We start from the raw sequence: 54880 nt of genomic DNA, 5'->3' as shown, positions 1-54880 counted from the left end.
GAAGAAACGCCATATGTCGCCGACAGTGTCAAATTGTTGTACTCCTTTTATACTGCAGTCGGTTTTTGCGATGAAAAAATGTATCTCTACCAAGCGCAAGGTGTGCGTTTGGGCAGCGAATTGAGCAATGATGAGGATGAAATTACAGAAACCGTCCTGATGAGCAAGGAAGAGGTGAGCAATGCATTGGCAAACGATGAAATCAAAGATGGTAAGACTTTGATTGGTTTGCAGTATTGGTTGACTCAGAATTGATATGTAAGCAGAAAATCCTTGATGGATTTTTAAATACTTGAGTCTGATATTTAGATAATAAGGTTTTATGCAAACAAGGCCGTCTGAAAAAGCGTTCAGACGGCCTTGTTTTATTTTGTAGCCGGATTTTAACCTAATAAAGCCGGTGCAAACCGTGTGATTGTATCGCGTAAAACGATGAGTTTGCCGTGGAAGAAGTGGGACGAGCCGGCAATGGTGACAACAGGCAGGCCTTGTGGTTCTGCCCATGTCAGGGCTTTGTTGATTTCGACGACTTCGTCTTCCGCGCCATGAATCATCAATGTTTTGGCGACATCCGGAACGTTGGATGGCTCCGGGCGGTCAGTATAGTGATGGACGGCGGCACCCATCAACAACAGCAAATCAGGCGTACGCGCTTGTGCGGCAAAGGTGGAAACGTAGCCGCCGAATGAGAAACCGGCCAGGACGAATTGCGGCGCGTCAGGATGTTGCGCACGGGCGTAGTCGATAACGGCAATGCAGTCTTGCGTTTCGCCGCGGCCGTAGTCGTGTTCGCCTTGGCTATTGCCTACGCCGCGCAAATTGGGCAGGTAGCAATGGAAGCCGAGTTGGCTGAGGGCTTTGGCGGCGGTTTGGATGACTTTGTTGGTGTTGGTGCCGCCTTGCAGGGGATTGGGGTGGTTGATGACGGCAACGCCGCGGGCAGATTCTTGTGTGCTTGGCAGGTAGATGGTTTCCAGCAAACCGGCCGGGCCGGGGATTTGAATGATGTCGGGTTTGAGCATGGGTGTGTCCTTGTTTGTTTTCAGACGGCCTAAAGCAGTTTACAGATAAAAATTCTTGCCGTTATTTTGATTGTTGGCTTTCAAATCGGCAAGCATCCGTTTGAAGTCCAAGCCGTATTTTTCGCTTAATTTTTCGGCGCGTTTTTTCAGGTTGTCGAGATTTTGTTCTTTGGGGCTGCTTTGGAATGCCATGACCGCTACGTTGCCGTGGCTCTCGGCAGGCAGCTCGAGTACGCGGCCGTCAAAGACGTTGAGCAGGCGTTCGACAAAGCGTTGATAACGTTGGTCGCCGCTCCACCAGTTGGTGACAAATACGCCGTCGGGAGAGAGGGCGTTGCGGCAGTCTTGGAAGAAGGGCTCTTCCACCAAAGCATCGATAATCTGTTCGCCGTCAAAACCATCTACCAAAATTACATCGGTATTGTGGCGGAACACTTTAATATATTCCGCACCATCCGCCTCGATAATTTCAAAATTTTCGCCTTCGTGCGGCAATTCAAACAGGCTGCGCGCCACGGCGATGACTTGCGGATTGATGTCCACGGCGGTTTGCTTGGTGTGGGGCAGATAGCTGTCTATCCAACGGGCAAACGAGCCGCCACCCAAGCCGATTTGGGTGATGTGTTTGGGCGGGGTTTCTGCAAACAGCAGCCAACCCATCATGGCGCGGCTGTACGACAACACCAGCTCGGACGGATGATCGACATTCATGGAGCTTTGAATGGTGTCGCTGCCCAAGTGCAGGGAACGGATATTGCCTTCTTCGGAAATGCCGACTTCGGGCAGATGGGATTTGGCTGGGCGCAGGCGGCGGTAAGGATAGCGGGGTGGCATGGGTGCAGATGGAAAGATATAAAAGGCGTTATTTTAACAGAAACAATGATGTTTTGCGCTGTGGCGGTTTTCAGACGGCCTTTGAGTGTGTTGGATGGAAAGATAAGGTATGTATTTAATTTTCTTTAAAATCATTGGTTTTTATAATTTCGTGAGTAACTTTGTTTTAAAATGCTTGCCAAGATGGGAACTTATCGGCATAATGCCGACTTCCTTGCCGGTATAGCTCAGTTGGTAGAGCACCTGACTTGTAATCAGGGGGTCCCGAGTTCGACTCTTGGTGCCGGCACCAGTTAAAGACTGATGATGCCGCAAGGCATTTCAGTAAGCCGGTATAGCTCAGTTGGTAGAGCACCTGACTTGTAATCAGGGGGTCCCGAGTTCGACTCTTGGTGCCGGCACCAAATTAAAAGCCCGATTGTGAAAGCAGTCGGGCTTTTTGCTTATGCTTTGATATTTGAAAAGCAGACCTTATAATACCGCGTTTCCATTACAACAAAGGGCTGCCCGTCGGGCGGAACACACAAAACACCATGATTACCGTAAACACTTTGCAAAAAATGAAAGCAGAGGGCGAAAAAATCGCCATGCTGACCGCTTATGAATCCAGCTTTGCCGCGCTGATGGACAATGCCGGCGTAGATGTGTTGTTGGTTGGCGACTCTTTGGGCATGGCGGTGCAAGGTCGTCAGTCCACTTTGCCGGTGAGCTTGCAGGATATGTGCTACCACACTGAATGCGTGGCTCGCGGTACTAAAAATGCCATGATTGTCAGCGATTTGCCGTTTGGCGCATATCAACAGAGCAAAGAGCAGGCATTTGCAGCGGCGGCAGAGTTGATGGCAGCCGGTGCACATATGGTCAAGCTCGAAGGCGGTGTCTGGATGGCGGAGACCACTGAATTTCTGCAAATGCGCGGTATCCCTGTCTGCGCCCACATCGGCCTGACTCCGCAATCCGTGTTTGCATTCGGCGGCTATAAGGTTCAAGGCCGCGGCGACAAGGCAGAGGCATTGCTCAACGACGCCAAAGCGCATGATGCGGCAGGTGCGGCGATTGTGTTGATGGAATGCGTTCCTGCGGAATTGGCGAAAAAAGTGACTGAGACAGTTTCTTGCCCAACCATCGGTATTGGCGCAGGCGTGGATTGTGACGGTCAAGTTTTGGTGATGCACGATATGCTCGGCATTTTCCCCGGTAAAACCGCCAAATTCGTGAAGAACTTTATGCAGGGCAAAGACAGCGTTCAAGCTGCGGTCAAAGCCTATGTAGACGAAGTCAAAGAAAAAACGTTCCCTTCTGTCGAACATACGTTTGCCGGATAAAATAAAAACCAGGCCGTCTGAAACTTATTTCAGACGGCCTTTTTGATGAATAAAAGCGTATAATCGCCGCGTGATTTCCGTTGATAAAACGGCGGAAAAGATAAAGGATTTTTCAAACCATGCAAATTATTCATACGATTAAAGAATTGCGCGAGTGGCGCAAAACTGCCGGAAAAGTGGCATTTGTGCCGACCATGGGCAATCTGCACGAAGGCCATCTTGCGCTGGTGCGCGAAGCGAAAAAACGTGCCGATAACGTTGTGGTCAGTATTTTTGTCAACCGCCTGCAATTCGGACAAGGCGAAGATTTCGACAAATATCCGCGCACTTTGCAGCAAGATGCCGACAAATTGGCAGGCGAGGGCGTTGCCGTCGTGTTTGCGCCTGATGAAAAAGAGCTGTATCCGAATGTGGAACAGCGTTTCAATGTCGAACCTCCGCACCTGCAAAATGAATTGTGCGGCAAATTCCGTCCGGGCCATTTCCGCGGCGTGGCGACCGTTGTGACCAAGTTGTTCAACATTGTTCAACCCGATACCGCCTGTTTCGGTAAAAAAGACTATCAGCAGCTGGCGATTATCAAAGGCTTTGTCGAAGATTTGAACTTCAATATCGACATTGTTCCTGTCGATACCGGCCGCGCTTCAGACGGCCTGGCACTTTCCAGCCGCAACCAATATTTGAGTGAAGCAGAACGCGCAGAAGCGCCTCGCCTCTATCAAGAGTTGCAAAACATTGCCGCTGCCCTGAAAAACGGCAATCTGGATTACGCCCGGCTTGAAGCCGAATGTGTCCGCCGTTTGACCGATGCCTGCTGGGTGGTTGATTACGTTGAAATCCGCCATGCACACAGTTTGGCAGTGGCTCATGTTGGCGATAAAGAATTGGTGGTGCTTGCCGCCGCCCGTTTGGGTACCACGCGCTTGATTGATAATTTGGAAGTGGCTTTGGCTTAAAACCAAGCTGCTGTTAAAGGCCGTCTGAAACCTGTTTTTCAGACGGCCTTTTGTTACAATAACGCTTTTGTGTTTCTAAGGTTTTTCCATGTCCAAACCCACCGTTTCCCCGATGATGCAGCAGTATCTCGCCATCAAATCGCAACACGCCGACAAATTGGTGTTTTACCGTATGGGCGATTTTTACGAGTTGTTTTTGGATGATGCGGTGGAAGCGGCGAAGCTGTTGGACATCACCCTGACCACGCGCGGGCAGATGGACGGCGTGCCGATTAAGATGGCGGGTGTACCGTTTCACGCGGCGGAGCAGTATTTGGCGCGGCTGGTGAAGATGGGCAAAAGCGTGGCGGTGTGCGAGCAGGTGGGCGAAGTCGGCGCGGGCAAAGGGCCGGTGGAGCGCAAAGTCGTGCGCATCGTTACGCCCGGCACGCTGACCGACGCGGCGTTTTTGGAAGACAAGGAAACCAACCGCATCGCGGCGGTGAACGCAGACAAGAAAAATGTTGCCATTGCATGGGCTTCTTTGCAAAGCGGTGAATTCAAAACCAAGCTGACGACGGCGGACAAACTCGCCGACGAGCTGGCACGTTTGCAGGCGGCGGAAATCCTGCTGCCCGAAGGCAAAAGCCTGCCTGACGGTTTTCAGGGTGCGCAGCCTGCCCGTGGTACGACCTCTGCCAACATCACGCGCCTGAACTCATGGCAGTTTGCCGCCGACGCGGGCGCGAAACTGTTGACCGAATACTTCGGCTGCCAAGACCTGCACGGCTTCGGTTTGGACGGCAAGGAACACGAAGCCGCCGTCGGCGCGGCAGGCGCGCTGCTGAACTACATCCGCCTGACGCAAAACCTGATGCCGCAACACTTGGACGGTCTGTCGCTCGAAACCGACAGCCAATATATCGGCATGGACGCCGCCACACGCCGCAACCTTGAAATCACGCAAACCCTCTCCGGCAAAAAATCGCCGACCCTGTTTTCCATACTTGATGGCTGCGCCACCCACATGGGCAGCCGCCTTTTGGCACTCTGGCTGCATCACCCCTTACGCAGCCGCGCCCACATCCGTGCCCGCCAAGAAGCCGTTGCCGCACTGGGTTCGCAATACGAAACCTTACAAGGCCGTCTGAAAAACATCGCGGACATCGAACGCATCGCCGCCCGCATCGCCGTGGGCAATGCACGTCCGCGCGACCTCGCCGCCCTGCGCGACAGCCTGTTTGCCCTGTCCGAAATCGAATTGTCCGCCGAGGGCAGTAGTCTCTTAGAAACCCTCAAAGCTGTTTTCCCCGAAACCCTGCCCGTCGCCGAAACCCTCAAAGCCGCCGTGATGCCCGAACCCGCCGTCTGGCTCAAAGACGGCGGCGTCATCAATCAAGGCTATTGCGCAGAACTCGACGAGTTGCGCCACATCCAAAACCACGGCGACGAATTCCTGCTTGAGCTTGAAGCGCGTGAACGCGAACGCACCGGCCTTTCCACCCTCAAAGTCGAGTTCAACCGCGTCCACGGCTTCTACATCGAGTTATCCAAAGTCCAGGCCGAACAAGCCCCTGCTGACTACCAACGCCGCCAGACCCTCAAAAACGCCGAACGCTTCATCACTCCTGAACTCAAAACCTTCGAAGACAAAGTGCTGACCGCGCAAGAGCAGGCATTGGCATTGGAAAAACGTCTGTTTGAAGCCCTGCTGAAAGAAGTTCAGACGGCCTTGCCGCAGCTTCAAAAAGCCGCCAAAGCCGCCGCCGCACTCGATGTGCTTTCCACGTTTGCCGCCATTGCCGCCGAACGCGGCTTCGTCCGCCCCGAGTTTGCCGACTATCCGGTTATCCACATTGAAAACGGCCGCCATCCCGTCGTCGAACAGCAAGTGCGCCACTTTACCGCCAACCACACCGACCTCAATCACAAACACCGTCTCATTCTGCTTACAGGCCCGAATATGGGCGGCAAGTCCACTTATATGCGCCAAGTCGCCCTCATCATCCTGTTGGCGCACACCGGCTGTTTCGTGCCTGCCGATGCCGCCCAAATCGGCCCCATCGACCAAATCTTCACCCGCATCGGCGCATCCGACGACTTAGCTTCCAACCGCTCCACCTTCATGGTCGAAATGAGCGAAACCGCCTACATCCTCCACTACGCCACCGAGCAATCCCTCGTCCTTATGGACGAAGTCGGGCGCGGCACTTCGACTTTTGACGGCCTCGCCCTTGCGCAAGCTATTGCCGAACATCTGCTGCAAAAAAACAAATCCTTCAGCCTCTTCGCCACTCATTATTTTGAATTGACGCGCCTGCCCGAAACCTGCGCCGCCGCCGTCAATATGCACCTTTCCGCGCTCGAACAAGGGCGGGATATTGTGTTTTTGCACCAAATCCAACCGGGTCCCGCCGGAAAAAGCTACGGCATCGCCGTCGCCAAACTCGCCGGCCTGCCCGGCCGCGCCCTCAAAGCCGCCCAAAAATATCTGGACGAACTCGAATCCCAAGCCGCCGCAAACCGGTCCCAACTGGATATTTTCAGTACCATGCCGTCTGAAAATAGGGAAGATGAGGAAGAGAAAGAACAAGAAGTTGAACCTGTTGATAATTTGCAGACCAATGAATTGGCTGAAGCTTTGGCGCAAATTCAGCCCGACAACCTCACACCGCGCGAAGCCTTGGATGCCTTGTATCGCTTGAAAGAAATGTGTGCCATGATTTAAAGAGCGTGGGTTTTGGCCGTTTGCAAAATATCAAGAAAACACATCATTGAGACGTTTGATGAACAGAAAGCGTGAATAGGGTTTGCAAGAGCAGGCTTATTCGTTTGTGTGATGAAACGGAATAAAAAGGCCGTCTGAAAGTTCAGACGGCCTTTTTTAATGGCTGTTAGTGTTGATGATGGTGGGCATGGCGTGCAGCCGCGCGTTTTGTACCGACAGGTACGATCAGCGTTGCGTAAGCGTTGTCTTGTTGACATACGCTTTTATCGCTGTAATCGGTCTCGTTCACCACTTTGATTTTCCACAAGCCGTCAATCAGCGTAATCACATTGACCACGCCGTTTTTATCGGTTTTGCCGGAGAAGCCTTGAGGCTCGCGGTGGTCATGGGTCGATTCCAAGTCCATTTCGGCCAAAGTGTCCGAGCTGGCGGTAACGGTGGCTTTAACCAAAGGCTCGCCTTTGTACAGGACTTTGACCGGCAAAATACCGCCTGCTTTGACTTCGTTCGGATTTTTCAGCGGAACCAGTTCCAGCTCTTGGCCGATAGGGCGGGTCAACACAGCTTCATCAACTGCGCCGTTGCCCACTTGGACAAAGCTCTTGCCGAACATTTGTGCCTGTTCGCAATAGGTGGCGCCGGCCAGCTGTTTTAAGGTTTGCTGTTTCCAGCCGTCTTGGTTTTTCGACCAGAAAGTCGGTTTGTAGGTTGCGCTGACCCAGTAGGAGCCTTCAGGCAAAGCGGCTTTGGAAACGTATTGATAGTTTTCGCCTTTATTTACCAAATCAACGGTTTTCTTTGAGCTGCCGGTCAATTGCAGCGGTTTGAAAATATGCACGCGGTCGTCGGCGATTTTTTCGACATTGGGGAAGTCATGACTGTAACCCAAATCCGCATGCAGGATTTTGCCGGCAGGCTGATGTGTCGGTGCGGCCACCCAAACATCGTGCGCCTGTGCCACTGCGCCCAATCCCAGCAATCCTAAAAGCATCCATTGTTTCATAGTTTCTACACTCCATATTTTGTTGTTGAATGAAAGGCCTTGTATTTTGGCGAGTAGAAACATTACTCTTATTTGCATTTTTTGTAAATAATAAGGATTATATTTTTTTAATTATAAATAATTATTCATATTGGATTTTCAGACGGCTTGACGTATTAGGTAGTGCTGTTTGCAACGTATGTTTATCCTGTATAAATAATTGCTTTAATCTTTATCTGATTGATGTATATATAATTTATTGTAATGTTTATTTGGGTGGGCATTTTTCCCCGACTTCCGCCCGAATTGTATATAACCAAAACTGATAAACGCGAAAGCAAACATTATTTCCAGTTTGCATCCAATCCAGATAAAGTGCTCACATATTTTTAACAGGAGCCGACCATGAATATCCGTACGCTTTCTTTTGCCGCTTTGACCGCCGCGCTGGCTTTGAGCGCGTGCTCGCCAAAAGCCGAACAAGTCGCCGACAATGCTTCTCAAGCTGCCGGAGGTAAAGGGGGGGAAGTCAAATTGCTGAACGTCTCCTACGATGTCGCCCGCGATTTTTATAAAGAATACAATCCTTTATTTGTCAAAGAGTTTGCCGCAAAAAACGGTGGGCAGTCGGTTGAAGTCCAACAGTCGCACGGCGGCTCCAGTAAGCAGGCTTTGGCTGTCGCCAATGGTTTGGCTGCCGATGTGGTGACCATGAACCAGACTTCCGATATCGAGCTTTTGGTGAAAAAAGGTTTGGTCAAAGCAGATTGGAACACCCGTCTGCCGGATAATGCCGTGCCTTATACCAGCAACGTCGTTTTCTTGGTGCGCAAAGGTAATCCGAAACACATCCAAGACTGGGGCGATTTGGCCAAAGACGGCGTGCAAATCGTTTTGGCCAACCCGAAAACCACCGGCAACGGCCGCTACGCCTTTTTGGGTGCGTACGGTTATGGTTTGAAAGTGAATAACGGCGATGAAGGTAAAACCAAAGATTTTGTGGCCGCATTGCTGAAAAACACGCCTGTGTTTGAAAATGGCGGCCGTGCGGCAACGACGACCTTCAGCCAACGCAATATCGGCGATGTCTTGGTTACCTTTGAAAATGAGGCCAACTACGTCAGCAAAAAGCTGACCCAAGGCCAATTTGAAATTGTCTACCCAAGCTACACTATTCTTTCCGAAGCGCCGGTTGCCGTCGTGGACAGCGTAGTCGACAAAAAAGGCACACGCGCCACTGCTGAAGCCTATCTGCAAAATCTCTGGAGCGAACCGGCCCAAGAGTTGGCCGCCAATCTTTATCTGCGTCCGCGCAATGCTGAAGTATTGGCGAAACACAAAGCCGATTTCCCTGAGATTGAGACGTTTAATCCGAATGAGAAATTTGGCCCGTGGGAAGAAATCATGAAAAAATTCTTTGCCGACGGCGGATTGTTTGACCGGCTTTCCAGTAAAAAATAAGGCTTAAACATAGAGGCCGTCTGAAACTTCAGACGGCCTTTTGTTACAATAAGCCTTTTTCTTATCCACCTTTTCCCATGTCCCAACGCAAAATCATCCATATCGATATGGACGCATTCTACGCTTCGGTAGAACTGCGCGAGCAGCCGCACCTGAAAGGGCTGCCCGTCGTTGTGGCATGGGATGGTACGCGGTCGGTTATTTGTGCCGCTTCTTATGAAGCGCGCAAATTCGGTTTGCACTCTGCCATGTCGGTGGCAACGGCGAAAAGGCTGTGTCCGCAGGCGGTGTTTGTGCCGCCGCATTTTGATTTGTACCGTCAAGTGTCGGCGCAGATTCATGCCGTGTTTCGGCGGTATACCGATTTGATCGAGCCTTTGTCTTTGGACGAGGCTTATTTGGATGTTACCCGAAATTTTGAAAATATCCCGTACGCCAGTGAAGTGGCCAAACGTATTCGTGCTGAAATTTTTGAAGAAACCGGTTTGACAGCCTCCGCAGGTATCGCGCCCAATAAGTTTTTGGCAAAAATCGCTTCCGACTGGCGCAAGCCGAATGGGCAGTTTGTGTTGCCTCCGCAAAAAATCATGGCGTTTTTGGAGAGCCTGCCGTTGGGTAAGATTCCCGGTGTCGGTAAAGTCACGCTGAAAAAGATGAATGCCCTCGGTATGCAGACTGCCGGCGATTTGCGCCGTTTTGAGCGCGGCGAACTTTTAAACCATTTCGGCCGCTACGGCTACCGCCTTTACGATTTGGCACGCGGTATTGACGAGCGGCCGGTCAAAGCCGAACGCGAACGCCTGCAAATCTCAACCGAAATCACCTTGCCCGAAGATTTGTCTTTGGCGCAGGCTTCAAGCCATTTGCCGCACCTTGCCGAAGACCTCTGGCGGCAAATCGAACGCAAAAACGTCGAAGCCAAAGGCGTTACCCTCAAACTCAAAACCCACGATTTCCGCATTATCACGCGTTCGCTGACGTATTCTTCCGTCCTTCCCGACAGCGCTTCGCTGCTTCAGGCGGCACATACTTTGCTGCAACGCATACCGCCGCAACGCGAAGACGCCTTCCGCCTGATCGGTATCGGCGTGAGTCATTTGCTGCCGAAAAACCAGCAGCAGACGCTTTGGTTATAAAGAAATAGAAAAGCATGCTTTCCGTTTGAAGATAGGGCGCAGGACAATATTGTTCCATAACCATATCGGCAGCCGTTTAAACAGGCCGTCTGAAAACGTTTCAGACGGCCTGTTTGACGGTTTAAAAAAACTGATTCATCAAGAATTTGTTTTTCGCTCAACGAAAGTGGAAAGCAGGGCGGTATCGATGTCCCATTTCCAAATGCCTTGATCCGATCCGTCCATGCCGCGCAGGAATAGGTAGCGGATGGCGATTTTGGACAACGGCTTGCCGCGCAGGGCGTAGTAGCGCGTGATGGCGACGGCGTAGATCAGGGCTTGCAGGTAGTAGTGATGATGCGCTACGGCTTCGTTCATCGCCTGTTGCGTGTAGGCGCTTGCATCGTTGCCCAAATGGTTGGATTTATAGTCGATTAAAACGACATTGCCGTCTGAATCTTGGCAAACCATATCGATGAAGCCGTTTAAATAACCTTGCAAATCATGGAAATCAAGCAGTTGCGCGGCTTGGACGCATTCAGGCGGCAGGTTTGCTTCGCTTGAGGCAAACCAACGGCGCAAGTCGTCCAGTTTGAAATCGTCCATGTACAGGGTAAACCCCATTTCGGGCAGGCGTCGGGTCGGCGGAATCTGCGATAGGCTCTCGTTGATTAAAGGCGTCAGGCGGCAGGTGTCGAGCATGGCGCTTACCGTCGGCAGCCATTTGTCTTCAAAGCTGTGGCGTTGCAAAACTTCGGCAATCATTTCGGATTGGCTCTCGGCAGAAGCGGCGAAGTCGAGTTTTTCCAACATTTCATGCAAACATACGCCGGCATTGGTGCCTCGGGGGAAATGGTGGATATCGAGGCCGTCTGAAAGTGGGGACGGCAGGTTTTCAGACGGCATGGCACGGTCTGCGCTTTCTGCCGGGTCGATGGCAGGTTGCAAAGGCTCGTGTTGTTCGTCGGTTGACTTGGTGTGCCGGCTCAAACCGGTAAAGCTGGTGTGGCGGATAAAGTCAAAATCGCGGCGTTTGATGGTATGTGCGCTCAAGGCTTGGTCTTGTTGGCGGCTGTATTGGTAGACGGTTTCCTGCGGGGTTTCTTCCGTGAAGGCAAACTCCGTATTTTCAGGCGCGTTTGTAATAAAGCGTTGCCAGTTGGTTTTGAGCATTTCCACAACGTCTGTCGCGCTTTTATAGCTTTGGTTGACGCTTTCGCGGTCAGCATCCGGCAAACCTTCGAGCAGATAGGCAAAAGGATTGTTTGGCGTACAGTTTTTGTTGGCGGCGGCGTAGATGTTGAGCTGTTCTTCGGCGCGGGTAAGGGCGACATAGAGCAGACGCAAATCTTCTGCCGTCTTTTCATCGGCAAGGTGGCTTAGTTCTGCTTCCGAGGTTTGCGATGTTGCCAGCAGCTCGGTTTCGTGGTTTTCGGTATGCAGGATTTTCCAGTTTTCTTTGGAATTGTCTTTGGTATCCCACGCGAAGGGGCAGTACACCAAAGGATATTGCAAACCTTTCGATGCGTGCATGGTAACGATTTTGACCAATTTTTCGTCGCTTTCAAGACGGATGGTTTGCGCGTCTGACGGGAAATGGCCGCTGCGCGCACGGCTGATTTGTTCGTTTAACCATTTATGCAGGGCGGCAGGGTTGCGGCTTTGGCTGTCTTCTTCGGCCAAAAGCTCCAGAATTTGGTAGTAGTTGGTCAGGCTGCGTTCGTTGCCGCCTTTGAGCAGGCGTGTTTCGATGTCATGTTGGGCGGCAAACTGCTGCACGGCGGCAAAAATGCCGCCTTTCCGCCATTTTTCCATGGCCTCGGCAGATGACTCCAGCCATTTCAGCAGCTGGTGTTCGTTGTGGTTAAGTTCGTAAATCTCTTTGGCGGTATAGCCGAACAAAACGCCGGTCAAGACAAAGCGCAGCCAGTCGGTTTGCCTTGGGTTGAGCCAAAAGCCGATCAGCGCGGACAGCGAGTCTGCCTCGGCGGAGTCGAAAACGGACTGGCGCGACAGCAACACGCTTTGGATACGGCGCTGTTTCAGTTTTCCGGCAATCATCGCCGCTTCGTTGTTGGTGCGCACCAAGACGGCAATATCGCCGGATTCCAATGCACGGCCTTTGAAGTTCAGACGGCCTTCGGCTGCTTCATTGAGCGCAAAGGCAATTTCATCGGCGCAATATTCGGCGGCACGGCCGCGCAAAATCTCTTTGCCGGTTTGATCGTCCGTATTGAGCCAGCGTACTTGGATGGCGGGGCGGTGTGGCGACAGCCGGCTTTCGGCACGGCTGGCGGAGACATCGCTGTAATCGATGTTTTCCAACACGAAGGGGTGTTTTTTTTGTTTGAACAAGGCGCTGATGCCGTTAATCAGCTTGGCATGGCTGCGGTAGTTGACGGCGAGGGTGTAATGCCTGTCCGCATCTTGCGCGGCTTGCAGATAGGCGTAAATGTCCGCACCTCGAAAGCTGTAAATCGCCTGTTTGGGGTCGCCAACGAGAAACAGCGGGCAGCCTTGTTCGATAAAAATTTGGCGGAAAATTTCGTATTGCAGCGGGTCGGTATCTTGGAATTCGTCAATCAGCGCGATTTCCCAGTTTGCCGCCGCCGCTTTTGCCAATGCGTTGCCGTGTTCATTGGTGGTCAATGCCTGATGGACATCCAGCAGCAAATCGTCAAACACGCGCTCGCGGCGTGATTTTTTTTGTTCGGTAATGGATTGGTTGATGTAGGAAAGGAGATCGAGTTGCAGGCAGATGAAGACTGCTTCTTCCGCGCTTTCCATTGCCTGCAAATCACGACCGAGATTGGCCAAGGCTTGCAGCTGAATAATTTCCGGCGCATCGGCATCGGCTTTATATTCTTTTTTCAGTTTGCTGTTGAGTGTATCGACACTGAAGAGGCTTAATTTTTTTAGCGTTTCTTTGCTCAGGCGGGGCAGACGGTTGGATTCGGCGTTTGTTTTTAAATCGGTAAAAACATTTTCAAAGGTATTTCTTTTGTAGGTCTGGCCGTTAAGTTTGGGGAAGATTGCCCAAAACGCTTTTTCCAAGTCTTCCAACTGACCGCAAACTTTTTGCCATGTTTCTTGAAGGTTGGCTTGGGCTTCTTTCAAATTGCCTTCAGGCCGTCTGAATTTCAGATAGGGGCGGCCGGTATAGCTTTTGATTTCGGCAAGTATTTCTTCAGGCGTGCATTTCCGGTCAAAAACCAATTGTGCCAATGTGGCATCGGTTGCCACTTTCTGCCGCCAAAAATCCTGCGCAGGAATCAGCAGCCTCTCGCGCGAGTCGTCCGACAGCTCGACATCCAAAGGCGCGCCGCACAAAAACGCGTAATCGCGCAAGACGCGCTGACAGAAGCCGTGGATGGTGTAAATCGATGCGTTGTCAAACTGGCTCAGCGCGGCTTTGAGGCGGAGAATCAGGCGATGGCAGCTTTCTTGTCCGTCTTGCTCGCCTAAAGCCAAAGGAATTAAACGATTGAGAAAGTCATCGGGGGATTTTTTCTCTTTTTCGTAATATTTGTTCAGGCCGTCTGAAATATGTTCCGGCTTGCCGCCCAAGGTTTGGATTTCGTTCAAAACCTGCAACACTTCGTCCAAACGCGCGCGCAAACGGGTTTTCAGTTCTGCCGTCGCCGCTTTGGTAAAGGTAACGACCAGAATTTTCTCGATGTCTTTTTTTTCTAAAACAATCAGTCGGGTAAAGAGCGCGGCAATGCCGTAGGTTTTACCCGTACCGGCAGAAGCTTCGATGAGGTTGGTGCCGTCGATGGAAAGTGTAAGCGCGTCAAAAGGAAGGGCGGAAGACATGGTGGGAACGGAATAATATTAGCGAGGCATTATCATAACAGAGATAGTGTGTTGTTTTGCATTGATGATAAAAATGCCGTCTGAAAACTTTCTGTTTTCAGACGGCATATCTTAATGGCTATTCAATGACTTCAATAGCGCATCTTAGTAGCGCAAATGGCGTTTGGTGTAGCTTGGTTGGCGAGGACGATAGGTGTAACGGTTCGCCGCAGGAGCTTTACTGTCGTCATAGTAGTACGCAACATTATTACCGTTGATGGTCGTATTGTTGACGCTCAAACCGGTTGGAGAGCCGGTAGTAATAACAACATTGTCGCTTTGGATGGTGTTTGCCGTATTGGTTACGTTGGCTTCGTTTTTACCTTTGGCGTTGATGCCGCCGTTTGGTTTGCCTGAAGCGTAGCTGCCGTTGACATTGACGGTCAGGTTTTTTTCGTTAACGCTGCTGATTGCGCCGGAAGTATTGACTTTGTTGCCTTCTACTTCAACGGAGTTGTTGGATACCAGGTTGGTACCGTGCAGGTTGACGTCGCCGTTGTTGGCATTGATTTTAATGTCATTGCCGGCCGCTACATTCGCGCCTGTGGCGGTAGAAGAAGCGTTATCGGTTTTGTTGACGCCGACAGAGCCATTGACGTGAGGAATGGCAACACCGGTTTCAACATTGGACGGGTTTTAGGATTGCGGTGTATCGGGAATGACGGTTCGGGTATTTCCCTGCGCCCGCTCCGCGCCTGTAAACGGTAAGCGCATCAAAAATGCCGTCTGAAGGTTCAGACGGCATCGGAATCGGGGAATCAGAAGCGGTAGCGTACGCCCAATGAGGCTTCGTGGGTTTTGAAGCGGGTGTTTTCCAAGCGTCCCCAATAGTGGTAGCGGTAGCCGGTGTCCAGGGTCAGGTTGGGCGTGATGTCGAAACCGACACCGGCGACAACACCAAGACCTAAGCGGCGGATGCTGTGGCTTTCGTGATAGGAGTTTTGCTCACTTTTCCCAGGCAGTACCGTATCTGCTGCTCCATCACTACCGGCAGTTGTAACAACTTCAGTTGTTTTTTTAGTCGAATCGATGCTGTGTCTGACGTGTCCGTAGCTGACGCGCACGCCGGCATAGGGTTTGAAGCGGGAACCGGTATCGAAATCATAAATGGCAGACAAACCGAGCGAGGAAATAGCGTGGAATGTACCGTTTTCCTGATTTTCCGTCTTCAGGTCTTTCCTGTTAGGCGGAAGGTTATTTATTTCTTTTATTTGAACGGAATTTTTATTGTTGTGCCATTTTCTGTAACGGGCATAATCTGCCACTATCCTCCAGCCTCCGAAATCGTAGCCGACCGACACCCGTGGATGGATGGAATGCGTATGGATATTTTTGTCAAATTTGGTATCAGTTGCTTCCGGATAGTCTCGAGAAATCAGTTCGGAAGCGTAAGTCAAATCTGCCTGTACATACGGGCCGCGGCCATTGTCTTCATTTGCCGCCTGTGCAGCGGAAGAGAAGAGAAGAGAAGAGAAAAGAAGAGAAGGTTTTTGTTGGCTGTATGCATATCAATTCCAAATAGTTAAGATTAAATTATTAAAAACATTGTTAACGAGTGCTGAACATTTTATCAGATTTGTTTGGCTAAAATATGATTTTTTGTTAAAGAATGTATTTATTTTTTAAAGTCTCGGTGCGGCGATTGGATATAGCGGATTAAAATAGGAAATATCCAATGCCAAAGCAATTGGTCGGAAATGACCGGAACTAAGAACCTGTATTCACAAAAATGATAAAATATCTTTATGACTAGAAAATCCTACCCAACAGACTTAACAGATGCCCAATGGCAAGCGATTGAGCCGCATTTTAACCGGCTGCGCCACTACAAATGGGATAAACGTGAATTAGTGAATGCCGTTTTGTACATTACCAAAACAGGTTGCCAATGGCGTATGCTGCCCAATGATTTTCCACCTTATCCAACCGTATGGAGTTTCTATCGCAGAGCCAACCAATCAGGCTTATGGGATAGGATTCTTTTGGCATTGGTTCAAAAAAACGTTTAATCCATCAAAAACAAGCGATGCCGACTTATGCCATTATTGATTCGCAAAGTGTCAAAACAGCTTCCGGCGCACATGATAAAGGTTTTGACGGAGGTAAAAAAATCAAAGGCCGTAAGCGACATATAGCTGTTGATACGTTGGGTAACCTATTGTCTGTTGTGGTTCATGCAGCCAATATTCATGACACAAAAGCAGGTATTTTTGTAGCAAAAAAAGCGTTTGAGACCTATCCGGGTTTAAAAGGTTTCTGTGCAGACGCAGGTTATCGGAATACATTTGAGCGCGAAGTATCGGAGCAATTGGGTTTAACTGTTGAGATTTCAAAGAAAATTCAAGATATTTCTTGGCATATTCTGCCCAAACGCCGGATTGTGGAACGAACGTTTGCATGGTTGGGTTGGTCTCGACGTTTGGCAAAAGATTTTGAGCAGACGAATTTATCTGCCGAAAATTTTGTCAAACTAGGGTATATTTCACAAATATTAAAATTTATCAAATAGTTGTTTGTGAATACAGGTTCTAAGGGAATTTAAATAACAAAAACCTGCCTTTGAAAAGGCAGGTTTTTTTCAGACGGCCTGTGAGCCGTTAAAGATTTTGCAAACGCTCGACAGAAGGTGCGTAGTAGTAAGCACCTGATACGGCTTTAGACAAATATTTCAGCAGTAAGTCGGTTTTGCCGTCTGCATCGCCGAACATATTGAGCAGCTGAACTTCAATATTGTGCAGCGTGTTGCAATAGGAAGTGAACATCAGACCGTGTTCGCCGCTGATTTTGCCGAAGGGCAGGCTGCGGCGGACGATTTTCAGGCCAACGCCGTTTTCTTTGACATTGACGCGGCCGAGATGGGAGTCGGGCAGGCGCACGTCTTTGCTGAATTCGTCATTGGTTTCTTTGCTGCGGCCCACGCTGGCTTCTTGTTCGGCAGTAGGAACGGCATCCCATTTTTTCAAATCGTGCAGATATTTTTGCAGCAAAACATAGCTGCCGCCAACATCCGGCTTGCCTTCTGGAATAATGGCAACATTGCGCACATTGTCATCGCCCTGCGGATTTTCCGTACCATCGACAAAACCATCCAAGCCGCGCTCTTCATACAGGCGCAGACCGTGTTCTTCAGTGGCTACGCGGATGCTGTCGCCGAATGCGCTGAAAACAGATTGGGCTAAGGCGTAGGCTGCTTTTTGCTCGGTGGCTTGAATGTGGATATAGAGGTCGTGTTGAGTGGAGGGGGCGAGGCTGTTGCCCAATTCAGGGAAAGGTCTGATTTCGCTGCCTTCGTCAGTATGGCCGAACGATTGCCATGCGCGACTGCCGAAGGCAATGGTCAAACCCAAAATATCATTCGGAAAACGGGTTTTTAATTTGGCCAGAGCCTCCAAAGCAAGACGGCAGGCAGATTTGATGTCTTCGTTGCGGCCGTCTGAAATGTCTGCTTCGATAAAAATACCGGCTTGTGCGTGATCAGGAATAATGGCAGATTGGGGATGGCTCATGATGATTCCTTTCAAAATATTATGGGTTTTTACGCGAAGGATTATACACTGAAAGTTTCAGACGGCCTAAAATCTGCCTTTTGATTTTTTAGGGCAGAAAGGCATGTTTGGCAAGATGTTTTTTGTGAGCGTCATTCTGTTGCAAGTGTTTACATTCGGGCTTGGGCGTTCGCTGCAATGGCTGTTTGCGCCTTGGATTGGCAAAGTCGGCAGACGTTGGCTGATGGGTATTTCCTATTTCATTACAAACGGCTTGTTGGTCGGCTTGCTGCTGGAGTTGGGACATATGATGTTCCGCGTAGTGGCGTTTTGGATGGTAATCTTGCTGTTTGTGATGTATGCCGCGTTGGCGACATTTATCCTGTATCTTTTGCTGCGCCGTTTTATGGCGCGTCAACCGCTGTCACGAAGCCTGCGGCTGTTTGCGCCTTTGTTTGTGGCCGGTTTGCTCGGTTTTGGAATGTATAACGCCTATACGCCCGTTGTCCGCCATCAAACCGTCTTCATCAATAAGGAAATGGATAAGCCGCTGCGTATCGGCGTGGCCAGTGATTTGCACTTGGGGATTTTGTTCGGCGCGCGTCAATTGGACAAGCTGACGGATATTGTGAAGCAGGAACAAGTCGATATGGTGTTGCTGCCGGGCGATTTGATGGACGATACCGTCGATGCGTACTTGAAAGAAAACATGAAACCGCATTTGCAGAAGCTGACTGCGCCGATGGGCGTTTATGCCACTTTGGGCAATCATGACTGGTTCCGCGATCAGAAGCGTATCAAGCATGAATTGGAAGCGGCAGGTCTGACGGTTTTGGCCAATCAGGTTTTGGAAGTGAATGGTGTGTTGCTGGTAGGGCGGAGCGATGATTTGGATCGCAAGCGCCCCAGTGCGGAGCAGCTTTTGGAAGGTCAAAATACCCAATTACCGGTTTTATTGATGGATCACCGTCCTACTTCAATCGAAGCCCATGCCCGGCTGCCGATTGATGTGCAGGTCTCCGGCCATGTCCACAACGGTCAAGTTGCACCCGCTAACCTTATCGTCCGTACGCTTTATCGTCTTGCTTACGGTTATGAGGCGATCGGCAACGGCCATTTCTTCACCACTTCGGGTTACGGCTTCTGGGGCATTCCCCTGCGTTTGGGTTCGCAATCAGAAGTGTGGGTTATCGACATCAAGTCAAGGCATTGAAATAGAAATATAAACTTCAGGCCGTCTGAATTTCAGACGGCCTTTTGTGTGCTGTTAATGAAAAATACTTAGGTTTTTGGCCAATTTATTGGGCAAAGCGGATCAGGCTGTCGGCAAGCTTATCGGCTGCAGTTTTATAACCTTGTGCAGAGAAGTGAACGCCGTCTTTGGCTGCCAAGCCTTGAGCCATCCAGTTTTTCATGCTGCATGCCCCGCCCATCGCATCCTGCCAAGACCAGAACATGATTTTTTCGTCATGGGCAACACGTTGCTGCATTTGTTGTACTTCGCTGAGTAAGACCGGACGGTTGCCGCAGCTGCCGTAGGCGGTTTTCAAAGATTCCGGAGCGCCGAGGATTAGGATGCCTGCGTTGGGCAGGGTATTTTTGATTTGACGGATGTAATTGCGCCATGTCTGCTCGGTAGAGGAAATATTGAGGTTGCCGGAAAAGGCTTCATTGGTACCGTAGGCAAGGATGATTAAATCGGCTTTGGTTTGTGCCAAATCTTCCCACATGCCCGGCCGCCATTTTGACCATTGGGACAACTGCGCGCCGTTGATGCCCATGGCGGAAACGGTTACGCCGTGTCCGGGGCGTTCGATATTAATGAAACCGATTTGCCAAGGCATGCTGCTGCTGAGGGTCATCGGTAGGGAGGCATTGGTATGCAGCAGTTGCCAACCATTTTGTGTGGCAGGGATTTCACGGCCGTTGACAGTCAGGGTTTGCTCGGACCAAATGGGCTTGCCGAAGATGGAGATTTGTTGCATATCCATGCTGCCGTCGGCTGCGCTTAAGGTAACGCTGCCGCCATCGGCGCGTGCTTCAATCCCGCCGAAAGAAAAATCGCTGTGTGATTTGCGGCTGCTGATGGTGTTCCAACCGCTGCCGTTGTAACGGACGGTTGCCATGCGCTGGCCTTTGACAGTGTTGGGATAAACCCAACCGATGCCACCGTTGCCCCATTGTTGTTGCAAACGGCGACGCAGGCGGTCGGTGAAATAGTCGCCGGCGGTGTGGGAGTCGCCGACTTGGATAATGCGGAATTTGCCGTCTGAAGTATTGTTGAGCTGTTGCAGTTTGTTCAGCCAAGCAGGGCGGTTGGAGCCGTAGTTGCTTAATAGGCTGTCATTGGTTGCGCAGGCGGTAATAGGGAGTGCGAGAAGCGTGAAGAGTAAGGTTTTATTAAATTTCATGGTTGTGTATCGTGTGTAAAATTAATTTTTTCCATAATTTTTCCGGCCAATAGTTTTTGGCCTTCTGCGGAAAAGTGAATGCCGTCCTTGCTGCGGTAACGGATGATTTTTCCATCTACTTTGACAGAGTCGGCATATTCTTCTGCGCCATTGCTCAACAGTTTGTCGGTCGGCAGCCAAATGGCTTGAGGCGACACCGTACCCGACAGGATTTTGTCGAGGTAGCGCATTTGTTCATTGAGCTTGGCTTTTTTCATGTAAGGAATGCCCAGCCAAATGACTTGGACATCATGTGCGGAGGATGCATCAAGGATACGGCGAACGCGGTTGAGGTATTCTGCCTCCCATTCGGGGGAGGCGAATTTCAGGTATTTTTTACCCATCGGGAAATCCCAAGGGTCGTTAGGGCCTAAGAATACAACCAAAACGCGGATGTCGGGTTCTTTTTGCAAAGTTTGTTCGATGGTTTTCGGCCAGTCGAAGAAATTGGGGTAGGACAAACCGGTACTTTGTTTACTAAGGTTGACCGATTGTACGCCATATTCTTGCTTGAGGTGTTTTTGTACGAAAGGTGCAACGCCCTGCATCAGCGAGTCGCCGGCAAAGAAAACTTTATTGCCTTTTTTCAACACGACCTGTGTGGTTGAAGGATTAGCCTGATTGCCTGGCTCGCTGGCGGAGGTATCCGTATGGTTAGCCGCATCGGAAGCAGCAGAGTCTTTTTGCTTGTCCGATACTTCAATGTTTTCCGTATTTTCAGATGGCCTTGCTGTTTCAATGCCAGAGTCTTCCGAAGCCAAAGCGTCTTCCGTTTCAAGAGAGGCTTTCAGGCCGTCTGAAAATTCGTAGGCTTTTTGTTGCCAATCCGCACCGATACGCCACCAAGCGTATTCGGATAAAGGCTCAAGCGGACTGTTTTCATGATAGGTCTGCTGCCAATAGGCATTGATGGAGTTTTGGGCAAACCACGTCAGCGCAACCGCACTGAGCAGAATCGAAACAAACAGGGAGATAAAGCGTTTCATGTTCTGCTCCTTAGAAGTTGGCGTAAATAAAGCCGGGAATGCCGGACGGGGCGAAGACGATAATCAGGGCGAGGATAAGCGTGATGGGGATAAACCACAGCCATGCAGGCAGTTTGTCCAAGCCTTTTACCGATGCTTTAAATAAGCGAAGCAAATACGGGTATAGCAAAAGCATCATCGCAAATGCACCCGGCAACATGAGGTCGGTTGGCAGAGGCGCGTTCCAACCTTTGTCATTGGCAAATAATGCGCTGAACAGCATTTCCGTATCGGCAAGCGTTGCGCTGTTGAACACGACAAAAGCGAAACAAACGAAATGGAAGGTAAACAGCCAGGCTAGCGGTTTGCCGATTTTCAGACGGCCTAAGGCATTACGGCCGACGATTTTATCGCCACAGTTAAGGAATACCAAAGCCGCACCGTGCAGCGCGCCCCAAATCAAAAAGCTCCAGCCGTAGCCATGCCAAATGCCGGAAAGCAACATGGCAATCATCAGATTGAGCTGGGTGCGTCCGAAGCCTTTTTTACTGCCGCCCAAAGGAATATAGATATAGTCGCGAATCCAAGTGGACAGGCTGATGTGCCATCTGTCCCAGAAGTCGCGGATGTTGATGGCGCGAAGCGGCGCGGCAAAGTTTTTCGGCAGCTGGAAGCCGAGCAGCATGGCCAAGCCGATGACCAAATCCGAGTAGCCGGAAAAGTCGAAAAAGAGTTGGAAGGTGTAGCCATAAATCGCAGACAACACGCCCCAGCCGTCGAACTGGGCCGGATTTTCAAAAACAGGCGATACCCAGCCTTCTGCCAATACGCCGGCAAGCCACCATTTTTTGGCAATACCCAACACAATCAGGCCGACTGCCAAAGCCGGATAAATCAGTTGGCGTGCTTGTTTGGTGCGGATTTGCGCCAATGCGCCCGCTTGTTCGCCGTCTATGCTTTTAAAAGCGGCCGCACGGATAATCGGGCCGGATGTGATGGTGGGGAAGAAGCTCAGATGCAGTAGGAGTTCGTGCCATTCAAAACGGTCTCCTTTGGGCTCGCGGTAGCAATACACCAAGTAAGCCAGCGATTGGAAAGTGTAATAAGACAAGCCCAAGGGCAAAAGGATGTCGATGACGGCGCTTTGTCCCGTATATTGCTGAATAATCGGGCGGAAAAAGTCGAAATATTTGAAGAAACACAAAACAGTCAATGCTACTGAAATACCGCAACCCAGCCAAAATTTGCGGATATTCTCGTTTTCAGAAAACATCAGCACGCTGACCAGGTAAACTACAGACGAGTAAACCAAAATCAGCGCGGCAAAGATAGGGTCGATACGGTAAAGCCAGCCCAGTCCGGCAACCAAAAGTAAAACGTTTTGAACTTGCGGCAAACGTGCAAATACCCAGTACAGCGGCAAAAATGCGATAAAGAATACCGCAAACTCAATAGACAGCAACGGCATGACAATTCCTTGATGTGTTTAAACTTTCAAACTTTTCGATTGATTGTTATTTTTTGGCGTTAAGTTTGGCACGAATGATTTCGACTACCGCGGGTAAAAGCGAAATCACGATGATTGCCGCCATGACTAAGCCCAAATTGTTTTTGACGACGGGGATATTGGCGAAGAAGTAGCCTGCATAGGAAAACAACAATACCCACAACACTGCGCCGATAATGTTGTAACGGATAAATGTCCCATAGTGCATATCGCCCATGCCTGCGACAAATGGCGCAAACGTCCGCACAATCGGTACAAAGCGCGCAATGATGATGGTTTTGCCGCCGTGTTTTTCATAGAACGCATGGGTTTTTTCCAAATACGAACGGCGGAAAATTTTAGAATCCGGATTGGCAAACAGTTTTTGTCCAAAATACTTGCCAATCATGAAGTTGGCCGCATCACCTAAAATGGCGGCCGCCAAGAGCAGCAATACCATGACGTGGATGTTCATGCCGCCGATGGCCGCAATACCGCCGGCAGCAAACAGCAGCGAGTCGCCAGGCAAAAATGGCGTTACGACCAAACCGGTTTCGCAGAAAATCACAACAAACAAAATCGCGTAAATCCACGGGCCGTATTGGGCGGAGAGGTGGACAAGGTGTTGGTCGATATGGAGGATGAAATCAATAAGGGTAGAAATCACTAGGGTTCCCCAAATAAAAAGGCCGTCTGAAAAAGAACAGACCAATGTTTCGGCGAGAAGTTCGACATTGTAAAACCAAAGCGGAATAAAACCAATGCAGTAAGCGCGTCAAGATATGTTTAGAAGTGCAGATATGTTGCAGGTATAGGCTTCAGACGGCCTTTATCCTTGATGGTGAACGGCAAAACAACGTAAAATAAAGCCGATTTCAACCTAACCGGTACGCCTTTGTGAACCAGCTCATCTTCGATTTTGCCAGCCATGATTATCCCGGCTTCGACAAATTTCTGGGAACAGAAAATGCCGAGCTGGTGTATGTGTTGCAGCACAAACATGGGCAATTTATCTATGTTTGGGGCGAAGAGGGCGCAGGCAAAAGCCATCTCTTGCAGGCATGGGTCGCCCAGGCGCTCGATGCCGGACGAAATGCCCTCTATATTGATGCTGCCGCCACGCCACTGACAGAAGCCGCGCTGGATGCGGAATATCTCGCCATTGACCAAATCGAAAAGCTTAATAATGAAGAACAGGCTTTACTGTTTGCCATCTTTAACCGCTTCCGCAACAGCGGCAAAGGCTTTTTGCTTTTGAGTTCCGAATATACGCCGCAGCAGCTCGTTATCCGCGAAGACCTGCGCACACGCATGGCGTATTGTTTGGTTTACGAAGTCAAACCGCTGACCGACCGGGAAAAAATTGATGCGCTCGTCAGCATGGCGGCCGCCCGTCAGGTAACCATCGATCCGGAAATTTTCGAATACCTGCTGAACCATTGGCGGCGCGATATGGACAGCCTGATGCAAATGCTCGATACCCTCGACAACTACGCCGTTATGATGGGCAAACGCATTACTTTGCCGCTTTTGCGCCAGCTTTTAAAACAACAGGAAACCCAATGAAAAACCTTGCCATTTTCGACCTCGACAATACCTTGATCAATACCGATTCGGATCACTCCTGGCCGCAATACCTGATTAAAAAAGGCATAGTCGATGCGGCTGAAACCGAGGCGCAAAATGAAAAGTTCTACCAAGACTATCAAAACGGTTGTCTTGATATTGATGCCTTCCTTAAGTTTCATCTCGCGCCTTTGGCCCGTTTCAGCAAGGAAGAATTGGCTGAGTTTCATCGCGAGTTTATGGCCGAATATATTGTTCCGCATATTTCCCCGATGCAGCGTATGTTGGTGCAAAGCCATCAAATGGCAGGCGACGAAATGTTGGTTATTTCTTCGACCAACGAATTCATCATTACCCCTATCTGTCATCTTTTCGGTATTCACAACATTATCGGCACACAGCTTGAAGCCGGCGAAGACGGCCGATATACCGGCAACTATGTCGGTACGCCCAGCCTGAAAGAAGGCAAAATTACCCGATTGAACCAATGGCTTGCCGAGCGCGGCGAGACCTTTGAAAGCTACGGTAAGGTTTATTTTTACAGCGACTCCAAAAATGATTTACCGCTGCTGCGTATCGTGGACGAACCTGTCGCCGTCAATCCGGATGCCGAGCTGGAAAAAGAAGCCAAAGCAAAAGGTTGGCCGATTTTGAATTTCAAATAACGATCAATCAGGCCGTCTGAAATATTTAACCTAACCACAACCCTAATAAGGACTAAAACATGAAAACGACTAAACTCCTCGCCTCAGCCCTGTTGTTTGCCGCTATATTCGGTACCGCATAAGCAGCCGATACCGAAACTCTGGAAGCCATGAAAGCGCAAAACGGCAGCGTTAAAACCGTTTTGATGAATGTCTTCACAACTCTTGCCGGTAATGTTGACCGCGTGAATATCATTCAATCCAGCGGCAATCCTGAAATGGACGAACGCGCAGTGAAAAGCGTTTCCAAATATCCTTATCCGAAGCGCAAAACTGCATCTAAATACCAACACACCGTTACTTTTGAAACCAATGTTGAAGTAATCAACAACTGATTTGGGCGTAAGGCCGTCTGAAAAACAGAAGGCGTTTTGATTGGGAAATTCCCTGTCAAAACGCCGTTTTATTCTTTAAACAAGTATAACCAAAATTGCCGTAAAACCACACGCTCCGGTGCTATACTGAAACAAATAAACCGCTTCATCACACATCATGTCTCCCCGTCCAGTTACCATTACTTCCTACAATATGCACAAAGGCATGTCTGCGCTTAACCGTAAAGTGCAGGTCAACCGCATGGCTGACGCGTTGGGTGCATTGGGTTCGGACGTTTTGTTTTTACAAGAAGTTCAAGGACAACATCTCAACAGAAGCCGCCGTAGTGACTTCCCCGATGCGCCGCATTACGACATCATCGGCGACAGCCTCGATTATCATCGCAGCTACGGTAAAAATGCCATCTATCCTAAACGCCACCACGGCAACGCCATTCTCAGCCGCCTGCCGCTGAAAACGGAAAACAACCTCAATATCAGCGTCAATAAACTCGAACAACGCGGCCTGTTGCATTGCGAAGTCGTGCCAGAAGGTTGGGAAGATCCGCTGGTGTGTTTGTGCGTCCACCTCAACCTGCGTGAGCCGGACCGCCTCAAACAATACCGCGCCATCAGCGACTACGTTGGCCGATACATTCGTCCGGAAAGCCCATTGATTATCGCAGGCGATTTCAATGACTGGCGGCAGAAATCAGCGCGTGAGCTGGGTAGGGCATTAGATTTGAACGAAGTATTTGTCGATAATACAGGCAAACGCCCCAAAACCTTCCCTTCGCGCCTGCCCATCCTCAGCCTCGACCGCATTTATACGCGCAATCTTGATGTCATCGATTCTGAAATCCACAACAGTAAAGACTGGCAGCATTTGTCAGATCATCTGCCATTGAGTGTAACGGTTAGGCCTCATCGTAAAATGAATATGAAATCAGATAGAAAAATGTAAGGCTGAAATCTTTTTAAAGCACTATTGGCAATGTATCGAAAGAAAAAGTTTTTCACTCAGATATTGGAGACAAAAACAGGCCGTCTGAAAAGTTTCAGGCGGCCTGTTTAAGTTTATAAAAAAGCGCAAACCTTTTTATATCAAAAGTTTGCGCTTCAAATCTGGTGGAGGCGGGGGGAATCGAACCCCCGTCCGAAAGTCCTCTACAGAGCGTTCTACATACTTAGTTGTGTCTATTTAGAATCTCGTCCCCATCATGCCGACCAACAGGCCTTCAGAGAACCAGTTACCTTAAATCTCGTTTCCTGCCAAGTAACCCGACAGAAAACCAGTCAATGTAGAATGACGTTGCGGTAGCTTGCGCTACACAGCCCATTGACCAACTGCTGCAACGGCAGGCCTTAAGCGGCCAGTGCGTAAGTTTCGTCGTTTGCGACTATTTAAATTCAGTGTTTAACGGGAAATCTGAGACCCCGGTATGCCCGCATCTGCTTTGCAACCCCCGTCGAAACCAAGATCGCCCCCAGATAGGAAAAGTCGATTATACGCATGTCAGCGTGCTTTGCCAAGTTGCCGATTGATGGAAAAGGCCGTCTGAACAGCAGTTTGCTTTTCAGACGGCCTGTTTGGCTTAGGTTTATTGATGGTAGTTTTGTAAGAAGCGTTTGAGTTTGTCCATGGCTTCTTCGATTTGATGAACGGGCGGCAGGGTAACGATACGGAAGTGGTCGGGGCGTATCCAGTTGAAGCCTGTTCCTTGGACGAACAAGACTTTTTCACGCACGAGCAAGTCGTAGACGAATTTCATGTCGTCATGAATGCTGTACATTTCGGTATCGATTTTGGGGAACATATACATCGCACCCATTGGTTTGACGCAGGAAATACCGGGGATTTGGTTGATCAGTTCCCATGCTTTATTGCGTTGTTCCAACAGGCGGCCGCCGGGCAGGATAAATTCGTTGATGCTTTGATAGCCGCCCAAGGCCGTCTGAATGGCGTGTTGCATCGGTGTATTGGCACACAGACGCATGGAAGAGAGCATATCGAGGCCTTCGATATAGCCCTTGGCATGATGTTTCGGGCCGTTGAGTACCATCCAGCCTTGGCGGAAACCGGCCACGCGGTAGGCTTTGGAGAGGCCGTTAAACGTAATAGTCAGCAAGTCGGGGGCGAGGGCGGCAATGTGATGGTGTACGGCGCCGTCGTAAAGAATTTTGTCGTAAATTTCGTCGGCAAAAATAATCAGGCCGTGTTTACGCGCCAGTTCGGCGATTTCCAGCAGGATTTCTTTGCTGTAGACCGCGCCGGTAGGGTTGTTGGGGTTGATGACGACGATGGCTTTGGTTTTTGGTGTAATTTTGGCTTCTATATCGGCCAGATTCGGGAACCAGTCGTTTTCTTCGTCGCATAAATAATGACGCACATTGCCGCCGGCCAGTGTTGCAGCAGCGGTCCACAGTGGATAGTCAGGCGCAGGAATCAGGATTTCATCGCCGTCGTTAAGTAATGCCTGCATGGACATGGTAATCAGCTCGGACACGCCGTTGCCGATGTAAACGTCGTTGACGGTAACGTCGAGCAGTCCTTTGGTTTGATAGTAATGAACGATGGCTTTGCGTGCGGAGTAAAGGCCTTTGGAGTCGCAATAGCCCTGCGCGGTCGGCAGGTTGCGGATCACGTCCACCAAAATTTCATCAGGCGCTTCAAAGCCGAACGGGGCAGGGTTGCCGATATTGAGCTTGAGGATTTTGTTGCCTTCTTCTTCCAGTTGCAGGGCTTTTTTATGAACCGGGCCGCGGATGTCGTAGCAAACGTGGTCCAGTTTTGATGATTTGGGGAATTTCTCCATGATGTGTATTCCGTAAAATTGTAGACAATGGGATAAATGTACTCTTTTTGCGGGTAAATTAAAAGGGTTTCAGACGGCCCAAGTTTACTTATTGCGCGCTTCCGCACGGCGAACTGTCACGCTTTTGCCGCCTATGCCCCAGTTGTCCATATCGATTTCGTCAATGACGACGACGGTTGTCTCAGGGTTTTTGTTGAGAACGCGCGAGAGTAATTCGGTAACGCCGCGGATTAATTCGGCTTTTTGCTCTGCACTCGGGGCTTCGCTGCCGCCGGTTACTTTGATGTTGACATAAGGCATGGCTTTTTCCTTTTAAAATAGCGTTCACATGTTATCTTATTTTTATCAGGCCGTCTGAAATTTGATTGCAGGATTTTTCATTGCTCATGACTGCTTTTACAAGGAATTAAGTTTTTTGGAATAGATTGTTTTTAAAATGCGGTTTTATTTTGGATGGATATCGTCATGAACCGTTTTCTTCAGACTTTGATTGTGGCCGCACCGATGGTGATTGCCGCGCCTTATGTGGTGGCGGAAACGCATCCGGCGCAAAAGCAGATGCAGCAGAACATTGATGCCGTGTTGAAAATTGCACGCAATACGTCTTTGACAGAAGCGCAACGTGTGAAACAGATTGAGCAGTATGCCAACCGTTATTTGGACTATGAACGGATTTCGGCTTTGGCTGTCGGCGCGCCATGGCGTGAATTTTCTGCCAAACAGAAAACCGATTTTATCCGTGTATTCAAAGATATGGTGATTGCGATGTACTCGCATTCTGCACTGATTGGTGCGGCGGATGCGAATGTGCGCCTGTTGCCGAAGATGACGGCAAACGGCAATAAGTTTGACGTTTTCTCAGAAATTCAGACCAAAAAAGGCACCAAGTATGAAGTGGCCTACCAGCTTTACCAAAGCGGCGGTGCGTATAAGATTTACAACATCCGTGTGGACGGTACCAGCTTGGTAACGGTATACCGAAATCAATTTAGCGAGCTGATTAAGAGCAAAGGCATTGACGATACGATTGCGACTGTCGCAGCCAAGGGCTTGAAGAAACAATAAGGCAGATTGATAAAAAGGCCGTCTGAATATTCAGACGGCCTTTTTGTGTTGCGGGCTGATTAAGCACGTTTGCGGAATTCGCCGGTACGGGTATCGATTTCGACTTTGTCGCCGTTTTCGATGTAAGACATCACTTGGATTTCAGTGCCGCCGACCAGACGTGCGGTTTTCATCACTTTACCGGAGGTATCGCCTTTAACGGCAGGCTCGGTGTATTCAACTTCGCGAACGATGATGGTAGGCAGTTCTACGGAGATAGGGTTGCCTTCGTAGAAGGTTACTTCGCATTGGTCTTCCATACCGTCAACGATGAATTTCAACGCGTCGCCGATGTTGTCGGCTTCGATTTCGTATTGGTTGAATTCTTCGTCCATGAAGACGTACATTGGGTCGGCAAAGTAGCTGTAAGTACAGTTTTTGCGGGACAGGATGACGACGTCGAATTTGTCGTCGGCTTTGTAAATGGTTTCGGAAGCGGCACCGGTCAGCAGGTTTTTCAGTTTCATGCTGACTTTGGCGGAAGAGCGGCCTCCTTTGATGTATTCGGTTTTTTGAACGACCATAGGATCGTTGCCGACCATGAATACGTTGCCGGCGCGCAGTTCTTGTGCTGTTTTCATTGTGGTTTTCCAATCAAATCGGTTGTAATAAAACGCGCTATTTTAGCGTATTTTTTTGTGCTTTGAAATAAAGGCGGCAAGTTTTTCGACGGCACTTTTTTGGGTAAAAAGTCCGTTCCGCCATTTTGCCGCGCTTTGCAGCCATTCGTTTTGGTGTGCCGTCAGGGTTCGCCATGCCTGCAGGCGTTGGCTGTCGCTGAGTGCTTCACCGTTGTTGAGTTCGTCGGAAAGGCGGCGGTGTGCCGTGGCGACAACATCCGGATAAACCTGATGCGCTTTGTCCCAAAACGCATGCAACTTGTCGAGATGGATATTTTCTTCTTGCGGGTAGATGTGCCAAAAGAAAGGCTTTCCGGCAAGCTGAGCGCGAACAAAGCTGTCTTCGCCGCGTATGACGACGCCGTCGGCAAGGTTGAGCAGTTTGTCGAAATCCTGTTGGGGGACAAAAGGGATTTTGATCAAGGTAATGTGTTCGCTCTGATACATATCGCCTTCTTCAAGCAGGGTATTTTGCGGCACTAGGCCGCTGTTTTTCAGGCTGGCGATGATTTGCGTACCCGCAAGCAGCAGGGTAATAGGTTGGCCGGCCTGTTGCCACATAGTCAGCCATTTTGCCCAAATATCGCTTTGATAGCCGAAAAGCAGCCACTCGGATGCATTTTTTGCGGGAAGTTTGAGTTGTCGGCGTAAGGCTTCCGTATCAAATCCGGCAGATTCGGCGTAATCGCGTTCGCGCAGCAGGCCGCCGCTTTTTTCGCTGAAACCCATAAACCAAAAGTATTTCTGTATGCCGCCAGCTTGAGGCGAGGGCATTAAGTGCAGCCTCTCGTTGCTGTCTTCCGCGCTGAGGTATTCACAGTTGAGCCAAAGCGGTCGGTGTTGGCGGATGATGGATTGAACGTTGTCGGGCAGTTCGCAGGCGAAGGTTTCGATGATGATGTCGGGAGTAGGGGCTGTATCGGTATCTTCGGCATGCTCGGCTTGCCAGGCGTGAATGCCGATGCCTTGATGGATATTGGGAATCGAGGCTAAATCAGGGCAGAGTGCCTGAAGGGATGGGAAATCGTCTGTCCATAAATGCACTTGCCAGTCGAGTTCGCGTTGCAAAATACGCGCCAGCCGCCATGAAACGCCGATGTCGCCGAAGTTGTCGATGACGTTGCAAAAAATCCAGCAGGTATAAGGTAGGTTGGTGTTCATGGAAAAATATGCCCAAGGCCGTCTGAAAACATCAGAATGCGCCGAAATAGTGGAACAAATAAACAATCAGCAAAACAATCGGGATAAACATCCAAATGCTTTGCCGTTTCAATTCAGGCTCTTGTTTGAGGTGGTGTTTGATGACGTCAAAGAGGACGAATTTGAATAGGAACGTGGCTTCGCAGGCAAGGATGATGCCGTTGATGAGGTGTTGCGTTTTGTCTTCGGGCGGGTTGAGGGCAAACCACAAAAGAGTGGCGAGCGGAATCAGGCAGACGACGAGCCAGCGCAGAAGGATGGGTTTGGACATGGTGTGTGTGCAAGAAATAAAAAGGGCATTATACCTTGTCGTCTTTCAGACAAGTGTAAATCAGGCTATCATTCGTTTTATTTGAAGCGAACATTTATCCCTATGCAAACCCAAGCCATCATCCGCCATATTGTTCAATGGCTCAAAGATTACGCTGAGCAGGCGCGTGCCAAAGGTTTTGTCGTCGGCGTATCCGGCGGCATCGATTCTGCCGTGGTTTCCACCCTTGTCGCGCAAACCGGTTTGTCGGTTTTGTTGTTGGAAATGCCGATTCGTCAGAAATCCGACCAAGTCAACCGCGCGCAAGAACACATGGGCCGTCTGAAACAGCGTTATCCCAATGTAAAAGCGCAAAGTGTCGATTTGACCCAAACTTTTGATACTTTTGCCGATACCGTTGATGTCAGCGAAACCGAATTTCCCAACAAACAGCTGGCACTTGCCAATGCACGCAGCCGCCTGCGCATGACGACGCTTTATTATTACGGCCAGCTGCATGGTTTGCTGGTGGTGGGGACAGGTAACAAAATTGAAGATTTCGGCGTCGGTTTTTTCACCAAATACGGCGACGGCGGCGTGGACATCAGCCCGATTGCCGATTTGACCAAGACTCAAGTGTACGCGTTGGCAGCCGAGCTGGACGTATCGGAAGACATTCAAAAAGCCGTACCGACGGACGGACTTTGGGATACCGAGCGTACCGATGAAGAGCAAATGGGCGCATCTTATCCCGAACTCGAATGGGCGATGAGCGTGTACGACAGCCACAAGCCTGAAGATTTTGAAGGCAGACAGCGCGAAGTTTTGGCAATCTATACCCGATTGCACAAAGCCATGCAGCACAAAGTCAATCCGATTCCGGTTTGCAAGATTCCGGAAGAGCTGTTTTAAATTTGGACATCAAAAGGCCGTCTGAAAACGCTGGATTAAGGTTTTCAGACGGCCTTTTATATTTTATAGTGGATTAAATTTAAACCAGTACGGCGTTGCCTCGCCTTGCCGTACTATCTGTACTGTCTGCGGCTTCGTCGCCTTGTCCTGATTTAAATTTAATCCACTATATTTCAATAAGAATTGGGAATATGCTTGAAAAACAGCATCATCAGATACCAAAACAGCGTAGCGGCCGCCGCGCCCAGTAATACCCACGCGCTGATTTTGGCGATTTCCCGAATGGTGCGCTTTTGTTTGCGGCTGAACAAACGGTTTACAATCAATGCTGCTATGGCGCAAAAGAAAAAAAATCGCAAAAGCCTGCCTATCATTTCACATTCTCCCAAAAATATTGCCTTTAATCAGGGCAGGCCGTCTGAAGCCTCATGCACAAAATAAAAATGAAACGTTATAATACCCCTTTTGCCGCTTCACTTGGAAATTACAAATGACAACAAATGCCTCAGTGGGCATTGTAACGCCCCAGAAAATCCCGTTTGACACACCGCTTGCTCTGGAAAACGGCAAAACTTTACCCCGTTTCGACCTGATGATTGAAACCTACGGCACACTCAATGCCGACAAAAGCAATGCCGTCCTGATATGCCACGCCCTGTCAGGCAATCATCACGTTGCCGGCAAGCACAGTGCGGAGGACAAATACGCCGGCTGGTGGGACAATATGGTCGGACCCGGCAAACCCATCGATACCGAACGCTTTTTTGTTGTCGGTTTGAACAACTTGGGCGGCTGCGACGGCAGTACCGGCCCTTTGTCTGAAAATCCTGAAACCGGCCACGAATACGGCGCGGATTTTCCGGTTGTAACCGTCAAAGACTGGGTGAAGTCCCAATCCATGCTTGCCGATTATCTCGGCATTCAAAAATGGGCGGCCATTGTCGGCGGCAGCTTGGGCGGTATGCAGGCATTGCAATGGACGATTTCTTTGCCTGAACGCGTTGCCCATGCGCTCGTTATCGCTTCTGCGCCTAAACTTTCCACTCAAAACATCGCGTTTAACGATGTTGCCCGTCAGGCCATTTTGACCGATCCCGATTTCCATGAAGGCAATTACCGCAGCCATCGTACCGTTCCTTCACGCGGTTTGCGTATTGCGCGCATGATGGGGCACATCACCTATCTTGCCGAAGACGGCTTGGGTAAAAAATTTGGTCGCGATTTGAAATCAGACGGCTATCAATACGGCTACGGCGTTGAATTTGAAGTGGAATCTTATCTGCGTTATCAAGGCGATAAGTTTGTCGGCCGTTTCGATGCCAACACTTATCTGCTGATGACCAAGGCACTTGACTACTTCGACCCGGCCTCCGATTACGGCCACAACCTCACGCGCTCCGTGGAGAATGTGCAGGCCAAGTTTTTTGTTGCCAGCTTCAGCACCGACTGGCGCTTCTCGCCGCAACGTTCGCATGAATTGGTCAAGGCATTAATCGCCGCGCAAAAATCCGTGCAATACATTGAAGTCAAATCCAATCACGGCCACGATGCCTTCTTGATGGAAGACGAAGCCTATATCCGCGCGGTTGCCGCTTACATGAACAACGTTTACAAGGACTGCCAAAAATGAATCTGCGCGACGATTTGCAACTCATTTACGATTGGATACCCGAAGGCAGCCGCGTACTCGATTTAGGCTGCGGCGACGGCGAACTGTTGGCCGCGTTGGTGGAACATAAAAATTGCACCGGCTACGGCGTTGAAATCGATACTGACAGCGTGATTGCCGCCATATCCCGCGGCGTGAACGTCATTCAAGCCGATTTGGAAGAAGGTTTGGTGGCTTTTGGCGATCAAAGTTTTGATGTGATTGTCTTGAGCCAAACCATTCAGGCGATGCAGAACACGGAAAAAATCCTGCGCTGCCTGATGCGCGTGGCCAAGCAGGCCATCGTCAGCTTCCCTAATTTCGGCTACTGGCGCAACCGCTTTCAAATCGCCGTTGGCGGCCATATGCCTGTTTCCGAGCGCATGCCGTATCATTGGTACGATACGCCCAATATCCATTGGTGTACCCTTAAAGACTTCGATTTGCTGTGTGCCAAAAACAAAATCCGCGTGCTTGAGCGTGCGGTTATGACGGGCAATAAACAGATTAAACATCTGCCGAATTTATTAGGCAGTCTGGCGTTTTATCGCGTAGGTTGATTGCGGTCATAGAGAAAGGCCGTCTGAACAGGTAATCACGAAAGCATGGCTTTTGCGGATAGCTGTTCAGACGGCCTTTTATTGTTAAAGCCGGTTTAAGCCTGTTTCAATTTTTCCAACAAGGCCAAACTGCCGGCATCGACCAGACGGTAGGTTTCGTCAAAGTCGCCTGTGTACCAAGGATCGGGAACGTGGTTGTAACCTGAATCAGGGATAAGGTCGGTCAGTTTGAAGATTTTTCCGGGGTGGAAACCGAGCTGCTTTTCGGTTTCTCTGAGGTTGTTGTCGTCCATCACGATGATGTAGTCGAAATGTTCGGCATCGCCGGGTTTGATTTTGCTGCTGGTAAAGCCTGACGGGTCGATGCCGTGTTGCTTGAGTGTGCGGCGCGTGCCTTCGTGCATGTCTTCCCCGTCGTGCCAACCTGATGTGCCTGCGCTGGCTGTAATGACGGCATTGCCCATGCCTGCTTCGCGGGCGCGGTGGCGCAGGACGTATTCGGCCATGGGGGAGCGGCAGATGTTGCCGAGGCAGACGAAAAGGATTTTGTGGGTTTTCATATGCGTGAAAATGAGCGGTAAGGTTTGAAAATCAATGCAACACGCTAAACCGTTTTCAGACGGCCTTGGCGTGTTGCATTTTCAATTTAGTTTACATTGCTGAAGAAAGGATTGTGGCCTTCCAGTTTCAACGCTTGGGCATAAGTAGGGATGTTCTCGTTTTCGCCCAGTGGGTTGTGCAGCAGGTAGAGGTGCTCGATTCGGCATTCTGCCATCAGGTTGAGGAAGTTTTGCTGAACGATGGCGATATTGTCGGTTGAGGCCAGCTCCCAAGTGAAGGTCTGCGGAACGATTTCAAACGCGCTGTCTGTCGCGTTGAAGCTGAACTGGAGCTTGCCGTCCGCTTTTGCTGCGGCAACAACGCCGACACGCGGGCTTTGCATACGGATGGCGCGGATGGCGTTGGTGGCAAAAACGTCCATGGCCATGCGTTGGCGGGTGTGGCTGCCGTCGGTAAGCGCGTCAAGCGGCGTATTGGGTGAGAGCGGGTTGGTAAAGAGTGTGACGCCGTCAAGGGCGAGATGCTCTTGCCAAACCTGCATCAATGGCAGGCCTGCCTGTTGCAGGTTAAGGCCCAAGGCCGTCTGAATGTCTTTGTTGCCGTAGCCCAGCGCGTAAACAACATGGACGGATTGACCTTCGGGCAGCGTCAATGGTTTGTATTCGAATTTTTGCAGGAATGCGCCTGCCGCTTCATCGTTTTGCTTGGCTTGGAACCACTCGCCCGGGGTAACGCTGCTCAAGTCGGTAGATTGGACGAGGTAGGGTAGCCATTGCGTGTTTTGCGTGAGGGTGCGCAGGTTCGGGTAGTTTTGCAGGCAGGCGAAGAGGGCTTCAGTAGGCAGCGTGAGCGGCAGGGTTTGTTCTTTTTTGCAACCGGCGACCAAAACGACAGGCAGGGCAAACCATTGGGCTTCGTTATCGTTTTCTGCCTTCAGGACTTCGCCCACGCTTTGAATCAGGCTGGTGTAAGTGCCGACATCAGGGGCCATGGTCATCGCCAATGAAAGGTTGATGTAATGGTTTTGGCTGAGCATGGTACGGATTTCGGTTTGCAGTTGGCCGGCCGAAAGCTTGCGTGATGCGGAGGAGGAGTTGTGCGCCAGCTGATAGGCATTGAGTAGAAGGTAGTTTTTGATAGGGCTCTGCGGATAAGGGCGGGTATCTGGAAGAACAAAGGTTTTCATGACGGTTTGAAGTGTTGTGTTGTAAGTGTGGCGATTATAGCAATTTAGTCAGTCGGTGTGCTTGTTGATAAATTAAATTCAAATGGCGATAGGGGATACGCTTCATTTTCACAAGGTTTAAGTATCGGCATTTTCTAAGTTGAGGAGGGTAAATACCCGATGTGTTATAATCCATGACCAAACATAATTCAGAAAGGAACAAAATCATGCGCTTGCTTCATACTATGTTGCGTGTCGGCAATCTCGAACGCTCTTTGGATTTCTATCAAAACGTATTGAACATGCAACTGCTGCGCCGCCGCGATTACCCTGAAGGCCGTTTTACTTTGGCTTTTGTCGGTTATGGCGATGAAGCGGACCATACTGTTTTGGAACTGACCCACAACTGGGATACCGAGTCTTACAACTTGGGCGATGCTTACGGCCATATCGCGATTGAAGTCGATGATGCTTATGCGGCGTGCGAGCGTGTCAAAGAAATGGGCGGCAAAGTGGTACGCGAAGCCGGCCCGATGAAACACGGCACGACTGTGATTGCGTTTGTCGAAGATCCGGACGGCTACAAAATTGAATTTATTCAAAAGAAAAGCGGTAGCGATTCGGTACAATATTCATCTTAAGACATAAGATAATGGAAAAGGCCGTCTGAACATTCAGACGGCCTTTTTTGATTAGCCCAACTGTTTTTGCTTTTCGCTCAATAGGGCGTGTACGTGAAGCGCAGTAGCGTAGCGGTCTTCTCCCGCTTCAATCGGATCAAGGAAATGCAGCTCGACCGTGCTGGAAGGCTGGCTGATGACCATGCAGATAGATTGCCAGAGGCTGATGTCACCGTAGTAGGCAGTATGCGGATTGGGGCTGCTTCCGTCCGGATTCGGATAGCGGCAGAGTGCCGGAATAATCGGTACGCCTGCATCATAGGCCGTCTGAAAAAAGCTGGGTTTGAACGGCAGGATTTCACGGCCTTCGGTACTGGTGCCTTCGGGGAAAATGGTGACGGTATCGCCGTTTTTCAGTGCTTCGGTCACGCCTGCAATTTTGGCGGAATTGCCTTTGATGCCGCGGTTGCGCGAGACGTAAACCGTTTGCGCCTGTGTGGCGAGATAACCGACCACCGGCCATTTGGCTACATCGTCTTTAGCTACAAAGCGGCCGGGAAAGGCGCCGTTGACAGCCATAATATCCAACCATGAAATATGGTTGCTGATAAGCATCTGGCCGCGGCCTTCTTGCGGCGGCGTGCCGAAAGTTTGCAGTTTCATGCCGCAGGAAGCGAGCACGCGCAGCGACCATAGTTGGATCGCGCGCAGTTTGCGCTTGCTGCTGTAAAAGGGAAACAGAAAAAACATTTCGGCCATGCCGTACAAAAGGCAGCCGGCAATACAGAGAAGACGGAAGATAAAACGGATTTTGGCGGTCATTGTGTGTGTTTTTATAAAGATTAGGCAGGCCGTCTGAAGTTTCAGACGGCCTTTTATTATGAATCGGTTTTAGGGGCAAAACGCTGCAAGTAGCGGTCGGAAAGGTGGCTGATGTCCATCATGATCAGCACATCCGCGCAGTTGAATGCCTCATCGACGCAAGGCTCGCCGCAAAACCACGCGCCTGCTTTGAGATAGCCTTTGATCAGTGCGGGTACAGGTGGATTTTCAGACGGCGTGATGCTGTCCCATTTAAGCGGGTTGAGCGGTTTGACGCGCCATTGTTCCGGAGCGAGGTATTTGTCTTTCAAAGCATGATACAGACCCGCCGCATCGTTGCCGCCGTCGCGCATTTCGATACTGCCGCAACCAATCATAAAGCGCAGGTTTTCGTCTTTCATGAATTTGACCAAGCCGGTCCACAACAGCATGACCAAGCCGCCATTGCGGTAGTCCGGGTGGGTGCAGGCGCGGCCGAGTTCTACGGTTTGAGGCAGAATGTCTTTCAAAGGCTCAAGGTCGAATTCATGCTCGCTGTACCAGCCGCCGACTTTTTTTGCGGTTTCTTCTGTAATCAGGCGGTAGCAGCCGATAACTTCGCCGGTTGCATCATCAAACGCGAGTAGATGGTGGCAATGTTCATCATAAGGATCGGCATCGCGGCCGTCATCGCTTTCGATTTCCGCCCCCAATTCTTGGGCAAAAACCTGATAGCGCAATCTTTGGGCGGCTTCGATTTCAGCTTGGGTTTCTGCAAGGCGTACGCTCAGGCCGATTTTGGGGCCCGTTTGATTGAAACGGCTGGGGGACATGATGTTTCCTGTTTGAAGAAAATGGCTGATTATAGCGGATATACGGACAGATTTATATTGATTTGCTTTGCGGTAGGGCAAATTATGTCGGGTTGTTGGAAAAAGGCTTCGGGCCGTCTGAATTTGGCATGCGAAGCGGTACAAGCGTAAAATCAACGTTTTTGCCGCTTTTTTATTATGGAAACCTCTTTCCTGCTTGCCGGAAAAATTACCGAGCTGACGCTGATTGTTTTGATGGGCGTGGCCTTGGTGAAGGCCGGGCTGTTGAAATCGGAAAACAGCTACACGCTCTCGGTCATTGCGCTTTACCTGATCAGCCCGTCCGTCATGATTCACGCTTTTCAGATGGACAATACGCCGCAGATTATCGAAGGGTTGAAGCTTTCCGTCATGCTGGCGGTGTTTTTCCATGTGGTGTTGATTGTTTTGGGCAGGTTGTTTAAACACTTGTTCAAACTTGATGCGCTCGAACACGCGGCGACGGTGTACAGTAATTCGGGCAATCTGATTATCCCTTTGGTGATGTCGGTATTTGGTGCGGAATGGGTGATTTATACCAGCGGTTTTATCATGGTGCAGACGTTTTTGTTTTGGACGCATCTGCGCCTGTTGATTTGCGGCCGTGGCAATGTGGCTTGGAAAACCATTTTTACCAATATCAACATCTTATCCATGCTGGTCGGGCTGCTGATGTTTACCTTTCAAATCAAGCTGCCGCATATTGTCGATAATACTTTGGCGACGGTGGGCGGCATGATTGGCCCGGTTGCCATGTTGGTGGCGGGCATGCTTTTGGCTTCTTTGCCGCTGCGCTCGATTATGTGGACGCCGAGGCTGTATCTCGTTGCTTTTTTAAGGCTGATTTTGATTCCAATATTATTGCTTTTTGCCGTCAAAGTCTGCGGTTTTGTCCATCATGATGCGCATGAGGATACGGTTGTTTTAATCAGCTTTTTGGCAACGACTTCGCCTGCCGCCGCGACGGTTACCCAAATGGCGGTTGTTTACGGTAAAAATGCCCAAAAAGCCAGCGCGATTTATGGGCTGACAACCTTGCTTTGTGTGGTAACCATGCCGGTAATGATTGCGTTATATCGTTGGATTATTTAAGAAAAGGGCAGGCCGTCTGAAATGTTGGCAGTATGTTTCAGACGGCCTGTTTGTTATTTTAAATTTGAAAATAACTTTTATTATCAATTAATTAAACAATTAAAAACTATACAAAGCGGATTGCTGCGTGTATCCTTACGCCTAACATTCATTCAATATAAATCTTTAAAGGACCACAGCCATGACCGACTTTACCCTTTGGGAAACCGCGCCTTTCAATTCTACGATTGACCATATCCTGCAACGTTATCACAACGTTCACCGCGCCCAGTTTGAAGAGTTGGTACCGCTGGCGCAAAAAGTGGCGCAGGTTCATGCCGACACTTTCCCTGCTGAAGTGGCCGATTTGTTGGCCTATATGCAAAACGAGCTGTTGATGCACATGATGAAAGAGGAGCGCATGTTGTTCCCAATGATTAATCAGGGCGTGGGTCGTGGTGCGGCAATGCCTATTAGTGTGATGATGCACGAGCATGAAGAACACGACCAAGCCATCGCGCGTCTGGAAGAATTGACCAATAATTTTGAGCTGCCCGAAGGCGCTTGCGGCAGCTGGACCCGTTTGTATACTTTGGCCAAAGAGATGGTGGACGATTTGAAAGACCATATCCACTTGGAAAATGAGATTTTCTTCCCCCGCGTTTTGGCTTCTTAAAATTTGAGGTTAATCAAGGCCGTCTGAATGTTCAGACGGCCTTTTTGAATCATGAATGCATCTCTTGTTCAAACGACAGCAGAATCTGTTTCACTTCATCCGCTTCTTTGACAGCGCGGATGCGGTCAAATAATACCTGCGCCTGTTCAAACTCTTTTTTCATCATGCCCAGCCATTGTTTCAAACGGGCAACCGGATATTTGTTGTTGGCTTCTTTGGCAAGGCACAAGTCGAAAAATTGGACTATCCATGAGGAGACTTCGGCAAAGTCGGTGTCTTTCACTGTTTCGCCGTTTTCATATTGTTTGATTTGTCGTGCCAAGTCGGGACGGATAACTGCGCCGCGGCCGAGCATCACGCTGTCGCAGCCGCTGACGGTTTTGATGTCGAGATAGTCTTGAAGGCTGAACACATCGCCGTTGGCGGTAACGGGAATACTGACTGCATCGCGGATTTTGCGCACCCATTCCCAATGTGCCGGCGGTTCGTAGCCTTCGACTTTGGTGCGCGCATGGACGGTTAACGCGCATGCGCCGCCGTTTTCAATCGCGGAAGCGCATTCCAATGCCAGACTTTTGTCTTCATAACCGAGCCGCATCTTGGCAGTCAGCGGAATGTGTTGCGGCAGGCGTTGGCGCAGGGTGTGGACGATGTGGTAAATCAAGTCCGGCTCTTTGAGCAAGACCGCACCGCCTTTGTGTTTGTTGACCGTCGGCGCGGGACAGCCGAAGTTGAGGTCGATTTTGTCTGCACCGAAACGCACGGCTTCCAAAGCATTGACGGCCATGTTTTCCGCATCGCTGCCCAAAAGCTGGACAGTACAGGGCGTGCCGGCCGGCGTGCGGTTGGCATGGGCGATTTCGGGAACATATTTAAGCCAAGTGGCGCGTGAGTGGACCGTGTGCGCAATGCGGACAAATTCGCTGACGCATTCGTCAAATCCGCCAATACGCGTCAACAGGTCGCGCATCACATCGTCCACCAGCCCCTGCATGGGGGCGAGAATAAGCTGCATGAGTCAGGCCGTCTGAAAAAAGGAGGAGATATTGTAGCGGTATATCGGTTAAAATACAGCTTCCTTTTTCAGACGGCCTTTTTATGATGCACACAATTCCGGCAACCGCCGCCATGTTGGTAAAAAATTCAGAACGTTATCTTTCAGAAGTTTTAAATGCGCTGAAAGACTTTGACGAGGTTCTGTTGTTGGACAACGGCTCGACCGACCGTACTTTTGAAATTGCCAAGGGCTTTTCCAATGTCAGCTATTACAAGCATGACTTTATCGGATTTGGCCCGATGAAAAATCTGGCGGCCAGACTGGCGCAAAACGATTGGATTTTCAGCATAGACAGCGATGAAGTGGCGGATGAGGCTTTAATCGAATCCATTCGTGCGGCGGTTTTAGAAAATGAGAAGGAGCATATCTTTTCGCTTTCCCGTCTGAACCATTACCACGGCAGACTGATTAAAGGCTGCGGCTGGTATCCGGATATTATTCCTCGCCTTTATCATCGCAGATTTACTCGTTTTTCCGACCGTCAGGTGCATGAGTCTTTGGTGTTGCCGCAGGAAGCCAAGGTTAAACAACTCGATGGCCGTCTGAAACATTATTCTTTTGAAAACGCCGAAGGGCTGATTCAGAAAATGCAGCAGTACAGTTCGCTGTATGCGGAAGAAAACCGCTTCAAGAAAGACAGTTCGCCGTTTAAGGCTTTGCTGCATGGCGGCGTATCGTTTGTGAAAAATTACCTGCTCAAGCGCGGTTTTGCTTATGGTGCGGACGGTCTGACGATTTCGGTGTCCAACGCGCAAGGTTCGTATTACAAATATGTCAAACTCTATGAGCGCAACCGTACGATAACCGTCTCCCTCATCATCACCACCTACAATCGCCCCGATGCTTTGGAGCTGGTGTTGAAATCGGCTTTATCGCAAACCCGTCTGCCGGATGAGATTATTGTTGCGGATGACGGCTCAAGGCAGGAAACCGCCGAAGTGGTTGATTTTATCCGCCGTAGGACAAGCATTCCTGTTAAGCATTCATGGCAGCCGGATAGAGGTTTTCGTGCCGCTGAATCGCGTAACCGTGCACTGGCGCAGGCGAAAAGCGATTATATTGTGTTGATTGACGGCGATATGGTCTTGGATTCGTCTTTTATCGCCGATCATTTGAAGATTGCCCGCAAAGGCCGTCTGATACAGGGCTCCCGCGTGATTTTGACTGAGGATAAAACGCAGGATATTTTGGACGAAGGCGATTTGCCTGCTTTGTCCATGTTCAGCTCGGGAATAGAAAAACGGCTTTCCGCCCTGCGCTGCCGTTGTTTGGCCAAATTGGCAGGCCGAAAAGGCAACCGCAAACACAAAGGCATCAAAACCTGCAATATGGGCTTTTTCCGTAGCGATGCGCTTGCCGTCAACGGGTTTGACAATAGCTTTGTCGGTTGGGGCAGGGAAGACAGCGAATTTGTCGCCCGTTGCTATCATAACGGGATGAAACGCCATAATTTGAAATTTGCCGGCATTGCGTACCACCTCTGGCACAATGAGGCGGAACGCGATTCCTTGCCGCAAAACGATGCTTTGTTGGAGGCAACGTTGTCGGAACGCAAAATCCGCTGTGTCCATGGCGTATCGGATTTTATAAAAGATGAAGAAGTAGCGGGGAAATAGCTTTATCATCTTTTTGAACCATAGAGGCCGTCTGAAAATCTTCAGACGGCCTTTTTTGTATTTTTAAAAACTTAGCGATTAAATGAGAATATTATTTATTTGATGTAAATCAGTATGTATAGTTCAGTAAAGTATGGTTAGGAAAGAGGGTTTTCTCTATAATTCGAGCGTTTGTAATTTTATTTCGGCCAAGGCCGGATTTTGGGAGTTGTAATGTCAACTATGTTTTTTATCCAGTTTGCCGTTGTGCTGCTGTGTATTCTGATTGGTGCGCAGGTTGGCGGTATTGGTTTGGGCGTACTCGGCGGTATCGGCTTGGCCGTATTGTCTTTTGGTTTCCATCTTCAACCAACCAGCCCGCCGATTGATGTGATGCTGATGATTATGGCGGTAGTGTCTGCCGCAGCGGCCATGCAGGCCAGCGGCGGTTTGGACTATATGATTAAGATTGCCACGCGCGTGTTGCACCGCAATCCGAAATACATTACCTTTATCGCGCCGGCGGTAACTTATACCTTTACTGTGTTGGCAGGTACGGGCCATGTGGCTTACTCGGTCTTGCCCGTGATTGCCGAAGTCAGCCGTCGCAATGGCATCCGTCCTTCCCGTCCGCTGACGATGGCGGTTATCGCTTCCCAATTTGCGATTGTCGCCAGCCCGATTGCCGCCGCGGTTGTTGCCTGCGTTACCATGCTTGAGCCGCAACACATTACAATGGCGGACGTGTTGAAAGTTACCGTTCCGTCCACGATTTTGGGTATCGGTTTGGCTTGCGTGTTCGTAAATAAACTGGGCAAAGAATTGAAAGACGATCCGCATTATCAGGCTTTGCTGAAAGACCCGAACTATGTGAAAGAATACATTGATGTAGAGGAACAAAAAACCGATGTTACCATTTCGCCGAAAGCCAAATTGTCGGTCGGTATTTTCTTGACTGCGGCATTGCTGGTGGTGGTAATGGGTGCGCTGCCTGAGTTGCGTCCGGCTTTTGAACACGATGGCGCGATCAAGCCTATGGGCATGGCGCATACGATTGAAATCGTGATGTTGTCTGCTTCTGCGCTGATTATTTTGGCGTGTAAGCCCAATGGCGATGCGATTACCCGAGGTTCGGTATTCCATGCCGGTATGCGTGCCGTAATTGCGGTATTTGGCGTGGCTTGGTTGGGAGATACTTTGATGAACGGCCACTTAACAGAAGTGGAATCGACCGTCAGCCATTTGGTTGAATCTGTGCCATGGACCTTTGCCTTTGCCTTGTTTGTCTTGTCAGTATTGGTCAACAGCCAAGGCGCAACAGTAGCAACGCTTTTCCCGATCGCCATTAAACTGGGGATTCCTGCGCCCATCATTATCGGCACATTCGTTGCGGTAAACGGCTATTTCTTTATACCAAACTACGGTCCGATTATTGCCGCTATCGACTTCGATACAACCGGCTCAACCAAAATCGGCAAATTTATCTTCAACCACAGCTTCATGATTCCGGGCTTGTTAAGTATGGCATTTAGTTTGGCTTTCGGTTTGTTGTTGGTTCAACTGTATTATTGATGGACTGAAAAATAAAGGCCGTCTGAAATTAAATTTCAGACGGCCTTATATATTGCGTTCCATCAGGGGCGCATATTCTTAATTCTTGTAAAGCCCCTTAACTAAGCCAGTGAAGGGGCTTTAATCATGCTTATTTTCTATACCGTAAATCCCGAACCAGTATCTTTTCCAAAGGCATATATCCTCAAAGTTTTCAAGGATATAAATGATGAATCCCAATGCATCAAAACAGTTTGTTTTCCTATCCGCAATCCGACTTTGAAACAAAAAACCGAAAACGAAGCGTATGAATGCGGCAGATTGTTTGTAAAAGAACTGATGGATAAGGAATGCAACCATGAAAGCCTTGGCAGATAAAGCCGTGGCGGTAGGCGCAGATATGGCGGCCGCTTTAGCGGACGGCAATCCTGCGCCAACCGCCGAAGGCTGCCCCCCTAGGCTAATAGGGGGGGAGCAAAATAAAACCCCTAATCCGAAGGGTGCTGAAAAATCGGAGAACCAAGACTTCGAATTCGAATATTTCAGCCATTTCGTATCGGATGGAAAAGGCAAATTCATCGAAATACCGTTAAGAAGAGGAAGGGATGACGGCGCATTTATTGACCAAATCACTTTCACGATTCACGAAGACAGTTTACCGAAAGTAACAGGTAAAGGATTGGTATCAGATACAGAATTTGTTGTGAAGTATAGCGAGCTGTTAGAAGAAATTTTAGGTTTTGGCATTACCCAAAAACTACCGTTCAAAGGAAAGTTTTTCTACAAAAGCTGTTACCAACTAGGACCCGATAACGTCGAATACGGAAAGGTTCATTATGGCGGTCAGCGAGAAACAATGCTGGTTGAATTGAATGGTACAGGTTGTCAGGCTGCCATACCCGGTTGGGAAAACAGACTGTATGAGTTTTTAAGTAAGTGTATACGTCCAAAAATTACCCGTGTTGATGTCGCCCATGATTTTTTCAAAGGCGAATACACACCCGATCAGGCATTACTTGATCATGATAACGGTCATTTTGACGTTCACAATATGAGGCCAAAAAGCGAATGTCGCGGTACTGCATGGCGCAATGATGATGGTAGCGGCAAAACCTTTTATGTAGGTAAACGCGGAAATTCTAAATTTACCCGCGTTTATGAGAAAGGAAAACAATTTGGCGATGTCAATAGTCCTTGGGTCAGGTTTGAAACTGAATTTAGGGCAGGCGATATAGAAATCCCCTTAGATGTTTTGCTTTATCCCGGTTCGTATCTTGGCGGTGCTTATCCGATATGTACAGGGATATTCAAAACAGAAGCCAAGCGGATGGATGCCAAGACAGAAACAGTGAATCTATCTTTCGATCACAAACTGTTCCATGCGCGTAATCAGGTTGGAAAGATGGTTAATTTCCTTCGTGATATAGGTTGGGATGATACAAAAATTGTCGATGAACTTGTAAAAGGCATTGAAGGTTATCCCAAAGGTTTACAACCTGAACAATACGACTGTAGAGATCAGACACAAAAGATCCAGTATATACACGAAGAGCAAAAAGCAATTGATGATTTGAACATGCAAACATTACTTGATGATTTGCTTGATGAGAAAGAAACCGCATTCCCACAAGACAGGGAAAAACAGCACATTAAAGACATCGAACTCGAAGAAAAAATTATTTCAAATTTTTTAAACAGTAAAGGAAATTCAAATGTTTGAGCAAAGCCAAGTAACCACATATTCAGCAACCTTTTTGGGCGCAAAACAATTTAAAGGCGAAATCGACGGTAACAAAATCGATTCATGCACCGTTTTAGTAGCCAGCCCCATGCCTTCAAACGGCAATGCCGTGGGCTTTACCGCTGCAAGCATGAAATTTGGCGATAGCCATAATTTTGAAAAGCTGAAAAATCTTAAATTCCCTTGTGCGGTTGAAGTAACCGTCTCCATGGAATCAACAGGTAAAGGTCTTATTCCAAGATTGCTTGATTTCAAAGTTAAAGGCGCAACGCCCAAAGCCTAAGAAAGTCTGAATCATGAGTAAGTATCAGCAAAAATTTATTGTTCAAGAACTCGAAAATCATGAATTCATCTATCCTGATCCATTCGGCGATATTGGCTTTACGCCCAACATTAAATCTGCCGGCCAATATGAAAGTTATGAAGATGCTTTCAGTTCGGCGATTGAAGAAATCGGCGGAGAATTTTTAATTTTCAGTTTTTATACAAAAGAAGATTAATTTTAAGAGGCTCTCGGCGGGCGGTCTCTAAAACCTTCACATAGCCCGCAAACACATTTTTTTAAACATTTTTTAAAGGAAAACTCATGAATATCATGGCTCTTAAAAACAAAGCTAAATACGCTTTAGCAACCGTTGCAGTTGGCGCAATGTCCGCCCCTGCTTTGGCAGAAGATAATGGCCTCGTAAATGCTGCCAAAACTGAGCTGGCAAGCGCAAAAGATGGTGTAACCGCTATTGGTGCGGTTGTAATCGGTGTTGCTGCTGCAATGGTAGTTGTAGGCCTGATTATTAAAGCGGTACGCAAAGGCGGTTAATAGCAATGGGTTATCAAGTCGGTCGTGTTTGCCATTTCACACATGAAGCGGCGACAAACGACGTGATGACCCGTGTAGTGCCGACAATAGACAAAGACGGGGTGCTACATCACCCCGTTTTTAATGGCTCTACATGGCAGTATAACGAACAGCAAGTCAAACTGACCTTTCCCGATTGCGACCCGATGGAATATCAGAAGTTGGGTAAAGAGATAGGTCTGATGTGCGTTTCAATCGTCGCCACGGTATTTGTCGTCAACCTAATCTACAAATTTATATTATCCACGAGAGAAAAGAGTAATGAAGAATGATCCCCGAAGCAATGTTTATCATTGGCCTATTGCCTTATGCCTTGCTCTGTCTGCTGCTGTATTCGCTGCTCCAGTAATGGCAGATGTCGCCCTACCGCCTCCGGCACAACATCAAAACGCAGGCTTCCCAAGTGACCAAGCTTTGCAACGGCGCGGATACGACCCTAAAACAGGCGTTTGGAAAGTTGATGTACAAAACAACGGCAAACCGACAGTAACTAAAAATGGCGGAATTATTAATGGTAGCCAAGGCAAAAATATAACGGTGACAGGCCGATATGGCGAAACTGGCACGATGAATACAACTGTTAGTCAAAATGTTAATGTCGGTAGAGTGGAAACTATTTTAGGTGGGACTTTGGCTGGCGCAACTGCTGCAGGCGGTGCTATTGGGTCTGATTATGCAGCTTGGACATATAAAGACATAAAAAATGGCGATTGGGCTATGGCTGCTCGTAATGGTGTTGGTGCAATTCTGACAGGTTTATCTAAACTGGATATTACTGGGGTTGGATCAGGAATTAATTCTTTTTTAGATAAAACAGGATTAAGAGGAGGGGCATCACAAGAACAAATATCTAATGCGATTCAGAAAGCAGCCCAAGCCCAACGCCAAGCAGAAGCTGAAGGCAACTACCAAAAAGCAATAGCACAAGCAGCAGTAAAAAAAGCAGCAGAAGCAGCACAAAAAGCGCAACAACAAGACCAACAGAAGAAAGAAGAAAAGAAAAGAGATGAAGAAGCTAAAGAAAAAGGTCTTTATGCTTATGATTTAATTGTTAAGAAGATTTTTCAACCAAATATTTACAAATCTGAATCTTCAGTTACATATAAAGGTTACAAGGTTTATTCAAATAGTACTAATTATCATGTATTTTCAAACGGTTTTATAAATAATGGTGGTTTTTACCATAACTATAATCCTAGTAAAGATTATTCGTTTTTTACTGGTTTAAAAAATCCGTCTAAAATTAGTTTAGAAATTAATAATCTTCCTAAAGAAAGTTCAATCTATTTCGAGATTAGATCATACCCAGCAGGCAGTCCCGATATTCCTAATGCAGCTAAGAATACTGGTCAAGTGAATCCATCAGATTTTATGCTGACACAAAAAGAAATTTTAGACATTCTCAAGCGCATGCTTGAGAACCAACAAACCAACCATAACGAACTGATGAACCAACTGGCAAAAATTGGCGTCGTGAATCAATCTGCCGAGCAAAGTACATTCAGCCCTGATACCGCACTTAGTGCGCCTTATACCCCTGAAGGCAGTAGCACCCCTCAACAAACAAGATTCAAAATGAATCAAAACGGCACTGTTGGCGTTGATTATGTGCCACGTCCTGATTTAAAGCCAAACAGTCCAGAAGCACCGAATAAGCACGAAAAGACAACACCGAGCAGACAGGAGAGTCCGGACACGCCAAATAGTCCGAATACACCGAATCAGCCGAACAATCCGACAGGGCAGCAAAATCAAAACCAAGAGAATAAGCAGCAGAATTTTTGTCAGCAAAACCCAAATGCTGCGCAATGTATGCCAAGTGGCGAATCGAGCTACGAAGACATAAAACTACCTGAACAGACAATAGACCTAAATTTTAGGCCTGAAAATATATTTCAGACTGATGGTGTTTGTCCGCAGCCCCAAAGCGTCGATTTAGGTGCATTTGGCCGCGTTGAATTTAGTTATCAGCCTCTTTGTGATTTTGCTGCCAAACTTCGGCCGGTGCTGATTATGATGACCATCCTTACTTGTGCATGGTTTGTTTATGGAGCGTTGGAAGATTTATGAATTGGGCAAATTTAATAACAGCCGCTTTAATGTCTGTTGCAGGCCGTATCCTTAGCGCAATTGGTCTAGCTTTTGTCACTGTAACAGGCTTTCAAAGCCTGCAATCCTATTTTGTACAGCAGGTTCAAAATCACATAGGTGGATTTCCGCAAGACGCATTACAGATAATTTATATCCTTGGATTCGGCGTTATGCTTAACTGGATATTCGGCGCATTTACATTCATAGCAACGATAAAGGGCTTTAAAAAACTTTCTACCATCATTCAGTCGAAATAGGAAGAAAACATGTTATATCTGTTAACAGGTGTGCCGGGTTCGGGCAAAACCCTGAAAGTCGTATCTATGCTTGCTAAGCAAAAAGACTTTATGAATCGTCCGCTTTATGTAGACGGTATTCCTGACCTGAAAATACCACATGAAGAAATACCAGAAGGCGAAAGTATTCAGACGTGGCCGAAGTGGGCGCCTCCGGGCGCGATTATTGTAGTTGATGAATGTCAACGCATATTTCGTCCGCGCCCAAGTGGCTCGAAAGTGCCAGACTACGTCGCAGAACTCGAAACACACCGGCACCGTGGTCTTGATTTTTTGCTTATTACACAGCATCCTCGCCTGATAGACGTACACCTCCGCTCCCTGATTGAACATCACACACATTTCAGTAAGACTAATCTAGGACTGCGCCGTAAGCTCGAATGGACGACAGGCGGCGCAAAAGACCCTGAAAGCAGGGCGAATATTAAGGAAGCCCTAATCAGCGTGTACAGGCTTGATAAAAGCGTGTATGGGCTGTACAAGTCCGCCGAAGAGCACACCAAAATCAGGACGAAAAAAAGCAAGCTTTTAATGCTGTTCCCGCTCGCCCTTTGCCTGATTGGTTATGGCATTTGGTCGTTTAGCGGATTTTGGGGCAGATTCGTAGGCGAAGCACAAAGCACCGACAAAACCACCGAAGTAAACAAAACGGCAGAAAACGCGCCGACAACGACGCAGACACCGCAAGAAACAGCAACGGGGCGTTACGAAACACAAACAATTCAAGCCGAACAGCCGAAACCATACATAAGCGAAGACGATTACAAACCAAGAATAGATAACCGACCCGAAACAGCCCCAATCTACGACGGCATGAACAAATCAGTAACCGTCATGCCTTGGCCGTCTGCCTGTATCAAGTCAGACAAAGCGTGTAATTGCTATACAGACCAAGGCACAAAAATAAAAGAAATAGACAAAAAAACCTGTATCAGCTACATAAAAGACGGCTTGCCCTTTAATCCCTACAAGGCAAAACAGCCCGAAACGGCGGCAACGGCAGCACCAGCGGAACAGCACGAAACTCCGCAAGTCTTGACAATGGGGGCAAGAGTCAGCAGAATCTGATGTATGACGGTTACAATGATAATGCCGTATCAAATCAAGGCGGGAAAATTGGATTATGAGTACATTAGATTTAATAAGGTTTATAACATCTCCTTTAGTTTGGTTTATTATTGGTTGGTATTCTAGTAGGTCAAATACTGAAAAAGGGCCGAAGGCTGGATTTATTACAGGTTTTAAAATTTTTATGGGTTTTTTAGCTTTTGAATTATCGTTAATAGGAATTTATTATTTATTAATGAATAATTAAGATATCTGTTTTACTGTTAATGAAGCAAAAAGCGAAATTAATAGTAAAACAGATATCAATGGGGTGCGGGAACTCCCGCCTTTTTGAAATTGGGTAAATTAAATTGAAACCTGTAAATCGTTTTATTTGAGGCGGTTTACAGGTTTTTGTTTAAGCGCAAAACAAAAGCCTGGGCGGTTTAGACAGTAAAACGGCCAAAGTTAAAAACTGAGAAAAAGATATGTCGAACCGTCCAATTACCTTAAAGATTGAATATCATCATAGCCATTACAGGCTGAATAAATAAGGAAAATGAAATGAATGTAATAGGTTTAGACGTATCAAAAGACACCATAGACGCAACGTTGATTACAACTAAAGGAAGCAAAGACTATATAAAAATATCAAATAGTACAGACGGATTTGAGAATCTGATTAATTGGATAAAAACAAAACGAATTAGAAAAATTGCCATAAGTATGGAAGCAACAGGCATTTATTATGAACAGGCGGCAGAATATTTGAGCGCACTTTATACAGTTTACGTTATTAATCCCTTGAAAATAAAAGAATACGCAAAAAGTCAGTTTAGCCATACCAAAACAGACAAAGCAGATTCAAAACTTATTGCCGAATTTGCAAACCGACACTTAGACAAACTGACACCGTTTAGGCCGTCTGAAAATCCTACACTCTACAAACTGATAAATCTGCTACAACAACTTAAGGAGCAGCAAAAAGAAACACAAAACAGGTTGCATACCGCAAAAGACATCTACATAAAATCAACCCATGAAGCAATCATAGAACTGCTTGAAGAAAAAATAGATCAGACATCAAAGCGGATAGAAGGCATGATAAAACAGAAAGAAAGTCTAAATATCGAATATCAAAACCTGCAAACCATACCTGCAATAGGAAAAGAAACCGCAGTGATACTACTAAGACACCTGACAGATAAAAATTTTGAAACAGCGAATAAATTTGTAGCCTTTGCCGGTTTAAGTCCAAAAATTGAACAATCAGGGACAAGTGTCAAAAAAAACGGCCGATTGAGCCAATACGGACACCGGCAATTAAAACGCGCCTTGTTCATGCCTGCCCTTGTTGCCTATCGTATGAATGCATTTCCTCAACTTGTAAGCAATTTGGAAGCGGCAAAAAAGCCTAAGATGATAATCATCGTTGCACTAATGCGGAAATTGGCAAAAATGGCATTCTATATACACAAGACTAAAAAGCCGTTTGATAAAGCGCGACATCAGGCGGTTTAACGAATTTATACAAAATAAAACGGCTGTAAAACAGCCGTTCTTTGTCGTTTCTGTTGAAAATGCAATAACTAAATATCCAGCAAAAACAAAAAGATATGAAATTAACTTATTTTAATAATTGACATGTCAATATATCATCTTTTTGATATTGTTATTTGAGAGCTTAATTGCAGTATTTATTGACGTCGTTTTGGTATTGCTTAATCAGGCTGTCGCGATTGGCCAAGCGTGCGCTTTCGGCGACTTGACGGTTGATTTTGGCGATTTTGCAGTTTTCCAGCTTGTTTTGGCGGTTTTGCTCTTCGATTTTTTTATTGCGCTCTTCGATTTGTTTATTTTGTTCCACAACCTGCTCATTAGGCTGCTCGGCAACCGGCTCAGATGCTGCAACAGCAGGCGCAACGGCAGGTTTGACGTTGTGCGTGCGGATGTTGACCACGCCGGAACGCTTCGGTTGCAGGCGGTTTGGCGTATCGGAATAGCTGTTGCCCGATGCGCCTTTCCAAGTGTAAACCTCGGCCGCGCCGGTCAGGGCGGCGGAAGAGAGAAGGGCTGCTGTCAGACAGGTTTTGAGTACGGAAGATTTCATGGGTTTCCCTTATGTAAATGATGTTCTCATCCAACCTATTTTACTTGAAACTGCAATGCGTTGGCATATTTTTGTACTGCGGATTAAATCATGTAAAAAAATAACGTTAAAACATGTATTGCCAATGTTAGCATCAAGCCGGTGTGATATAATGCCGTGCATCTTGCACAAACTGAAAGACCGAGCATCATGCGTATTGTAGAAAAAGCCTATACTTTCGACGACGTTTTGTTGGTTCCAGCGCACTCAAACGTGCTGCCTCGAGATGTCAAACTTCAAACCAAACTCACCCGCGATATCACGCTCAACCTCCCTCTACTTTCTGCTGCAATGGATACCGTTACTGAAGCGCGTCTGGCCATTTCGATGGCACAGGAAGGCGGCATCGGCATTATCCATAAAAACATGACGCCGGAGTTGCAAGCGCGTGCCGTTTCCAAAGTGAAGCGCCATGAGAGCGGCGTGGTCAAAGACCCCGTAACCGTTGCGCCGACCGCATTGATCCGCGAAGTCTTGGAAATGCGCGCACAACGCAAACGCAAAATGTCCGGTCTGCCTGTTGTTGAAAACGGCAAAGTGGTCGGTATCGTGACCAACCGCGACCTGCGTTTTGAAAACCGTGTCGATCTGCCGGTTTCTGCCATCATGACACCGCGCGACCGTTTGGTTACCGTTCCTGAAGGTACCAGCATCGATGAAGCCCGCGAAATCATGCATGTGCACAAAGTTGAGCGCGTTTTGGTGTTGAACGACCAAGACGAACTCAAAGGTCTGATTACAGTTAAAGATATTCTGAAAACAACCGAATTCCCTAATGCCAACAAAGATGCCGAAGGCCGTCTGCGCGTCGGTGCCGCGGTAGGTACCGGCGGCGATACCGAAGAGCGCGTCAAAGCATTGGTGGAAGCCGGCGTAGACGTGATTGTGGTCGATACTGCCCACGGTCATAGCCAAGGCGTTATCGATCGCGTGCGCTGGGTCAAAGAAACTTATCCGCACATCCAAGTCATCGGTGGCAACATCGCGACTGCCAAAGCCGCTTTGGATTTGGTGGCAGCAGGTGCGGATGCCGTTAAAGTCGGTATCGGCCCTGGCTCGATTTGTACGACCCGTATCGTGGCAGGCGTGGGCGTGCCTCAACTGACTGCGATTCACAATGTTTCCGAAGCCCTGAAAGGTACAGGCGTTCCTCTGATTGCCGACGGCGGTATCCGCTTCTCCGGCGATATTGCCAAAGCTCTGGCAGCAGGTGCATACAGCGTCATGCTCGGCGGTATGTTTGCCGGTACGGAAGAAGCACCGGGCGAAATCGAACTCTACCAAGGCCGCTCTTACAAATCCTATCGCGGCATGGGTTCGTTGGGTGCGATGAGCCAAGGTTCTGCCGACCGCTACTTCCAAGACAAAACCGACAGCACCGACAAATACGTCCCCGAAGGCATCGAAGGCCGCGTTCCTTACAAAGGCCCGATTGTGAACATCATCCACCAGCTGACTGGCGGTCTGCGCTCCAGCATGGGTTATTTGGGTTGCGCCAATATTGCTGAAATGCACGAGAAAGCAGAATTTGTGGAAATCACTTCTGCCGGTATGAGCGAATCTCACGTTCACGACGTACAAATCACTAAAGAAGCACCTAACTACCATCGTTAAACCGGTATAAAAAGGTCGTCTGAAAATATTTCAGACGGCCTTTCTGTTTTTATAAGGTTTTAAAAATGAAGAGAATATTGCTTGCCGCCGTTTGGTCTGGCGTTTCAGGTTGGGTATTTTCAGAACTTGCCGGATAAATTGGGAAGACAAACGCTTCACGCGTTGAAATGACATGTATCAAATAGTACGTTTTGAACTGAGCGATTAAACCGAGTTTCAGACGGCCTTTTAAAAATCGTATTACAATAAGCCAAAATTAAAAACACATTCCATTATGTCCAAAAAAATCCTGATTATTACCCCAAGCTGGATTGGCGACTGCGTCATGACCCAACCGCTTTATCGCCGTTTGCATGAGCTGCATCTCGGCTGCACCATTGATGTTTTTTCGCCCAAATGGTCGATGGCCGTATTTGAGCGTATGCCTGAAATCAACCGTGTGATGGAAAATCCGTTTGGACATGGTGCGTTGGAATTGAAAAAACGCTGGCGTATCGGGCGTGAATTGGGAAAAGAAGGCTATGATCAAGTGATTGTTTTGCCCGGTTCACTCAAATCCGCCATCATTGCCTTGGCTACGGGCATTAAGCAGCGTACGGGCTACGTCGGCGAGTCGCGCTATTTTTTGTTGAACGATATCCGTAAGTTGGATAAGGCCGCATTGCCTCTGATGGTTGACCGCTATACTGCGTTGGCGCATCCGACCCAAGCGGATTTTAACGGGCATTCTGATAATCCGTGTTTCACGATTAATCCCGAAAGCCGTCAAGCCGCTTTGGCAAAACATGGTTTGGCGACGGA

Annotated in this window: 57 protein-coding genes, 2 tRNA genes, 1 other RNA gene and 3 pseudogenes (2 of these 63 running past the window's edge); 37 read left to right on the top strand and 26 right to left on the bottom strand. The window is 48.6% G+C overall.

All coding sequences use genetic code 11. The features are described 5' to 3' along the window. On the top strand, positions 1-255 hold the 3' end of the coding sequence (locus tag FAH67_RS05325; RefSeq protein ID WP_004464182.1) for an NUDIX hydrolase. It extends 282 nt beyond the left edge of the window; 255 of the gene's 537 nt are visible here — the last part of the coding sequence; its start codon lies beyond the left edge, outside the window; the stop codon is at positions 253-255. Between the two features lie 128 nt (positions 256-383). On the opposite strand, the gene FAH67_RS05320 is transcribed toward FAH67_RS05325, so the two are convergent. Together FAH67_RS05320 and FAH67_RS05315 are read right to left on the bottom strand one after the other, a co-directional pair. Beyond that, positions 384-1022 carry an alpha/beta hydrolase gene (locus tag FAH67_RS05320; protein ID WP_039863610.1) on the bottom strand — a complete coding sequence of 213 codons (639 nt, stop codon included), beginning with the start codon at positions 1020-1022 and terminating at the stop codon, positions 384-386. Positions 1023-1061: 39 nt separating this feature from the next. Further along, a complete protein-coding gene (locus tag FAH67_RS05315) occupies positions 1062-1856 on the bottom strand; it encodes a polyamine aminopropyltransferase (RefSeq protein ID WP_039863608.1) in 795 nt (264 codons plus the stop codon). Positions 1857-2072: 216 nt separating this feature from the next. Between FAH67_RS05315 and FAH67_RS05310 the strand changes: the two genes are divergently transcribed. From FAH67_RS05310 to mutS, 5 genes are all read left to right on the top strand, one after another. Next, positions 2073-2148: transfer RNA gene (locus FAH67_RS05310), tRNA-Thr, on the top strand. A 36-nt stretch (positions 2149-2184) separates the two neighbouring features. Next, positions 2185-2260, top strand: a tRNA-Thr gene (locus tag FAH67_RS05305). 129 nt (positions 2261-2389) lie between these two features. Beyond that, entirely contained in the window at positions 2390-3181 is a 792-nt protein-coding gene (panB, locus tag FAH67_RS05300; RefSeq protein WP_004464174.1) for a 3-methyl-2-oxobutanoate hydroxymethyltransferase, read from the top strand. 119 nt (positions 3182-3300) lie between these two features. Next, on the top strand, positions 3301-4137 hold the full coding sequence (gene panC / locus FAH67_RS05295) for a pantoate--beta-alanine ligase (protein WP_004464173.1): 837 nt from the start codon (positions 3301-3303) through the stop codon (positions 4135-4137). 88 nt (positions 4138-4225) lie between these two features. Further along, a complete protein-coding gene (gene mutS / locus FAH67_RS05290) occupies positions 4226-6844 on the top strand; it encodes a DNA mismatch repair protein MutS (RefSeq protein WP_039863605.1) in 2619 nt (872 codons plus the stop codon). 166 nt (positions 6845-7010) lie between these two features. On the opposite strand, the gene FAH67_RS05285 is transcribed toward mutS, so the two are convergent. Next, entirely contained in the window at positions 7011-7847 is an 837-nt protein-coding gene (locus tag FAH67_RS05285; protein WP_039863621.1) for a DUF4198 domain-containing protein, read from the bottom strand. 384 nt (positions 7848-8231) lie between these two features. Here FAH67_RS05285 and FAH67_RS05280 point away from each other — a divergent pair, with 384 nt between their 5' ends. Together FAH67_RS05280 and dinB are read left to right on the top strand one after the other, a co-directional pair. Beyond that, positions 8232-9287: a sulfate ABC transporter substrate-binding protein gene (locus FAH67_RS05280; protein ID WP_004464168.1), complete on the top strand. Its 1056-nt coding sequence runs from the start codon at positions 8232-8234 to the stop codon at positions 9285-9287. Between the two features lie 77 nt (positions 9288-9364). Next, positions 9365-10423, top strand: coding sequence for a DNA polymerase IV (dinB, locus tag FAH67_RS05275; protein WP_004464167.1), 1059 nt, complete (start codon positions 9365-9367; stop codon positions 10421-10423). Positions 10424-10561: 138 nt separating this feature from the next. On the opposite strand, the gene recB is transcribed toward dinB, so the two are convergent. The 4 genes and pseudogenes from recB to FAH67_RS05260 all read right to left on the bottom strand — a co-directional run. Beyond that, complete coding sequence (recB, locus tag FAH67_RS05270; RefSeq protein WP_112890805.1) at positions 10562-14218, bottom strand: exodeoxyribonuclease V subunit beta; 3657 nt, start codon at positions 14216-14218, stop codon at positions 10562-10564. A 144-nt stretch (positions 14219-14362) separates the two neighbouring features. Continuing rightward, positions 14363-14497 (bottom strand): hypothetical protein, encoded by a 135-nt coding sequence (locus FAH67_RS12250; RefSeq protein ID WP_279632950.1) that lies wholly within the window; start codon positions 14495-14497, stop codon positions 14363-14365. A gap of 21 nt (positions 14498-14518) precedes the next feature. Then, a pseudogene (locus FAH67_RS12390) lies at positions 14519-14863 on the bottom strand (hemagglutinin repeat-containing protein); the annotation flags it as partial. Positions 14864-15015: 152 nt separating this feature from the next. Next, positions 15016-15741, bottom strand: a pseudogene (locus FAH67_RS05260) (opacity family porin); the annotation flags it as partial. Between the two features lie 261 nt (positions 15742-16002). Here FAH67_RS05260 and FAH67_RS11785 point away from each other — a divergent pair. Further along, on the top strand, positions 16003-16266 hold the full coding sequence (locus tag FAH67_RS11785) for a transposase (RefSeq protein ID WP_081462562.1): 264 nt from the start codon (positions 16003-16005) through the stop codon (positions 16264-16266). A gap of 17 nt (positions 16267-16283) precedes the next feature. After that, on the top strand, positions 16284-16766 hold the full coding sequence (locus FAH67_RS11780) for a transposase (RefSeq protein ID WP_112890803.1): 483 nt from the start codon (positions 16284-16286) through the stop codon (positions 16764-16766). Between the two features lie 88 nt (positions 16767-16854). Here FAH67_RS11780 and FAH67_RS05245 read toward each other — a convergent pair whose 3' ends face one another. Continuing rightward, complete coding sequence (locus FAH67_RS05245; protein ID WP_003682417.1) at positions 16855-17763, bottom strand: Dyp-type peroxidase; 909 nt, start codon at positions 17761-17763, stop codon at positions 16855-16857. A gap of 103 nt (positions 17764-17866) precedes the next feature. Between FAH67_RS05245 and FAH67_RS05240 the strand changes: the two genes are divergently transcribed. Further along, a complete protein-coding gene (locus FAH67_RS05240; RefSeq protein WP_003682419.1) occupies positions 17867-18955 on the top strand; it encodes a metallophosphoesterase in 1089 nt (362 codons plus the stop codon). Positions 18956-19040: 85 nt separating this feature from the next. Here FAH67_RS05240 and FAH67_RS05235 read toward each other — a convergent pair whose 3' ends face one another. The 4 genes from FAH67_RS05235 to FAH67_RS05220 are packed head-to-tail and all read right to left on the bottom strand — an operon-like array spanning position 19041 to position 23310. Beyond that, complete coding sequence (locus FAH67_RS05235) at positions 19041-20153, bottom strand: SGNH/GDSL hydrolase family protein (protein ID WP_003682421.1); 1113 nt, start codon at positions 20151-20153, stop codon at positions 19041-19043. Further along, the gene (patB, locus tag FAH67_RS05230; RefSeq protein WP_003682423.1) at positions 20150-21178 is read right to left on the bottom strand and encodes a peptidoglycan O-acetyltransferase PatB; all 1029 of its coding nucleotides are present in this window, start codon (positions 21176-21178) and stop codon (positions 20150-20152) included. The genes FAH67_RS05235 and patB overlap by 4 nt, the downstream gene beginning before the upstream one ends. A 10-nt stretch (positions 21179-21188) precedes the next feature. Next, positions 21189-22625 carry an MBOAT family O-acyltransferase gene (locus FAH67_RS05225; RefSeq protein WP_003682424.1) on the bottom strand — a complete coding sequence of 479 codons (1437 nt, stop codon included), beginning with the start codon at positions 22623-22625 and terminating at the stop codon, positions 21189-21191. A 46-nt stretch (positions 22626-22671) separates the two neighbouring features. Further along, positions 22672-23310: a DedA family protein gene (locus tag FAH67_RS05220; protein WP_003682426.1), complete on the bottom strand. Its 639-nt coding sequence runs from the start codon at positions 23308-23310 to the stop codon at positions 22672-22674. 230 nt (positions 23311-23540) lie between these two features. Here FAH67_RS05220 and hda point away from each other — a divergent pair, with 230 nt between their 5' ends. The 4 genes from hda (at position 23541) to FAH67_RS05200 (ending at position 26191) form a co-directional block, all read left to right on the top strand. After that, positions 23541-24209 (top strand): DnaA regulatory inactivator Hda, encoded by a 669-nt coding sequence (gene hda, locus FAH67_RS05215; RefSeq protein ID WP_003682428.1) that lies wholly within the window; start codon positions 23541-23543, stop codon positions 24207-24209. Further along, entirely contained in the window at positions 24206-24874 is a 669-nt protein-coding gene (locus FAH67_RS05210; protein ID WP_003682433.1) for a histidinol-phosphatase, read from the top strand. The genes hda and FAH67_RS05210 overlap by 4 nt, the downstream gene beginning before the upstream one ends. A gap of 149 nt (positions 24875-25023) precedes the next feature. Then, complete coding sequence (locus FAH67_RS05205) at positions 25024-25248, top strand: energy transducer TonB (protein WP_003682435.1); 225 nt, start codon at positions 25024-25026, stop codon at positions 25246-25248. Positions 25249-25405: 157 nt separating this feature from the next. Further along, positions 25406-26191 carry an endonuclease/exonuclease/phosphatase family protein gene (locus FAH67_RS05200; protein WP_003682437.1) on the top strand — a complete coding sequence of 262 codons (786 nt, stop codon included), beginning with the start codon at positions 25406-25408 and terminating at the stop codon, positions 26189-26191. Between the two features lie 162 nt (positions 26192-26353). On the opposite strand, the gene ssrA is transcribed toward FAH67_RS05200, so the two are convergent. From ssrA to FAH67_RS05185, 3 genes are all read right to left on the bottom strand, one after another. Next, positions 26354-26716, bottom strand: a transfer-messenger RNA (tmRNA) gene (gene ssrA, locus FAH67_RS05195). Between the two features lie 112 nt (positions 26717-26828). Then, positions 26829-28043 (bottom strand): pyridoxal phosphate-dependent aminotransferase, encoded by a 1215-nt coding sequence (locus FAH67_RS05190; RefSeq protein ID WP_003682439.1) that lies wholly within the window; start codon positions 28041-28043, stop codon positions 26829-26831. An 84-nt stretch (positions 28044-28127) separates the two neighbouring features. Continuing rightward, positions 28128-28343: a tautomerase family protein gene (locus tag FAH67_RS05185; RefSeq protein ID WP_003682441.1), complete on the bottom strand. Its 216-nt coding sequence runs from the start codon at positions 28341-28343 to the stop codon at positions 28128-28130. A gap of 165 nt (positions 28344-28508) precedes the next feature. Here FAH67_RS05185 and FAH67_RS05180 point away from each other — a divergent pair, with 165 nt between their 5' ends. Continuing rightward, positions 28509-29108 carry an MlaC/ttg2D family ABC transporter substrate-binding protein gene (locus FAH67_RS05180; protein WP_039864396.1) on the top strand — a complete coding sequence of 200 codons (600 nt, stop codon included), beginning with the start codon at positions 28509-28511 and terminating at the stop codon, positions 29106-29108. A gap of 59 nt (positions 29109-29167) precedes the next feature. Here the strand turns inward: FAH67_RS05180 and efp are convergent, their stop codons facing one another. Genes efp through FAH67_RS05165 form a run of 3 tightly spaced genes read right to left on the bottom strand, consistent with a single transcriptional unit; the run spans position 29168 to position 31238 of the window. After that, a complete protein-coding gene (gene efp, locus FAH67_RS05175; protein ID WP_002219406.1) occupies positions 29168-29728 on the bottom strand; it encodes an elongation factor P in 561 nt (186 codons plus the stop codon). Positions 29729-29770: 42 nt separating this feature from the next. Further along, complete coding sequence (gene earP / locus FAH67_RS05170) at positions 29771-30928, bottom strand: elongation factor P maturation arginine rhamnosyltransferase EarP (protein WP_003682444.1); 1158 nt, start codon at positions 30926-30928, stop codon at positions 29771-29773. Between the two features lie 31 nt (positions 30929-30959). Further along, positions 30960-31238, bottom strand: coding sequence for a hypothetical protein (locus tag FAH67_RS05165; RefSeq protein WP_003682447.1), 279 nt, complete (start codon positions 31236-31238; stop codon positions 30960-30962). A 102-nt stretch (positions 31239-31340) separates the two neighbouring features. On the opposite strand from FAH67_RS05165, the gene nadE reads away from it, so the two are divergent. Further along, positions 31341-32129: an NAD(+) synthase gene (nadE, locus tag FAH67_RS05160; RefSeq protein ID WP_003682448.1), complete on the top strand. Its 789-nt coding sequence runs from the start codon at positions 31341-31343 to the stop codon at positions 32127-32129. Positions 32130-32195: 66 nt separating this feature from the next. On the opposite strand, the pseudogene FAH67_RS11775 reads toward nadE, so the two are convergent. Both FAH67_RS11775 and FAH67_RS05150 read right to left on the bottom strand, forming a co-directional pair. Then, positions 32196-32303: pseudogene (locus FAH67_RS11775) on the bottom strand (IS5/IS1182 family transposase); the annotation flags it as partial. After that, positions 32303-32503, bottom strand: a complete 201-nt coding sequence (locus FAH67_RS05150; RefSeq protein WP_003682450.1) for a protein MIGRI — start codon at positions 32501-32503, stop codon at positions 32303-32305. The gene FAH67_RS05150 and the pseudogene FAH67_RS11775, both read right to left, overlap by 1 nt. A gap of 116 nt (positions 32504-32619) precedes the next feature. Here FAH67_RS05150 and metX point away from each other — a divergent pair, with 116 nt between their 5' ends. Next, positions 32620-33759, top strand: coding sequence for a homoserine O-succinyltransferase MetX (gene metX, locus FAH67_RS05145; protein WP_003682451.1), 1140 nt, complete (start codon positions 32620-32622; stop codon positions 33757-33759). Continuing rightward, positions 33756-34337 carry a methionine biosynthesis protein MetW gene (gene metW / locus FAH67_RS05140; protein WP_003682452.1) on the top strand — a complete coding sequence of 194 codons (582 nt, stop codon included), beginning with the start codon at positions 33756-33758 and terminating at the stop codon, positions 34335-34337. Before metX ends, metW begins: the two co-directional genes overlap by 4 nt. Positions 34338-34432: 95 nt before the next feature. Here metW and FAH67_RS05135 read toward each other — a convergent pair whose 3' ends face one another. Both FAH67_RS05135 and FAH67_RS05130 read right to left on the bottom strand, forming a co-directional pair. Next, a complete protein-coding gene (locus tag FAH67_RS05135; RefSeq protein WP_003682453.1) occupies positions 34433-34897 on the bottom strand; it encodes a low molecular weight protein-tyrosine-phosphatase in 465 nt (154 codons plus the stop codon). Positions 34898-34983: 86 nt separating this feature from the next. Next, the gene (locus tag FAH67_RS05130) at positions 34984-36084 is read right to left on the bottom strand and encodes a hypothetical protein (protein ID WP_003682455.1); all 1101 of its coding nucleotides are present in this window, start codon (positions 36082-36084) and stop codon (positions 34984-34986) included. 206 nt (positions 36085-36290) lie between these two features. Between FAH67_RS05130 and gloA the strand changes: the two genes are divergently transcribed. Further along, positions 36291-36704, top strand: a complete 414-nt coding sequence (gloA, locus tag FAH67_RS05125) for a lactoylglutathione lyase (RefSeq protein WP_039864394.1) — start codon at positions 36291-36293, stop codon at positions 36702-36704. Between the two features lie 51 nt (positions 36705-36755). Here the strand turns inward: gloA and FAH67_RS05120 are convergent, their stop codons facing one another. Both FAH67_RS05120 and FAH67_RS05115 read right to left on the bottom strand, forming a co-directional pair. Further along, the gene (locus FAH67_RS05120; RefSeq protein WP_049322297.1) at positions 36756-37505 is read right to left on the bottom strand and encodes a lysophospholipid acyltransferase family protein; all 750 of its coding nucleotides are present in this window, start codon (positions 37503-37505) and stop codon (positions 36756-36758) included. A gap of 56 nt (positions 37506-37561) precedes the next feature. After that, a complete protein-coding gene (locus FAH67_RS05115; RefSeq protein ID WP_003681047.1) occupies positions 37562-38317 on the bottom strand; it encodes a GNAT family N-acetyltransferase in 756 nt (251 codons plus the stop codon). Between the two features lie 177 nt (positions 38318-38494). Here FAH67_RS05115 and FAH67_RS05110 point away from each other — a divergent pair, with 177 nt between their 5' ends. After that, complete coding sequence (locus FAH67_RS05110; RefSeq protein WP_003681046.1) at positions 38495-39427, top strand: AEC family transporter; 933 nt, start codon at positions 38495-38497, stop codon at positions 39425-39427. A 181-nt stretch (positions 39428-39608) separates the two neighbouring features. Next, entirely contained in the window at positions 39609-40082 is a 474-nt protein-coding gene (gene dnrN, locus FAH67_RS05105) for an iron-sulfur cluster repair protein DnrN (protein WP_003681045.1), read from the top strand. A gap of 49 nt (positions 40083-40131) precedes the next feature. On the opposite strand, the gene FAH67_RS05100 is transcribed toward dnrN, so the two are convergent. Beyond that, positions 40132-41097: a tRNA dihydrouridine synthase gene (locus FAH67_RS05100; protein WP_112890801.1), complete on the bottom strand. Its 966-nt coding sequence runs from the start codon at positions 41095-41097 to the stop codon at positions 40132-40134. An 83-nt stretch (positions 41098-41180) separates the two neighbouring features. Here FAH67_RS05100 and FAH67_RS05095 point away from each other — a divergent pair, with 83 nt between their 5' ends. The 13 genes from FAH67_RS05095 to FAH67_RS05035 all read left to right on the top strand — a co-directional run bounded on the left by FAH67_RS05095 (position 41181) and on the right by FAH67_RS05035 (position 51837). Beyond that, complete coding sequence (locus FAH67_RS05095) at positions 41181-42755, top strand: glycosyltransferase family 2 protein (protein WP_003680968.1); 1575 nt, start codon at positions 41181-41183, stop codon at positions 42753-42755. Positions 42756-42977: 222 nt separating this feature from the next. Further along, positions 42978-44306, top strand: a complete 1329-nt coding sequence (locus FAH67_RS05090) for an anaerobic C4-dicarboxylate transporter family protein (RefSeq protein WP_003680966.1) — start codon at positions 42978-42980, stop codon at positions 44304-44306. A gap of 126 nt (positions 44307-44432) precedes the next feature. Beyond that, entirely contained in the window at positions 44433-44663 is a 231-nt protein-coding gene (locus tag FAH67_RS05085) for a hypothetical protein (RefSeq protein ID WP_115287606.1), read from the top strand. Then, entirely contained in the window at positions 44644-46005 is a 1362-nt protein-coding gene (locus FAH67_RS05080; RefSeq protein ID WP_115287607.1) for a replication initiation factor domain-containing protein, read from the top strand. Before FAH67_RS05085 ends, FAH67_RS05080 begins: the two co-directional genes overlap by 20 nt. Further along, positions 45998-46309 (top strand): hypothetical protein, encoded by a 312-nt coding sequence (locus tag FAH67_RS05075; protein WP_112890701.1) that lies wholly within the window; start codon positions 45998-46000, stop codon positions 46307-46309. The genes FAH67_RS05080 and FAH67_RS05075 overlap by 8 nt, the downstream gene beginning before the upstream one ends. A 13-nt stretch (positions 46310-46322) precedes the next feature. After that, positions 46323-46526, top strand: a complete 204-nt coding sequence (locus FAH67_RS05070; RefSeq protein WP_049336678.1) for a hypothetical protein — start codon at positions 46323-46325, stop codon at positions 46524-46526. An 86-nt stretch (positions 46527-46612) separates the two neighbouring features. After that, complete coding sequence (locus FAH67_RS05065; protein WP_172459141.1) at positions 46613-46843, top strand: hypothetical protein; 231 nt, start codon at positions 46613-46615, stop codon at positions 46841-46843. 5 nt (positions 46844-46848) lie between these two features. Then, positions 46849-47154 (top strand): hypothetical protein, encoded by a 306-nt coding sequence (locus FAH67_RS05060; protein WP_003681111.1) that lies wholly within the window; start codon positions 46849-46851, stop codon positions 47152-47154. Continuing rightward, on the top strand, positions 47144-48952 hold the full coding sequence (locus tag FAH67_RS05055) for a virulence factor TspB C-terminal domain-related protein (protein WP_115287622.1): 1809 nt from the start codon (positions 47144-47146) through the stop codon (positions 48950-48952). Before FAH67_RS05060 ends, FAH67_RS05055 begins: the two co-directional genes overlap by 11 nt. After that, entirely contained in the window at positions 48949-49230 is a 282-nt protein-coding gene (locus tag FAH67_RS05050) for a DUF2523 domain-containing protein (protein WP_112890797.1), read from the top strand. The genes FAH67_RS05055 and FAH67_RS05050 overlap by 4 nt, the downstream gene beginning before the upstream one ends. Positions 49231-49239: 9 nt before the next feature. After that, entirely contained in the window at positions 49240-50337 is a 1098-nt protein-coding gene (locus FAH67_RS05045) for a zonular occludens toxin family protein (RefSeq protein WP_244284784.1), read from the top strand. A 55-nt stretch (positions 50338-50392) separates the two neighbouring features. Next, positions 50393-50584, top strand: coding sequence for a hypothetical protein (locus FAH67_RS05040; protein ID WP_137038652.1), 192 nt, complete (start codon positions 50393-50395; stop codon positions 50582-50584). Positions 50585-50880: 296 nt separating this feature from the next. Next, complete coding sequence (locus FAH67_RS05035) at positions 50881-51837, top strand: IS110 family RNA-guided transposase (RefSeq protein WP_115287623.1); 957 nt, start codon at positions 50881-50883, stop codon at positions 51835-51837. A gap of 163 nt (positions 51838-52000) precedes the next feature. Here FAH67_RS05035 and FAH67_RS05030 read toward each other — a convergent pair whose 3' ends face one another. After that, a complete protein-coding gene (locus FAH67_RS05030; protein ID WP_003678890.1) occupies positions 52001-52426 on the bottom strand; it encodes a DUF4124 domain-containing protein in 426 nt (141 codons plus the stop codon). 189 nt (positions 52427-52615) lie between these two features. Here FAH67_RS05030 and guaB point away from each other — a divergent pair, with 189 nt between their 5' ends. Together guaB and waaF are read left to right on the top strand one after the other, a co-directional pair. Next, complete coding sequence (gene guaB, locus FAH67_RS05025; protein ID WP_137038650.1) at positions 52616-54079, top strand: IMP dehydrogenase; 1464 nt, start codon at positions 52616-52618, stop codon at positions 54077-54079. Between the two features lie 274 nt (positions 54080-54353). Then, positions 54354-54880 carry the 5' portion of a lipopolysaccharide heptosyltransferase II gene (waaF, locus tag FAH67_RS05020; protein WP_003678896.1) on the top strand. 508 nt of this gene lie beyond the right edge of the window, so 527 of the gene's 1035 nt are visible here — the first part of the coding sequence; its start codon is at positions 54354-54356; its stop codon lies beyond the right edge, outside the window.

Source organism: Neisseria flavescens, assembly GCF_005221285.1.
GTDB classification, from domain to species: domain Bacteria; phylum Pseudomonadota; class Gammaproteobacteria; order Burkholderiales; family Neisseriaceae; genus Neisseria; species Neisseria flavescens.
The sequence above is the reverse complement of the archived record's forward strand: the minus strand, read 5'-3'. Positions and strand labels throughout refer to the sequence as shown.

Coding starts and splice junctions, on each gene's coding strand:
- FAH67_RS05320 (WP_039863610.1), bottom strand. CDS start 1,022: ATGCTCAAACCCGACATCATTCAAATCCCCGGCCCGGCCGGTTTGCTG.
- FAH67_RS05315 (WP_039863608.1), bottom strand. CDS start 1,856: ATGCCACCCCGCTATCCTTACCGCCGCCTGCGCCCAGCCAAATCCCAT.
- panB (WP_004464174.1), top strand. CDS start 2,390: ATGATTACCGTAAACACTTTGCAAAAAATGAAAGCAGAGGGCGAAAAA.
- panC (WP_004464173.1), top strand. CDS start 3,301: ATGCAAATTATTCATACGATTAAAGAATTGCGCGAGTGGCGCAAAACT.
- mutS (WP_039863605.1), top strand. CDS start 4,226: ATGTCCAAACCCACCGTTTCCCCGATGATGCAGCAGTATCTCGCCATC.
- FAH67_RS05285 (WP_039863621.1), bottom strand. CDS start 7,847: ATGAAACAATGGATGCTTTTAGGATTGCTGGGATTGGGCGCAGTGGCA.
- FAH67_RS05280 (WP_004464168.1), top strand. CDS start 8,232: ATGAATATCCGTACGCTTTCTTTTGCCGCTTTGACCGCCGCGCTGGCT.
- dinB (WP_004464167.1), top strand. CDS start 9,365: ATGTCCCAACGCAAAATCATCCATATCGATATGGACGCATTCTACGCT.
- recB (WP_112890805.1), bottom strand. CDS start 14,218: ATGTCTTCCGCCCTTCCTTTTGACGCGCTTACACTTTCCATCGACGGC.
- FAH67_RS11785 (WP_081462562.1), top strand. CDS start 16,003: ATGACTAGAAAATCCTACCCAACAGACTTAACAGATGCCCAATGGCAA.
- FAH67_RS11780 (WP_112890803.1), top strand. CDS start 16,284: ATGCCGACTTATGCCATTATTGATTCGCAAAGTGTCAAAACAGCTTCC.
- FAH67_RS05245 (WP_003682417.1), bottom strand. CDS start 17,763: ATGAGCCATCCCCAATCTGCCATTATTCCTGATCACGCACAAGCCGGT.
- FAH67_RS05240 (WP_003682419.1), top strand. CDS start 17,867: ATGTTTGGCAAGATGTTTTTTGTGAGCGTCATTCTGTTGCAAGTGTTT.
- FAH67_RS05235 (WP_003682421.1), bottom strand. CDS start 20,153: ATGAAATTTAATAAAACCTTACTCTTCACGCTTCTCGCACTCCCTATT.
- patB (WP_003682423.1), bottom strand. CDS start 21,178: ATGAAACGCTTTATCTCCCTGTTTGTTTCGATTCTGCTCAGTGCGGTT.
- FAH67_RS05225 (WP_003682424.1), bottom strand. CDS start 22,625: ATGCCGTTGCTGTCTATTGAGTTTGCGGTATTCTTTATCGCATTTTTG.
- FAH67_RS05210 (WP_003682433.1), top strand. CDS start 24,206: ATGAAAAACCTTGCCATTTTCGACCTCGACAATACCTTGATCAATACC.
- FAH67_RS05205 (WP_003682435.1), top strand. CDS start 25,024: ATGAAAGCGCAAAACGGCAGCGTTAAAACCGTTTTGATGAATGTCTTC.
- FAH67_RS05200 (WP_003682437.1), top strand. CDS start 25,406: ATGTCTCCCCGTCCAGTTACCATTACTTCCTACAATATGCACAAAGGC.
- FAH67_RS05190 (WP_003682439.1), bottom strand. CDS start 28,043: ATGGAGAAATTCCCCAAATCATCAAAACTGGACCACGTTTGCTACGAC.
- FAH67_RS05185 (WP_003682441.1), bottom strand. CDS start 28,343: ATGCCTTATGTCAACATCAAAGTAACCGGCGGCAGCGAAGCCCCGAGT.
- FAH67_RS05180 (WP_039864396.1), top strand. CDS start 28,509: ATGAACCGTTTTCTTCAGACTTTGATTGTGGCCGCACCGATGGTGATT.
- efp (WP_002219406.1), bottom strand. CDS start 29,728: ATGAAAACAGCACAAGAACTGCGCGCCGGCAACGTATTCATGGTCGGC.
- earP (WP_003682444.1), bottom strand. CDS start 30,928: ATGAACACCAACCTACCTTATACCTGCTGGATTTTTTGCAACGTCATC.
- FAH67_RS05165 (WP_003682447.1), bottom strand. CDS start 31,238: ATGTCCAAACCCATCCTTCTGCGCTGGCTCGTCGTCTGCCTGATTCCG.
- nadE (WP_003682448.1), top strand. CDS start 31,341: ATGCAAACCCAAGCCATCATCCGCCATATTGTTCAATGGCTCAAAGAT.
- FAH67_RS05150 (WP_003682450.1), bottom strand. CDS start 32,503: ATGATAGGCAGGCTTTTGCGATTTTTTTTCTTTTGCGCCATAGCAGCA.
- metX (WP_003682451.1), top strand. CDS start 32,620: ATGACAACAAATGCCTCAGTGGGCATTGTAACGCCCCAGAAAATCCCG.
- metW (WP_003682452.1), top strand. CDS start 33,756: ATGAATCTGCGCGACGATTTGCAACTCATTTACGATTGGATACCCGAA.
- FAH67_RS05135 (WP_003682453.1), bottom strand. CDS start 34,897: ATGAAAACCCACAAAATCCTTTTCGTCTGCCTCGGCAACATCTGCCGC.
- FAH67_RS05130 (WP_003682455.1), bottom strand. CDS start 36,084: ATGAAAACCTTTGTTCTTCCAGATACCCGCCCTTATCCGCAGAGCCCT.
- gloA (WP_039864394.1), top strand. CDS start 36,291: ATGCGCTTGCTTCATACTATGTTGCGTGTCGGCAATCTCGAACGCTCT.
- FAH67_RS05120 (WP_049322297.1), bottom strand. CDS start 37,505: ATGACCGCCAAAATCCGTTTTATCTTCCGTCTTCTCTGTATTGCCGGC.
- FAH67_RS05115 (WP_003681047.1), bottom strand. CDS start 38,317: ATGTCCCCCAGCCGTTTCAATCAAACGGGCCCCAAAATCGGCCTGAGC.
- FAH67_RS05110 (WP_003681046.1), top strand. CDS start 38,495: ATGGAAACCTCTTTCCTGCTTGCCGGAAAAATTACCGAGCTGACGCTG.
- dnrN (WP_003681045.1), top strand. CDS start 39,609: ATGACCGACTTTACCCTTTGGGAAACCGCGCCTTTCAATTCTACGATT.
- FAH67_RS05100 (WP_112890801.1), bottom strand. CDS start 41,097: ATGCAGCTTATTCTCGCCCCCATGCAGGGGCTGGTGGACGATGTGATG.
- FAH67_RS05095 (WP_003680968.1), top strand. CDS start 41,181: ATGATGCACACAATTCCGGCAACCGCCGCCATGTTGGTAAAAAATTCA.
- FAH67_RS05090 (WP_003680966.1), top strand. CDS start 42,978: ATGTTTTTTATCCAGTTTGCCGTTGTGCTGCTGTGTATTCTGATTGGT.
- FAH67_RS05085 (WP_115287606.1), top strand. CDS start 44,433: ATGCTTATTTTCTATACCGTAAATCCCGAACCAGTATCTTTTCCAAAG.
- FAH67_RS05080 (WP_115287607.1), top strand. CDS start 44,644: ATGAAAGCCTTGGCAGATAAAGCCGTGGCGGTAGGCGCAGATATGGCG.
- FAH67_RS05075 (WP_112890701.1), top strand. CDS start 45,998: ATGTTTGAGCAAAGCCAAGTAACCACATATTCAGCAACCTTTTTGGGC.
- FAH67_RS05070 (WP_049336678.1), top strand. CDS start 46,323: ATGAGTAAGTATCAGCAAAAATTTATTGTTCAAGAACTCGAAAATCAT.
- FAH67_RS05065 (WP_172459141.1), top strand. CDS start 46,613: ATGAATATCATGGCTCTTAAAAACAAAGCTAAATACGCTTTAGCAACC.
- FAH67_RS05060 (WP_003681111.1), top strand. CDS start 46,849: ATGGGTTATCAAGTCGGTCGTGTTTGCCATTTCACACATGAAGCGGCG.
- FAH67_RS05055 (WP_115287622.1), top strand. CDS start 47,144: ATGAAGAATGATCCCCGAAGCAATGTTTATCATTGGCCTATTGCCTTA.
- FAH67_RS05050 (WP_112890797.1), top strand. CDS start 48,949: ATGAATTGGGCAAATTTAATAACAGCCGCTTTAATGTCTGTTGCAGGC.
- FAH67_RS05045 (WP_244284784.1), top strand. CDS start 49,240: ATGTTATATCTGTTAACAGGTGTGCCGGGTTCGGGCAAAACCCTGAAA.
- FAH67_RS05040 (WP_137038652.1), top strand. CDS start 50,393: ATGAGTACATTAGATTTAATAAGGTTTATAACATCTCCTTTAGTTTGG.
- FAH67_RS05035 (WP_115287623.1), top strand. CDS start 50,881: ATGAATGTAATAGGTTTAGACGTATCAAAAGACACCATAGACGCAACG.
- FAH67_RS05030 (WP_003678890.1), bottom strand. CDS start 52,426: ATGAAATCTTCCGTACTCAAAACCTGTCTGACAGCAGCCCTTCTCTCT.
- guaB (WP_137038650.1), top strand. CDS start 52,616: ATGCGTATTGTAGAAAAAGCCTATACTTTCGACGACGTTTTGTTGGTT.